The sequence below is a fragment of the Rhodobacter sp. NTK016B genome (assembly GCF_017303295.1).
In the GTDB taxonomy this organism is placed as follows: Bacteria; Pseudomonadota; Alphaproteobacteria; order Rhodobacterales; family Rhodobacteraceae; genus Pararhodobacter.
In genome coordinates this window covers 1-46314 of the sequence record NZ_JAFKOK010000024.1, presented here as the reverse complement: position 1 = coordinate 46314, position 46314 = coordinate 1, and the positions used below count along the sequence as shown (strand labels likewise).

The following is a 46314-nucleotide window of genomic DNA, read 5'->3' as shown; positions in this document are numbered from 1 at the left end:
CCCCACCCCTCTGCGCGAACGGTGCAAGCGATTGGAATACGAGGGTTCTTTCCTGACGATCCGCGCGATCGAAACTCTGCCCGATCTCCACCAGCCCCGCCGAATCGAGCGCCGCTAACGCGTCGCCACGTGCCCTGTCACGCCCCCGCGTTATCCCATGACACCCCGCCGCCCCGCCCTTCCGCCCGAAACACGCCCCAGCAGCTCCACCCGAGCGCAGTATCAACCGCTCGCTGGCCAAAGGGCGCAGTGATTCGGTCCCGGCGAATCGCCGGGGCTCGCGGTCCGAATGTCAGGAAACAGGTGCTCAGCGCCGGAGCAGGTAGATATCCATGATCCAGCCGTGCCGCGCCCGAAGCGCCGCGCGGGTGTCGATGATCTCTTGCGCGACCGCGTCGAGCGGCCCCGAGATCAACGCCTCCTGCGCCATGCCCAGATAAGCGCCCCACCAGATCGTCACGCCGTCGGGCGCGATATGGGTAAAGGCCCCGCCCTGATCGAGCATAACCGCCACCGCGTCCGCGCCGGCAGGCCAGCCCTCGTCGCGCAGGCGGCGGCCGGTGGTGATGATCACGGGCGCGCCCAGATCGTTGAGCGGGATCGCATGGGCGGCAGTCAGGACCGACAGCGACGTGACGCCGGGCACAACGCGCGGCGTGATGCCCAGCCGCGCGGCAATGCGCAGAGTGGAATCGTAGAGCGAAGGATCGCCCCAGACCAGCAGCGCGACGCGCCCGCCCTGTGGCAGGCGGGCATCGATCTGCGCTTTCCATGTCTGCGCGATGGCATCGTGCCAGTCATTGACGCCGTCGAGATAGGCGCCCGAGGCATCGCGGACCGGCAGGTCGAATTCGACCACCCGCGACAGGTCGGGCAGATGGGTCTCGCAAATCTGGCGACGCAGGTCGGCCAGATCGCTTTTGTCAGAGCCCTTGCGGGGCAGCAGGATCAGGTCGGCCCCCGCCATGGCGCGGATCGCGGCGAGCGTGACATGCTCGGGATTGCCGGTGCCGATGCCGATCAGGTCGAGCGCAATCATGCCAGCCCCCATAAGAAACGCGGCAGACCAAGGGCCTGCCGCGCGTATCGTATCCGCAAGCTATCAGCTCGCGTGGTGCAGCCGGTTCACGAACAGGCCCGAATCCTTGTAGCGGTGCAGCGCCTTGGCCAGCGCCAGCGCGCCCAGATCGGCCAGCGGCTCGATCAGCACGACCGTCATATAGGCCGCGCCGAAGCTGACAACGCCGCCCATGGCCGACACGCCGTGACCATAGAGCGCCCAGAACGCGACCCATGCCACGATGCCGCCCTGATAGGCGACCGACAGTTTCAGCACATCGAGATAGCGCAGATCAACATAGGCTTTGGTGGCCGGGATCGCCTTGCGGGCGATCATGTGGATCAGGAACAGCGGGAACAGCAGGGTGGTGACGTTGACCGTGTACATCGCCAGATCGGTCGGGGCGAAGAACAGGCCCTGCACCAGAAGCCCGCCGGCCAGACCCAGCGCGGCGGGGCCGGCACCGAGGATGAGCAGCAGCGTGGTGCCGAGGATCAGGTGAACTTCGGACACGCCCACCGGGGCGTGGGGCAGGACTTCGAAGCAGATGAAGGTGCCGATCGCGGCCAGAACCGAGCGCATGGCGAAGGACAGCACGTTGTGCGACTTCAGGTCATCGGCGATCAGCTTCAGCGACACGCCAGCCGCCGCGGCAGCGGTGCCGTAGGACAGGATCATCTTTGCGCCGTCGACGACGCCCGGTTCGATATGCATACTTTATTGCTCCTTGCCGTCCCTCCGACGGCGATTTCCAGTCTCTCGCGTCGGGCCGGTCTCCTGGCTCGCGGGTCGCTGCGGACTGCCGCCTTCCCGCCCCGCCGGTCGTCGGACCCTTGGGACAGTGGCATCGTGGCAGCCAGCTCACCGCTGACAGTCGCGGGGGCGGCCGGGGCATTTCACCCCGTTCCCGTTTCAGCCCCAATCGGGGGCACCTGACCCTATCACCCTTGCCGGAAGCACCCCCGCCGGTCAAGGCTGATCGCGGCATTGCAGGGGGCATTCGCGACCCGGGCTGCAATCGGACGGCCCACAATCAGAAGGAGAGACGCGCCAGCGCTTCCATGGGCACTGAAGGGCGCTCAAAGGGGCGCTGCAAGCGCGCCGTTACTCTGCCAGCGGGCCGTAAAGAATGATCCCCGCCGCGCGCGGATCGGCGTCGGCCAGCGTCTCGGCCAGCGTGCCGATCGTCGCGCGGGTGATCTTCTGGTCGGGATGGCTGACATTCTCGGCCAGCATCGCGGGCGTCTCGGGCGGAAGACCCGCGTCCAGAAGCCGCGCAGCCAGAATGGCAAAGGTGCGTTTGGGCATGAAAACCACGGTCGTGGCTTGCCCGTCGGCCAGCGCGGGCATGTTCAGCCCCTCGGGCAGCGCGCCCGCGACATCGTGGCCGGTGACGAATTGCACCCGCCGCGCCTGCAGCCGCCGGGTCAGCGGGATGCCCGCCGCTGCCGCTGCCGCCGAGGCCGAGGTCACGCCCGGCACGATCTCGTAGGGGATACCGGCCTCGCGTAGCGCGGTGATCTCTTCCTCGAGTCGCCCGAAAATCCCCGGATCGCCGGATTTCAGCCGCACCACCTTTGCGCCCGCGCCTGCGTAATCGACCAGCAGGCGGCTGACATGATCCTGCTTGGGCGAGGGGCGGCCGGCGCGCTTGCCCACGGCGACCAGCTCGGCGCCGGGCCCCGCAAGATCCAGAAGCGGGCCCGAGGACAGATCGTCGAACAACACAGCCTCGGCTGCTTTCAGCCGGTTGACGGCCTTGACGGTCAGCAATTCGGGGTCACCCGGCCCCGATCCGACGAAGGACACGAAACCGCTCATTCTTGCCCCTTCACTTTGCCGGAAATACTCATCTGTCCCCTCCGTCCCGCGCGATCAGATGAAAGAAGGTCCCGCTGACCGTGCCGCGGACCGAGCCGGTCTCGGCCACCGCCGCGCCCTCGGCATCAGAAACCCGTGCCAGAACGGCATCCGGTTGTTCGAGGATTGTCGAATAATGAAATTCGTGGCCCCGCAGGACTGCCCCCGCCGCTTGTCCGGGCATGTCGGCTACAAGTTCCGCGCGGCGATAGCCCAGATGCATCTTGCGCTTCTCATAGCTGGTGACCAGCCCCAGTAGCCCGGCCATCTCGTGGCGCTGGCCTTCCTTGTCGATCAGCGCCGCGCCCAGAGCCATGTAGCCACCGCATTCGCCATGGACGGGCTTCGTTTCGGCGTGACGGCGCAGGGCCGCGCGGAAGCGTGTGGCGGCGGCCAGTTTCCCAGCATGCAGTTCGGGGTAGCCGCCAGGCAACCAGACCAGATCGGATGTGGGCGGGGCCTCGTCGGCCAAGGGCGAGAAGGGCAGGATCTCGGCCCCGGCGCGGCGCCAGCCTTCGATCAGATGCGGATAGGCAAAGGAAAAGGCCGCGTCCTGCGCCAGCGCGATGCGTTGGGCGGGGGGCGGGATGCGCAAGGCTGTAGGGTGCGTCATCGACGCACCGTCTGCGGCCGCCCGGATCGCGCCAAGGTCCACATTCTCGCGCAGAAACGCCGCGTAATCGGCGATCGCGCGGTCCAGATCGGGATGTTCGACCGCCTGCACCAGCCCCAGATGCCGCTCGGGCAGTTTCAGATCTCCGCGCCGGGGCAGTACGCCCAGCACCGGCATCCCGGCCGCTTCCATGCCCAGCCGCGCCAGCCGTTCGTGCCGGGGCGAGGCCACGCGGTTCAGGATCACGCCCGCGAAGGGAAGATCGGGCCGATACGCCCGAAAGCCCAGTGCTGTCGCCGCTGCCGATTGCGCCTGTCCCGAGACATCGACCACCAACACGACGGGCCAGCCCATCCGCGCCGCCGTCTCGGCCGAGGATCCATGCCCCAGCGCGCCTGCATAGGCCACGCCGTCATAAAGCCCCATCGACCCTTCGGCCACGCAGATATCCGCGCCCTCGGCCTCCGAGGCGATGGCGTCGAGCAGTCCCGCCCCCATCGCCCAGCTGTCGAGGTTGAACGACGCCCGCCCGCAGGCCGCGCGGTGAAAGGCCGGGTCGATGTAGTCGGGGCCGGATTTGAACGGCTGCACGGTCAGCCCGTCCTCGCTCAGCGCGCGCAGGAGGCCCAGCATGACCGTGGTCTTGCCGGTGCCCGAGGCCGGGGCAGAGACGAGGATCCCCTTCATTCTTTCGACCCCGCATAGACCGAATCCGCGTTTTGTGGCCGGAAGCGGCGGTCGTAATCGACGGCGTAAAGGCAGCTTTCCTCGAACCCTTCGCCCGCCAGCGCCGGCCCGACAAGGATCAGCGCCGTGCGCTCCATTGACCCCGCGACCTGTGCCTCGATAGTGCCCAGCGTGCCGCGCACAATCCGCTGCTCGGGCCATGTCGCGCGCCAGACCACGGCAACCGGGCAATCGGCGCCGTAGGCGGGCGTCAGATCGGCCACCGTGCGTTCAAGATTGTGGATCGACAGGTGGATGCACAACGTCGCCCCGGTGGCGGCGAAATTCGTCAGCGTTTCGCCTTCGGGCATGGCGCTGGCGCGGCCCGGCGTGCGGGTCAGCACCACCGATTGCGCAAGGCTCGGCAGGGTCAGTTCGGATCCCAAAGCGGCGGCGGCGGCGGCAAAGGCGGGCACGCCCGGTGTCACAGTATAGGGAATGCCCATCTCGCGCAGGCGCCTGAGCTGCTCGCCCATCGCCGAATAGACCGACAGGTCGCCCGAATGCAGCCGCGCCACGTCCTGACCCTTTTCATGCGCCCCGGCGATCACCGCCATGATCTGATCCAGCGACAGCGGCGCCGTGTTCACGATCTCCGCGCCTTCGGGGCAATGCTCCAGCACCGCCTCGGGCACCAGCGACCCGGCATACAGGCAGACGGGACAGGCGGCGATGATATCGCGGCCCCGAAGGGTGAGCAGGTCGGGCGCGCCCGGACCGGCGCCGACGAAATGAACACTCATTGGCCGTTTCCTTTCGCAAGCGCGCAGGTGGCAAGCCCGTCGGGCGAGACTGCGCGCGGGGCCATCAGATACGCGCCCGGCCCCGCCGCGGCAAGCGCGCAGGCCTCGGCCACGGAACCAGTGCCGCGCGCGCTCAGGCTGGCGGGCGATTGCGTGGGCGTGTCGGGCAGGGGGCCTGAGACCTCGATCAACGGCAGGTTCATCTTGCGTGCCAGCGGCGCCAGCGCCGGGGCCTTGTCGGCCAGCGTCGCCAGCGCGCCGGGCGTGCCCCCGGTCGCAGCCAGCGCGCCCTGCAGCGACGCCAGCGTCGCGCGGGTAGAGAAGCCGAAACCCGCGACGATCATAGCGTGACGCTCCATTGCACGATCGGATAGGCCGATTTCCAGCCGCGCCTCTGGCCCAGCGGCTGCGCCTCGGCCAGTTCGGCACGCAACAGGCTGCCGCCCTTCGCCGCCTGCGCCTGCGCCAGTAGGGCCTCGGATTCCAGCGTCACCGCGTGGGCGACCAGCCGCGTGCCCGAGGGCAGGGTGTAAAGCCGCTCCAGCAAGGCCTGCGACAGCCCGCCGCCGACGAAGACCGCGTCGGGCAGGGGCTGACCCTCCAGCACCTCGGGCGCGCGGCCCTCGACGATCTGCAGCCGCTCGACCCCCAGCGCCTCTGCATTCTCGCGCGCCCGCGCCGCGCGCTCGGCGTTGCCCTCAAACCCGATGGCGCGCAGCGACGGGTGGCTCAGCAGCCATTCGATCCCGATAGACCCCGACCCCGCGCCGATATCCCACAGCAATTCGCCGGGCTTCGGTGCCAGCGCTGACAAGGCCAGCGCCCGCACAGGCCGCTTGGTGATCTGCCCGTCATGCGTGAACCAGTCATCCGCCCGGCCCGAGGCCAAACTCAGCACCGCGCCCTCGCCCGCCACCTCGATGGCGACCGCGACCGGGTGCTGCACATCGTCCAGCGCGTAACCTCGGGCCGTCACGCGGCGCACCCGCTCGCGCGGACCCCCCAGCGCTTCGAGCACATGCAGTACCGACGCGCCGAATCCCGCCCCGTCCAGATAGCCCGCCAGCCCCGCCACCGCCGTCCCGTCGCGCAAAGTGACGATGGCCCGCGCCCCCGGTGCCAGCAGGGGGCGCAGCCGGGCGAAGGGCGCCGCGTGCAGGCCCAGACAGGCGACCTGTTCCAGCCCCCAGCCCATCCGCGCGGCGGCCAGCGAGAAGCAGGACAGGCCGGGCAGGGCGGTCCATTCCCCCTGCGCCAGCGCCTGCGTCACCACCGTTCCCGCGCCGAACCAGAACGGATCACCCGAGGCCAGCATCACCACCTGCCGCCCGCGATGGGCCAGCAGCAACGGCACCCCGTCGGCGAAGGGCACGGGCCATTCGACCTGCTCGGCGCCCGTCTCGGGCAGCAGCGACAGGTGGCGCGGCGGTCCCATGACCACTTCGGCCGCGTCCAGCGCCGCACGGCTTGCATCCGTCAGCCCCTTGGGGCCATCTTCGCCCAAACCCAGAATGGTCAGCCACGGAGTGTCAGCCATGCCCAATGTCCTTCTGCTCGGCGGCACGACCGAGGCGAGCGCACTCGCGCAGGCGCTGGCCGAGGCGCAGATCCCCGCGACGCTCAGCTATATGGGCCGGGTCGAGCGCCCCAAGGCGCAACCTATCCCGGTGCGGATCGGCGGTTTCGGCGGCGTGGCGGGGCTGCGCGACTATATCCGCCAGCACGCGGTGACGCATGTGGTCGATGCCACCCATCCCTTCGCCGCGCAGATGAGCACCAACGCCGTCAATGCCTGCGCCGATAGCGGCACGCCCCTGATCGCCCTGACGCGCCCTGCATGGCAGCCCGGCCCCGGTGACGACTGGCAGCGCGTCGCGGATATCCCGGCGGCGGTTGCGGCGCTGGCGGGACCGGCGCGCCATGTCATGCTGGCGATCGGCCGGATGCATATCCACGAATTCGCGCCCCAGCCGCAGCACCATTACCTGCTGCGCCTCGTCGATGACCCCAAGGAAACGCCGCCGCTGCCCCATCACGTGGTCGTTGTCGATCGCGGCCCGTTCAGCGCCGAGGCCGACGCGGCCCTGATGCGTGACCACAAGATCGACCTCGTGGTGTCGAAGAACGCGGGCGGCACGGGCTCTGTTTCCAAACTCGACGCCGCGCGCGCGCTGGGCCTGCCGGTCCTGATGATCGACCGCCCCAGCCTTCCGCCGCGCCATGAAGTGCACGAGATCGCGGATGTTCTGACCTGGCTCAGCGCCTAGCGCATCTTTGTTCCGAAAATATCCCGGGGGGAGCCGAAGGCGGGGGGCAGCGCCCCCCAATGCCGAGCGAAGCGAGGCGCCCTTCGCAAGAGTCGCCGCGCGAAGCGCGGCCGGGTCGCCCGCCGCGCCCGCGACAGCGGGCAAGAAGGGCGAAACCCCGCGCGTCATACCGATCTCGGCGTGTACAGGATCGGCCCGCGCGGCGTGTCGATCACCCGCGTCGCCGAATTGCCGACGATCACCATCGTGCGCATATCGGCCATTTCGGGCGTGCAGTCGGGCAGCGGCACGATCCGCAGCGCCTGTTCGGGGGTCGAGACGGCGCGGGCGAACAGCACCGGGCGCGCGTCGCCACACGTCTCGGTCAGGACTTCCAGCGTGCGGGTAAAGCCCTCGGGCCGGGATTTCGAGCGGGGATTGTAAAAGGCCATGGCGAAATCGGCCTCGGCGGCCAGCCGCAGGCGTTTCTCGATCAGCGCCCAGGGTTTCAGGTTATCGCTGAGGTTGATCGCGCAGAAATCATGGCCCAGGGGCGCGCCCGCCGCCGCAGCAGCGGCCAGCATCGCGGTGATGCCCGGCAGCACGCGGATTTCCAGCGCGCGCCACGCCTCGGGGCCCGACTCCAACGCCTCGAACACGGCGGCGGCCATGGCGAAGACGCCGGGATCGCCCGACGAGACGACGACGACGCGTTTCCCCTCGGCCGCCATTTCCAGCGCATGCCGCGAGCGGTCGAGCTCTACCCGGTTGTCCGAGGCGTGCAGCACCAGCCCCTCGCGTGGGGTTATGCGGGCGACATAGGGGATATAGCCCACCACATCCGTAGCCTCGGCCAGCGCGTCGCGCACCTCGGGCGTGACGAGCGTTTCGCGGCCCGGCCCCAGTCCGGCGATGACAACCCAGCCCGTCATGGCCTGCGTCCCTGTCCGTGGATCATGGCGATCGAGAAATAGGGGGCCTTGTCGACTTCGGCCAGTTTCAACACCCGTTCTTCCGCCATCGCCGCGTATTCCACCAGCCAAGCCTCGCCCATCCGGCCCGCCGCCTCGACGGCGCGTTTCAGCTTGGGCAGGTTCTGGCCGATCTTCATCACCACAAGCGCGTCGGTATCGGCGATGCGGGCCGTCAGCTCGGCCTCGGGCAGTGTGGCGGGCGCCACGGTCAGCACATCATCGCCCCATGTGATCGGCGCGCCGGTCGCAGTCCAGGCCGCTGCCATGCCGGTGATACCGGGCACGACGCGCACGGGCACATGCGGCTCGAGCCGGGTGAAGAGATGCATGAACGAGCCGTAGAAGAACGGATCGCCCTCGGCCAGCACGACGACATCCTCACCGCCCTCGGCCAGCGCGCGCAGATGCGCGGCAACGTCCGCGTAGAACTCGGCCAGCGACGCGGCATAGCGTGGATCGGCCAGCGGGATCTCGGTGGTGACGGGATAATCCATCGGGAATTCCACCACGTCGTCCCTCAGCATCCCCTCGACGATGCGGCGTGCCTGTCCGGGTTTCCCGGCCTTGCGGAAATAGGCGACATGCTTCGCGCCCCGGATCAGCCGGTCGGCGCGCACGCTCATCAGGTCCTGCGCGCCGGGGCCAAGGCCCACGCCGTGAACGGTGCCCGATTTCAAGATGGGGGTCATTCCTTGCGGCTCGCGATGGCGTTGATCGCGGCGACCGTGATGGCCGAGCCTCCCAGCCGCCCCTCGACGATGCAGGACGGCACCGGCTGGACCTGCCACAGCGCGTCTTTCGATTCGATCGCGCCGACGAAGCCCACCGGGCAGCCGATGATTGCCGCCGGGCGCGGGCAATCAGGGTCTTCGAGCATGTTGAGCAAGTGGAACAACGCGGTGGGCGCGTTGCCGATGGCGACCAGCGCGCCGTCCAGATGCGGGCGCCAGAGTTCCAGCGCGGCGGCCGACCGGGTGTTGGACATGGCCTTGGCCATATCGGGGACTTCCGGGTCGTGCAGGGTGCAGATCACCGGGTTCTCGGCGGGCAGGCGGAAGCGGGTGACGCCTTCGGACACCATGCGCGCGTCGCACAGGATCGGCGCGCCGTTTTCCAGCGCCGCGCGCGCGGCGGTCACGAAACCGGGCGTCATCTTCACGAAGCTCTCCAGCCCGACCATCCCGGCGGCGTGGATCATGCGGACGACGACCTGTTCCTCGTCGGCGTCGAAGCGGCCCAGATCGGCCTCGGCGCGGATCGTGGCAAAGGACTGACGATAGATCGCCGCGCCGTCGGTTTCATAAGTCCAGGGCATTCATCGGGCTCCGAAATGGGCAAGCAGGTCATCGGCGCTCAGCCCGGTTTGGGTCATTGGATCGCCCGCGCGGGCATGCGTCGCCATGCCGTAAGCGCCGTTTTCGCCGGTGATGACGACATCGGCGGGTGCGGGCCGCGCGCAGCCCTTGGCGCAGCCGCTGACATGCAGGCGGCCTTGGACATGGGGGGCGAGGGTGCGCGCCAGCGCGCGGGTCTCGACACTCGCCTGCGGGCAGAAAGGGGCGCCGGGGCAGGCATCGGTGGTCAGCTCGGGCGCCTGCGGGTCGGCAATCAGGCCCGGTTGCGGGCCGGGATTTGCGCCCAGCATCAACAGCGCGCGCCACGGGGTGATGCGCAGGGCGCTGGTGCCGCTCGCCGTGATCGCGGCGGCAAGGTCGTCGGCGCGGACCTGCCCGAAAGCGCAGCCCTGCACCATGCCCAGCGCCTGCGGGCCCGGGGTCAGCGGCGCGCGGGCGGGTGCGGGGGGCTGCAGGTCTTGCGCCCAGTCGGGCAGAGGGGCTTCGTGGCGGGCCATGCGGCCGGCCTGCGCGCCGCCCGAGGCGATGAACCAGTGGCACAGCCGGATCAGCGTGTCGATCTCGGTTCCCGGCATCAGGGTCAGGCCTGTCTCGCGTCCGTCGGGCCGCAGAATCAGACGGCGATCGGTGCCGCGCTCGATGCGGAAATCGGACGGCACGTCCTGCAAGAGCGGTCCCGCGCCCGCGTCGATGGCAAAGCCCATCTTCGGCGGAAGCTCGGGTAGCTCAGCCAGCCGGGCGATCAGCTCGGTGCTCAGCCGGTGGGTATCGTCGCCCTCGTCCCAGTTCGGCGCGGTGACGATGTTGCGCCGGGTCTCGGTGTCGATATCGCGGTCGATCAGGCCCAGCGCGGTCAGCGCGTCGATCAGGTCGGGCCAAGCGTCCTCGGTCACGCCGCGGATCTGGACATTGGCGCGGTTTGTCAGGTCGATCAGCCCCGCACCATGCGTCCGGGCCGCCGCGCACAGGCCCAGCGCCTGCGCGGCGCTCAGCTCGGCCAGCCGGGGGCGCACCCGCACGACATAGCCGTCGCCCGACAGCATCGGACGCAGCGCGCCGGGGCACCAGCCCTTGATACTGAAGCGTGTTGCGACACTCATTTCGTCAGCCCCGCAAGGATCGAATTCCTTCGTGTGGACCACAGCCCCGCCGCGTGCAAGGCGGCAAAGCGTGCCTGCATCGCCGCCAGCGCCTGCGGGTTTTCCCGCTCGAGGAAGGCCAGCACATCGTCCCGGCCCAGCGTGGCCTCGTGATACAGGTCGAAAAGCTGGGGCGGCACGGCCTTGGCCAGATGGGCGAAGGCGCCCAGATGATCGAGCGTCGCGGCGATCTCGGCCGCGCCCCGGAAGCCGTGGTTCATCATGCCGTCGATCCATTTCGGATTGGCGGCACGCGCGCGCACGACGCGGGCGAGCTCCTCGGTCAGGGTGCGGGCTGCGGGCTTGGCCGGGTCGCGGGCATCGAGGTGATAGAGCGCGGCCTCTCCCCCGGTGATCTGCTGCGCCGCAGCGAAACCGGCTTCGTGCGCGGCGTAATCGGCGGCCAGCAGCAGGTCGGTTTCGGGCAGGTCCTGCAAATGCACGAACGCGTCGGCATTGCGCACGCGGGCTTTCAGCCCCTCGGCGTCTTCCTCGCTGGTATCGAGCGCGTGCGCGCTGGCGTTCAGCCATGCCTCGCCCGCGGCCTGCCGGGCTTCCGGCGTATAGGTGTCCGCCGTCTCGCCCATCGACAGCCCGTAGGTGCCCGGTTTCGGCCCGTAGACGCGGTTCAGATCGTCGCGCCCTGCATAGGGGTTCCAGTCGGGCGCCTCGTCGCGCTGGGCCAGTGCCTTGACGGCGGTGGCGAAGAGGCTCGACAGTTCGGGGAACACGTCGCGGAACAGGCCGCTCACCCGCAGGGTCACGTCCAGCCGGGGGCGGTCGAGCTCGGCGATCGGCAAGATCTCGACGCCGCTGACGCGCCCCGACTCTCCGTCCCAGACCGGCTTTGCACCCAGCAAATGCAGCGCCATGGCGAATTCCTCGCCCGCCGTGCGCATCGTCGCACTGCCCCACAGGTCGATCACCAGATTGCGCGGCCAGTCGCCCTGATCCTGCAAATGGCGGCGCACCAGCTCCTCGGCCAGTTTCACGCCTTGCGCATAGGCGGCGCGGGTGGGCACGGCGCGGGGATCGGTGGTGAACAGGTTGCGCCCCGTGGGCAGCACGTCCCTGCGCCCCCGCCATGGCGAACCCGAGGGGCCGGGCAGAACGAAACGGCCCGACAGCGCCCGGCTCAGGCCCTCGGTTTCTTGCGCGCCATGCTCGCCGGTGCCGAAGACATGCAGCCCCTCGCCGAACTGGCTTTCCTTCACGTCGCAGACGAAACGGTCGATGCGGGTGATCGCCTCGGCCAGCGAGGTGGCGGTGGTCAGGCCCAGCTCGGCCTCAAGCCCCAAAGCCTGCGCCTCGGCGCGGATGTCCTGCTGCAGCCTGTCGCGGCGCGCGGGGTCCAGACCGTCGGCATTCGAGAATTCATCGAGCAGCGCTTCCAGATGGGTCATCCCGGCGCCCGTCTGCGCCTCGGTCATCGGCGGCGGCACATGGCCGATGGTCACCGCGCCGATCCGCCGCTTGGCCTGCGCGGCCTCGCCGGGATCGTTGACGATGAACGGATAGATCACCGGCAGTCCGCGCGTCAGCGCCTCGGGCCAGCAGGCATCCGACAGCGCGACCGACTTGCCCGGCAGCCATTCCAGCGTGCCATGCGCGCCGATATGAACCAGCGCATCGGCCTGTTCGCGCAGCCATAGATAGAAGGCCACATAGGCGTGGCGCGGGGTCTTCGTAACGTCGTGGTAATCGTTTTCGCGCAGCATGGGCGTGCCGCGTTCGGGCTGCAGGGCGATGAGGGCACGCCCGGCCCGGATCGCGGCAAACTGAAAGGCCCCGTTGCTGAGGTCGGGATCGTCCTGTGCGTCGCCCCAGAGGGTGTGGATCTCTTCCTGCAGGCTTTGCGGAAGGGCAGAAAGCGCCTGCCGATAGGCGTCGAGCGGCCAGTCGATGCGCGTGGTTTCCAGTGCGCGCGGATCGGCGTCGGCGATGTTATGGCCCTGCGCCCGCAAGCTGGTCAGGATCGCACGCGCCGATTCCAGGGCGTCGAGGCCCACGGCATGCGCCATCTGCCATCCCTTGCCGGGATAGGTGGACAGAACCAGCGCAACGCGCTTCTGCGCAGGGGGCAGGGTGGCCAGAGCGTGCCAGCCGGTGACCCGCGCGGTCAGGGCGGCGATGCGCTCGGGCTCAGCCCGGTGCAGGGTCCGGGCGAATTGCAGATCGGGGTCGGGATCGGACGCGCCCTTGAAGCTGACGACTGACCCGAAGATCCGCCCGTCCACTTCGGGCAGCACGACATGCATGGCCAGATCGGCGGGCGACAGGCCGCGATCCGATTCGTCCCAAGCCTTGCGCGGGTTGGTGGCCAGTGCGACCTGAAACACCGGCACATTGCCCGCATCCAGCGGCGAGGCCCCGCCATCGCGCCCGCTGAAGGCCGTGGCGTTGACGATCGCGGCGGGGGCAAGGTGGTCGACCCAGCGCTGCAGCCAGCCGCGCGCCTGCGGCGCCTTGAGCGACGGCGCGAACAGACCGATCACGTCGTAACCCGCCGCATCGAAGGCGCGCGCGATCTGTTCCAGCGGCTCGGTATCGGCCGCGGTCAGATAGGCGCGGTAAAAGGTCAGAAGAATACGCGGCCGGTCGCCAGACTCCGGGGTAACGAAGGCCAGCGCGGCGGGGCAGGTGATGCCCTCGGGCGTCCAGCCGCCGACCTCTGGCGTGACGCGGATCCCGCGCACCGGCGGCGCATACAGCCCGCAGGCCAGCGCGAATTGTTGCAGCGCCGCCTGCGCCGCCACCGCGCCGCCCTGATCGCACAGATGCTGCAACCGCCGCAGGGTCGATACCGGCAGCGTGCTGAGCGCATCGAGCCGGGGATCGGCGCGGCCATCGGCGGGCAAAACCGCCAGCGCGATGTCGCTACGCTGCGCCAGCGCCTGCACTTGTTGCAGCCCGTAGGACCAATAGGGGACGCCACCGATCAGCCGGATCAACACGCCCTTGGCACCGCTAAGCGTCTGATCGATATAGGTATCGACCGACAGCGGATGCTTCAGCGCGGCCAGATTGGCCAGTCTGAGCGTGGGCAGGCTGCCCGCCGCCCGATGCCAGCCCGCCGCGAAAGCCCCAAGGTCGGAATCCGAGAACGACAGCACGACAAGATCGGCGGGCGTCTGGCCCAGATCCTGCGGCGTGGCGGCCTCGTCGAGCCCGTGGCTTTCGCGGAACAGGACGTGCATTTACACCCCCAGCGCCCCGCGGATCGCGGCGGCGTCGATGCGGTCATGCTCGGCGATGACCACCAGCGAGGTCACCCGTGCCTCACCCGGTTTCCACGGGCGGTCGAATTGATGACGCACCCGCGCGCCTACCGCCTGCACCAGCGCGCGCATCGGCTTGCCCTTAACCGCGACGTAACCTTTGACCCGCAGAATATCGAGATTGCGCGCCATCTGCTCGATCTTCGCCGTCAGCGCGGACAGATCGTCCACCTCGTCCAACTCGACGACGATCGTGTCGAAATCGTCGTGCTCGTGATCGTCATGCCCGTCATGGTGCGATGGGCGCTGCGCGATGTCGTCCTCGGCCGCGGCGCCGAGGCCCAGGATGACGCGCGGATCGACGGCCCCTTCCGTCACCTCGACCACCGGCAGGGGGCGGGGGGCTTCGGCGGCGATGATGGCGCGCGCGGCGGCGATGCCCTCGGCCCCGGCAAGGTCGGCCTTTGTCAGAAGGACAACGTCGGCGCAGGAAATCTGGTCCTCGAACACCTCGCTCAGCGGGGTTTCGTGATCGATACTGTCATCGGCGGCGCGCTGGGCATCCACCGCCGCCACATCGGGCGCGAACCGTCCCGCCGCGACGGCCTCGGCATCGGCCAGCGCGATCACCCCGTCCACGGTGATGCGCGAGCGGATATCGGGCCAGTCGAAGGCCTTGAGCAGCGGCTTGGGCAGGGCCAGACCCGAAGTCTCGATCAGGATGTGATCGGGGCGCGGATTCATGGCCAGAAGGCTTTCGACCGTGGGCACGAAATCGTCGGCCACGGTGCAGCAGATGCAGCCATTCGCCAGCTCGAGGATGTTCTCCTCGGGGCAATCGGGAATGGCGCAGCCCTTGAGGATCTCGCCATCAACCCCCAGCGTGCCGAATTCATTGACGACGACGGCCAGCCGACGCCCGCCCGAATTGCGGATCAGGTGCGAGATCAGCGTCGTTTTACCCGAGCCGAGGAAGCCGGTGACGATGGTGACGGGGACTTTGTTCAGGTCGGACATCTTGGGCTCCGGTTCGGGGGCGCGATCGGGAGGCGTCACGCGCAGAGGATTTGTTAGGATTTCGCAGTCATGATGACCGGGAAAGGAGATTTGAGCACATTACGGTCACTCCAGAGGCGGAATGCGGGCGATGCAATTCTTGCGGAAATGCTCGGGCCTTTCGCGCCATGGGACCAGCCCGGTGGGATGGGTCTGATACTTGGCCGCGCCCTCGGCCACGGTGCCGGCCTGTTCGGCGGCAAGGTTGCCATAGATATAAGTCCATTTGCCCGGGCCCCGCAAAGCCACGGTGCATCCGCGCGAGCAATTGGACAGACATTCGGTTTCGCGCAGCGTGACGCCCTCGGGCAGCGTGTCGGCCAGCGCATCGGCCAGCAGACGCCCCGGACGCGGCGCTTCGGGATCGGCATCGCGCCGGTCCATGTATCGACAGGTCACGCAGACCAGAAGGTCGACCGTATCGGTCATCTTGCTCTTTCTGGCGGGGATGGTGCGGGGGTTCCACGGGCTGCGCGCGGTCCTGACCCGTCACCGGAACACCCCGTCCGGCTGGTTGTCTCGGCGCTGGCAGGTCTCCCGGCTTGCGGAGTTCAGGTTTCCCTGCGGCCATCCGCCTTCCCGGCTTGTCGCCAGTGGCGTGTGGATGGCCCCTCCGGTCACGGTCGCGGGGGCGGCTGCGCTTGAGGGTCGGCCCGATTGGGGTTGACCCGGTATCGCATTCCCTTTTCACCTGCCTCGGAGGACAGGCACCAACCCTGCGGACATGCGATGCAGGGGCCTTCAAGTCAAGCGGGGATGCGACGGATGACGGACGGCACCGACAAACGGGACGATGACGCGGCTGAAGACGCGGCGCGCCACAAAGCGAAGATGCAGAAGATCAAGGCCGCGCGCGACCGGATGGCCGAGGCGCGGCAGGGCGAGAAGGGCCTGATCATCGTGCATACCGGGCCGGGGAAGGGCAAATCCTCGTCCGGGTTCGGCATGATTCTGCGCGCCATCGCGCATGAGATGCCCTGCGCCGTGGTGCAGTTCATCAAGGGCAGCTGGGATACCGGCGAGCGGCGGCTGTTGACCGGGAGTTTCGGTCATCTTTGCCAATTCCACGCGATGGGCGAGGGCTTTACCTGGGAAACGCAGGACAAGGCGCGCGACATCGCGGCGGCGCAGAAGGGCTGGGAAAAGGCCAAGGCGCTGATCCGCGATCCCGAAATCCGTATGGTGTTGCTGGACGAGATCAACATCGCGCTGCGCTATGAGTACTTGGATATCGACGAGGTCGTGGATTTCCTCGCGACAGAAAAGCCCGAGATGACGCATGTCGTCCTGACCGGGCGCAACGCGAAGCCGGAATTGATCGAACTGGCCGATATGGTGACCGAGATGACGCTGGTGAAACACCCGTTCCGGGCGGGAATCAAGGCGCAGGCGGGCGTGGAATTCTGAGTGAGCCAAGCGTCGCAAGCGTTCTGGGGCAGGTTGCCTTTGGCTTGGCGGTTGTGGGCGTGACGGCCAGACGCAGCATGTTTCTCGCCATGCTTTAACGGTTTCGAAAGATCGGATGGTGTAGCGTGATCGTGGGGCGACCAATGACAGTCGCCCGGCGATGCAGAAAAGTCCGTAGGCGCCGGTCGTATGGCGCCCGGTCAGACGGCGGATTTTTGATGCCGACGGTTCCCGGGAACTGGCCTCCGGTGACGACCGGTTACGTCAACCAGAGACCGCGTTTTCGCCCTGCTTCCGGGCCGCGTCGAGGGTCTGACCCGGAGTCAGCGCCTGCGGGTCGAGCACAAGCTCGATCACCGCGACGGTGCCTGCCGCCTTTGCGCGGGCGAAGGCCTGAGGGAAATCCTCGGTCCGGGACACGGTTTCGCCGTGGCCGCCATAGGCGCGGGCGAGCGCGGCATAGTCCGGGTTGAACAGGTCCGTGCCCGAGACGCGGCCGGGATAGGTGCGTTCCTGATGCATTCGGATCGTGCCGTAGCGACCGTTATTGGCAAGGATGACGATCGGCGTCGCGCCGTATTGCCGCGCGGTCGAGAGTTCGTTGAGCGTCATCTGGAAACAGCCATCGCCGGCGAAGCACAGCACGGTCTTGTCGGGATGCTCAAGGCTGGCGGCAATCGAGGCGGGAAACCCGTAGCCCATGCTGCCCGAGGTCGGACCGATCTGCCCGGGAAAGGCGCGCGGGCGGAAATAGCGGTGCATCCAGGTGCAGTAATTGCCCGCACCGTTGGTGGCGATGGCATCGGCGGGGACGTTGTCGGACAGCCACGCCATGACCTGTTCGAGCTTGACCGCGCCCGGCGTTTCGCGCGACTGGCGCCAGTCGAGAAGGTCGGCATGGGCGGCGGCGGTCCAGTCCGACCAGTCGGGCAGGCCCTGCGGCACGCTGGCCGCGAGCGTGGCGATGATCTCGGGCGCGCGGCGGGCAATCGCGCAATCGGGGCGCCAGACCCGGCCCACTTCGTCCGGGTCGGGATGCACATGCAGCACGCGCTTGCCCGGCGCGGCGGGGTCGATCAGCGTGTAGCCATCGGTCGCCGTATCGCCCAGCCGCGCACCGAGGATGAGCAGCGTGTCGGCTTCGCGCAGGCGCTGGGCGAGTTTTGGATTCATGCCGACGCCGAGATCGCCCGCATGGCCCGGATGATCGGCGTCAAGCCGGTCCTGACGGCGGAAGGTCTGCGCCACCGGAAGGCCCGTGGCGCTGGCGAAATCGGCAAGGTCGCGTGCGGCCTGCGTCGACCAATGCGGCCCGCCAACCACGACCAGCGGGCGCCTCGCGTCTTTCAGCCCGTCCCACAGCGCGGCGATCTCGGCCTCGGACGGTGTGGCGGGCATCGGCGGCGGCGGGGCCAGATCGGGGATTTCGGTGCGCGCCGACAGCATGTTCTCGGGCAGTGAGAGCACGATGGGGCCGGGGCGCCCCGACTGCGCGAGATGAAAGGCGCGGGCGAGATATTCGGGCAGGCGGCTTATATCGTCGATTTCGGCCGCCCATTTGGCCAGCCCGCCGAACATCTGGCGGTAATCGACTTCCTGAAACGCGCCCCGGTCGCGGTGGCCGGAATCGATCTGACCCACGAACAGGATCATCGGCGAGGAATCCTGCTGCGCGACATGGATGCCCGAGGCGGCATTGCTGGCGCCGGGCCCGCGGGTGACGAAGGCGATGCCGACCTCGCCCGTGATCTTGAAATGCGCCTCGGCCATCATCGCCGCGCCGCCTTCATGGCGGCAGACGATGTTCTCGATCCCCGACTCGTGCAGGCCGTCCAGCGCCGCGAGAAAGCTCTCGCCCGGAACCGAAAAGACCCGCCGCACGCCTTGTGCCTTCAGGTGATCGACCAGGATCTGTCCGCCGTGCCGCATGGATTGCCTCCGTTTCGTGCTGGTCGGACGGTGGCGCAAGTGCGGGCGGGTTTCAAGCGCGCCACATGCTTGTCTTGCGGGCAGGGCGCGTTAGGACAGGGCAGAGGACCGGGCAAAGGAGACCCCGATGAGCGACATGACCCTTGCGGGCCTGTGCGGATCGCTGCGCGCCGACAGCCTGAACCGCAAGCTGATGATGGAAGCCGCGCGCGCGTTCGGCGGGTCTTTTACCGAAGGCAGCCTGCGATTGCCGCTTTTCGACGAGGATCTGGAGGCACAGGGCATCCCGCCCGAAGTGACGGCGCTGGGCGCGGTGATCGAGGCGGCGGACGCGGTGCTGTTCGCTTGCCCCGAATACAACAAGGCGCCGCCGGGGGTGGTGAAGAACGCGCTTGACTGGATGAGCCGGCTGAAACCCAACCCGCTGGCGGGCAAGCCCGTGGCGATCGTTACCGCCGCTGGGGGCCGGGCCGGGGGCGAGCGGTCGCAGAACGTGCTGCGCTGGATGCTGGTGCCGCACCGGGTCGAGCCGCTGTCATGGCCCGAGGTGCTGGTGGGCAATGCCTCGGGCGAGTTCGACGAGGCCGGGCATCTGGTGTCCGAGCGCTATGCCAAGCAGGTCGCGACGCTGATGGGACGGCTGCGGGCGCAGGCCGAAGCCCGTCGCTGATCACCTGCGGGGGCGCTTGCGGCCCAGAAGCCGCCCCAGCGGCCCCCAGCCCCACAATACGACCGCGACCGAACCGAGCGAGGCGGCAAGGAAGGGCGTGGTCAGCGCCAGCCCGCGCGGCAGCGGCCCGTCGGTGAGCCGCACCAGCAGCCCTGATAGCAGCAGCCCCAGCGGCATCATTCCCCAGGCGAGCAACCGATAGGCGCTGTTGACCCGGCCCAGAAGCGCGTCGGGGATCATCCGCTGGCGGGTCGCGACCGAAACGGTGTTCCACACAAAGCCCGCCCAGTCGAACACCGCCAGCACCAGCGCCAGCGACCACGGGCCGGGCGCCAGCGCGAAGAGCAAAAAGGCGGGCGGCGAGACGGCGAGCGTGACCTGCGCAGTGCGCGCGGGTCCAAGCCAGCGCACGACATGCTCGCCCATCAGCCCGCCGGTGATGCCGCCTACCGCCCCGGCGGCCAGGATCAGCCCGTAGGCGGTCGAGGACAGGCCGAGATTTTCCTGAACATGCAGCACCAGCGCGATCGACCCCATCATGAAGAACAGGTTCCACAGCCCGGTCAGCACCGCCAGCATGCGCAACAGGTCCGAGCCGCGCAGAAAGGCCAGCCCCTCGGCCAGCTCGGCACGGAAGCTGCGCGGTTGGGGCCGCTCGGCGCGATAACGTCCGGCCAGCCCGGCCACGATCAGCGCCGCCGTGCCATAGGCGGCGGCGTTGGCGATGAACGGCAGCGGCAGGGCGAGCCCGATCAGCAGCGCGCCCAGCGGCGGCCCGATCAGCGCATTCCCGGCCAGCTCGACGCTCCACAACCGGCCATTCGCCGCTTCCAGACGCTCATGCGGGACCAGCGACGGCAACATGGTCTGCGCGGCATTGTCGCGAAACACCTCGGCCACGCCGACGACAAGCGCGGCCAGCATGAGGGCGGCGAAGGCCAGCGGCGCCGAGGTCCCGGTCTCGGGCGCGTCGGGCAGGGGCAGCGCCGCCCAGAGCGCCAGCGCGGCGGCGAGAAAGGCCAGCATCCGCGCTGCATCCATGGTCAGGATCAGACGGCGGCGGTCGGTGCGGTCGGTGATCACGCCAGCGGGCAGCGCAAAGACCGCCCACGGCAGGCGCAACGCCACCGGCACCAGCGCGATCAAGAGCGGGTCGCGCGTCAGCAGCGAGGCGGTCCATGCCCAGGCGATGGTCGCGATCCCGTCGCCGAGATTGGTCAGCCCGCTCGCGGCAATGAAACGGGTCAGGGCAGAGGGGACGGGCATGAGTCATCCAGACGCGGTTACAGGCGTTACTGGAAAGCCGATGCGCGGCGGGGTCAAGGCATACGCTGCCGGGCAGACACCCGCGCTTAGCTTCGTCCGCGCAGGATGTCGATCAGGCCGATCGGGCCGGTTTCGCCGCGCAGGCGGGCGCGGTAGATGACGACGGATTCGGTCACCCGCATGACGTAGTTGCGGGTCTCGTTGAAGGGGATCATCTCGACGAAATCCACCGGGTCGATGTCGGGATCGCGGGGGTCGCCATAGTCGCGCGCCCAGCGGGTCGGGCGGCCCGGACCTGCATTATACGCGGCCGAAACCATCGACAGCGTGCCGTCGAACTGGTCCATCATCTCCTCGAGATACGCCGCGCCGAGGATGGCGTTATAGGTGGCGTCGGAATTCAGCCGCTCTTCGTCATAGGCGATGCCGATGCGCCGCGCGGTATGCGCGCCGGTGGCGGGCATGACCTGCATCAGCCCGCGCGCATCGGCATGGCTGCGGGCGCGAAAGTCGAACTCGCTTTCGCGCCGGGCTATCGCGAGGGTCAGGTCGGCGGGCGCGCGCAGGTCGGCCTCGGCCATCTCGGTGACGGGGAAGTAGGCTGCGGGCAGGACCACGCCGATACGGACCGCGATCTTGGCGATGCGCAGGGCGAAGTTCGGCTCGCCCCGCTCCAGCCAGAGCTGCGCCAGCGCGCCGAGTTCGGCTTCGGTCGTCAGGTTCTCGGCCAGTTGCAGGGTGAAGCGCCGCGCTTCGTACCATTGCCCGGAATCGTGCAGCAGAAGCGCCGCCTGCAGCAGGTCGGAATCGACCAGCGCGGTCTCGTGCCAGTCAGGATAATCGGGCGGCGTCACCAGCGCGGCGTCAAGCGGCAGGCCCAGATGCTCGGCGGCAAGCTGGCCATAGAACGCCGTCTGGTGCTGCGCGCCGAATTCATAGGCTGCGCGCGCGCCCACGGCATCGCCCGCCGCATCCAGCGCGCGCCCTTCCCAATAGCCCGCGCGGCCCAGCGTGATGGGACTGGTCGAGTCGATGCGCAGCCGGGCGAAATGCTGCGCAGCATCGGCGGGACGGTCGAGGAAGCGCAGCGCGATGTACCCGGCCAGCCATTCCAGCTCGGCCATCGAGGCGCCGTTATCGGTGAGCCCGTGTTGCGCGGCCAGCCGGTAGGCGGTCGGATACGCGCCGTCCTCCATCGCGTTGCGCGCCAGCCGCAGCCGCTGCCCGGCCCAGGCCTGCGGGCGGCCCAGCGTGTCGGGCGAGCGTTCGAGGATCAGGTCGACAGCGGTATCGCTCAGCCCCCGGCGCAGGCGCCAGATGAAGCGGTCATAGGCCAGTCCGGGATCGGATTGCAGCGCGGCGGGCACGGCGTTGATCAGCGCGTTGACCCCGTCCTCGCGCGCCTGCAGGGCGATGCGCGCACGCGCCAGCGCCGCCTCGCCCGCCGTGACGCGGGGCAACATGCGGGTGGTGGCTTCGGTCTCGTCGTCCCAAAGCATGGCGTCCAGACGATCGGCATTCAGCGGTGTCAGGACCGTGCCATAGCGGTCGAGAAGGTCGGTTTCGATCGCCTCGGACAGGTCGTGTTCCAGCCACAGGCTGCGCAGCGTTGCGCTCGTGTCCTGACCCAGCGCGGTCTGCGCGCGCAACAGCGCCAACAGCCCGCCGCTGGTCTGCGGCGTGCGCGCGGCGAACCAGCCGGTCACAACCTCGGGCGGCTGGTCGGCGAGCTCGGTCTCGGCGCGGGCGCGCAAAAGCTCCATGCCGGGCCAATGCGCGTGATGGGCATCGAAAGCGGCATAGGTCGACATGTCGCCCGCGATCCCCTCGCGCAGGATCCGCCAGGTGGCGATGCGCACGCCGATCGGCCCGGCGGCTTCGCTCAACGTCTCGAAGGCCTGCGCGTCGCCCTGCCGGACCGCTGAAACCAGCGCGCCGATAGCGCCGCCGGCCCTTGGCGGCGGGGCACCTTCCCAGGCAGCCACGGGAAAGGCGATGACGGAAAGAACGGCAGTAAGGAGACGCATGCTGGCTCTTGAAAAGGTCTTCGGGAGAGTCTAGTCGCCTAGCACGCTTGCGCAACACACAAAGGGGTCAGGTCACACCGACCGGCCGCAGGCGCAGGCCGCCAAGAGGAGTCGCACATGTTCCGGGGTTCGCTTCCCGCTTTGGTCACGCCGTTCCGCAACGGCGCGGTCGATTACGAGGCGCTCGAGGCGTTGGTCGAATGGCATATCGCGGAAGGATCGCACGGGCTTGTCCCCGTGGGGACCACCGGCGAAAGCCCGACGCTGACGCATATCGAGCATGAACAGGTCGTGGAATTCGTCGTCAAATGCGTGAAGGGCCGCGTGCCCGTGATCGCCGGCGCCGGGTCGAACAACACGACCGAAGCGATCCGCCTGATGAAACATGCCGAAAGCGTCGGTGCCGATGGCGCGCTGATCGTGACGCCCTATTACAACAAGCCGACCCAGGCCGGGCTGATCGCGCATTACCGCGCGCTGCACGATGCCTGCGACCTGCCGATCATCATCTACAACATCCCCGGCCGTTCGGTCGTCGATATGTCGCCTGAAACCATGGGCGAACTGGCCAAGCTGCCGCGCATCGTCGGCGTCAAGGACGCGACCGGCAAGCTTGAGCGCGTGTCGATGCAGCGCCAGAGCTGCGGCGCGGAGTTCATCCAGCTCTCGGGCGAGGACGCCACCGCGCTGGGCTTCAATGCGCATGGCGGTGTGGGCTGTATCTCGGTCACCGCAAACGTGGCGCCCAAGCTCTGCGCCGAGTTCCAGGAAGCGACGCTGGCGGGCGATTACCACAAGGCGCTGAGCTATCAGGACCGCCTGATGCCGCTGCATGTGGCGATCTTCCTCGAACCGGGGTTGGCGGGCGCGAAATACGCCCTGTCGCGGCTCGGTCGCTGCGAGAACGAGGTGCGGCTGCCGATCCTCGGCGTGACCGAAAAGACCGCCGCCACCATCGACGCGGCGATGCGCCATGCCGGGCTGCTGAACTGACCGCGTGACAGCGCAGACATCGTGATACGGAACAGGGCCGCGCATGCGGCCCTGTGGCGTGTCAGGGAGGGGCGCGGTGCGGTGTCAGGGCGATGGACCGGGGGTTTCACACCCCCGGACCCCCGTGGAGTATTTGCGACAAAGTGAAAGGGGCGCGGGTGAGAAGAGCGGGTGGGGCGTCGCCTTTGGCCTTGCCTTGGGATTTCGCGTGTCAGGGGGGCGGTCGAGACCGCCGCGCGGCCCGTTTCACCCTTGAGCCAGACTGGCCCCGAGGCTAGACCGGGGCGGATCTGAGGGAGCCGCCATGTCGTTCAACACGTTCGGTCATCTTTTCCGCGTCACCACCTGGGGCGAATCCCACGGGCCCGCTTTGGGCGCCACGGTCGATGGCTGCCCGCCGGGCATCGCGCTGAGCGAGGCGGATATCCAGCCGTGGCTCGACAAGCGCAAGCCCGGCCAGAACAAATACACCACCCAGCGGCGCGAGGCCGATGCGGTCGAGATCCTGTCGGGCGTCTATGAGGGGCGCACGACGGGAACGCCGATCCAGCTGATGATCCGCAACACCGATCAGCGCTCGAAGGATTACGGCGAGATCGCGCGGACTTTCCGGCCCGGCCATGCCGACATCACCTATTACCAGAAATACGGCCTGCGCGATCCGCGTGGCGGCGGGCGGTCCTCGGCCCGCGAGACGGCAGCGCGGGTCGCGGCGGCGGGTGTCGCGCGGCAGGTTCTGGCCACGCTGGTGCCGGATCTGTCGATCACCGGCTACATGGTGCAGATGGGGCCGCGCGGCATCGACCGGGCGCGGCTGGACCTGTCGGTGATCGGCGAGAACCCGTTCTGGTGCCCCGATGCCGGGACCGCCGCGCTGTGGGCCGAGGACCTCGACGCTTTGCGCAAGCAAGGCAATTCGGTCGGGGCGACGATCGAGGTGGTCGCGCAGGGGCTGCCCGCCGGGATCGGCGCGCCGATCTATGCCAAGCTCGATTCTGAGCTGGCGGCGGCGATGATGACGATCAACGCGGTCAAGGGGGTCGAGATCGGCGCGGGCTTCGGCGCCGCCGCGCTGACGGGGGTCGAGAATGCCGACGAGATCCGCATCGGCGAGGACGGCCAGCTTGTCTATGGCTCGAACCATGCGGGCGGGGTGCTGGGCGGTATCTCGACCGGGCAGGACGTGGTGGTGCGGTTCGCGGTCAAGCCGACCTCGTCGATCCTGCAATCGCGCCAGTCGGTTACCATCGACGGGGAAAGCACCGATGTGGTCACCAAGGGGCGCCACGATCCCTGCGTCGGAATCCGCGCTGTGCCGGTGGGCGAGGCGATGATGGCTTGCGTGCTGCTTGACCAGATCCTGTTGCACCGCGCGCAGGTGGGCGAGGGGCCGCGCGGGCGCATCGGCTAACGCTGCGCGCGCCGCTCAGCCGTCGTATTGCGCGTCGGTAACGGGTTCCATCCAGTCGACGGATTTGCCGTCCTTCACCTCGTGGATCGCGGTATGCGTCATCGCCGTATCGGCGGCGGCGCCGTGCCAGTGCTTTTCACCGGGCGCAAACCACACCACGTCGCCGGGGCGGATTTCCTGAACCGGACCGCCCCAGCGCTGCACACGGCCGATGCCGGACACGACGATCAGCGTCTGGCCCAGCGGGTGGCTGTGCCATGCGGTGCGCGCGCCGGGCTGGAAGGTGACATTGGCACCCTGAACCCGCGCGGCATCGTGCGGGTTGAACAGGGCGGCGACCTGAACCGAGCCGGTGAACCAGTCGGACGGCCCTTGTTTGCTCTGGATATCGCTTGCGCGGGTGATGTCCATGATTTCGGTCCCTTGTCCTGACTGCGGGAAGCTGTGCCGCGCGCTGTCGGTCGGCGGCGGCCTTATCGTCACATTGACGGCGCGCGGGCGCAATCGCTACCCCGCCGGGTGGCAAGGTCATTCATGCGCGTCGTTCTGCTCACCCTGTTGCTGGCCCGTTGTGTTGGCCCTGCTGGGGCAATCACCGCCTGTATCCCTGCCTTGCAGCGGGCCAACGGGATCGAGTGACCGGCACCTCGCAAGAGGGCGAACGGCTCGCCTGTCTCCGGCACCCGGTACGCGCTGTCGCGGCGCCGGGTTCTACGACGAACAAGCATCAGAGGCGGCGGGTCAGAGACCCAAGGCCGCCTCTGCCGCAGCACCCACGCGCAGAAGCCGCGCCTCGTCACCCGGTCCGGCCATCAGCATGACACCGGCCGAGGCGACGCCCGTCGGCAGCGTCAGCGCGCAAAGGCCCATCAGGTTGCCGATCCGCGTGTTGCGCAGCGCCATCAGGTTTTCCGACGCGAAGAGATCCAGATCGGCCATCAGATCGTCGATCAGCGGCGGCACATTGGGGACCGAGGGGATCAACACCGCGTCATAGCCCGCGACCGCCGCGTGCCATTCCGCGCGCAGCCGCTCAAGCCGCCGCCACCCGGCCACGTAATCGGACGCGTTATGTGCGGCGCCTGCGCGGAACCTGTCGCGGACGGGCGGGAACATCACGTCGGGGGTCAGTTCGATCGTTTCGCCCCAGATGCCGTAGCATTCCGAGGTATAGAGAATCCCCGCCAGCGTCATCGCCTCGTCCACCGCAGGGATCTTTGCGTGGTCGATCACGGCGCCCGCCTTGCCGAAGGCGTCAAGCGCGGCGTCAAACCCTTCGGCGGGGGCCGGATGGATGTCGTCGAAGGCCACCGATTCCAGCACCAGAAGCCGCAGGCCGCCCAGCGCTGCGCCGCGCAGATCGACCGGCGCGCTGCCATCCAGAAGCGAGAAGGCCAGCGCCGCGTCCTCGACAGTGCGGGCAAGCGGCCCGACGGTGTCGAAGCGTTCGGCCAAAGGTACGCAGCCGGTGAGCGGGATGCGCCCGGCGGTGGTCTTCAGCCCCACCAGATCGTTCCACGCCGCCGGAACCCGCACCGAGCCGCCGGTGTCCGACCCGATGGCGAGCGGCGCCAGATCCCAGGCAATCGACGCCGCCGCGCCCGAGGACGAGCCCCCCGGCACCCGTGCGGGATCGTGGATCAGCGGCGGCGTCTGCGTCACCGGGTTCAGGCCCAGCCCGGAAAAGGCCAGTTCGGTCATATGCGTCTTGCCCAAAGGCGGCAGGCCCGCCTCGGTCAGGCGATCGACGACCAGCGCATCGCGCGCCGGCATCCGGCCTTTCAGCAACAGGCTGCCCGCTTCGGTCGGGACATTGGCGGTGTCGAACAGGTCCTTCCAGCTGACCGGAACGCCATCCAGTGGCCCGCGTCTTTGCCCGGATTTGGCCCGCGCCCGCGCCGCCGCCGCGATTTCCAGCGCGTGCAGGCGCATGGTCTGGGTGTAGATCCGGTCGCGATGCGGATGCGCCTCGATCGCGTCGAGAAAGCTCTCGGTCAGGTCCAGCGGGCAGATCTCGCCCGCGTCGATACCGCGTCCCAGTGCCGCCGCGCTCATCTTGCGCCAGGTTTCGCTCATGCCCATGCTCCTGCCGTTGCGCCCGAACGCTACCGCGCGCGTGTCGCATGGACAATCCCGGCGGCAGGAGTAGTTTGGCGCCATGACACAGGATGCCGATATTCTCATCGTGGGCGGCGGGCTGAACGGCCCGGCTTTGGCGCTGGCGCTGGCACAGGGCGGGCTCAGCGTCGCGGTGATCGACGCACGCCCGGAAACCAGCCGGGCCGAGGAAACCTTCGACGGACGCGCCTATGCGCTGGCCATCGCGTCGGTCCGCGTGCTCGGGGCTCTGGGCCTGTGGCGCGGGCTCAGGGACAAAGCGCAGCCGATCCTCGGCATCCGCGCCAGTCAGGGCCATGCCGGGCGCGGCGCTTCGCCGCTGATGCTGGGCTTCGATGCGGCCGAGATCGAGGAAGGCCCGATGGGCCAGATGCTCGAAGACCGGCATCTTTATGCCGCTTTCCTCGACGCGATGAAGGCCGAGCCGCGGATCACCCTGATCTCAGGCGCCCGCGTAGTCGCGCAAGAGACAGGCGACGGCTGCGCTGCGGTGATGCTCGAAGACGGGCGGCGGCTGACGGGCCGGGTGTTGGTGGGCTGCGACGGGCGCGATTCGGCGGTCGCCGCGCGCGCGGGCATTTCGCGCTGGGGGCACGATTACGGACAGACCGCGTTGGTCTGCGCCATCGAGCATGAGCGCCCCCACGAAGGCATCGCGCATCAGTTCTTCATGCCGCCCGGCCCGCTGGCGATCCTGCCGCTGCCGGGCCATCGCAGCTCGATCGTCTGGTCCGAACGCCGCGCCACAGCCGAAGCGATCCAGAAACTGGGCGAGGCGGAATATCTCGAGGTTCTCAAACCGCGCTTCGGCGATTTCCTGGGCGAGATCGCGCTGGCGGGCAAGCGCTTTGCCTATCCGCTGCGGCTGACCATGGCCGAACGCTTCGTGGCCGAGCGGCTGGCGCTGGTGGGCGACGCCGCGCATGGCGTGCATCCGATCGCCGGGCAGGGGCTGAACCTCGGCCTGCGCGACGTCGCGGCGCTGGCCGAGGTGCTGACGCTGGCCACCCGCCGCGGCGAGGATATCGCCGCGCCCGACGTTCTGGAACGCTATCAGGAATGGCGGCGCTTCGACGTGACGCGGATGGCGCTGGGCATGGACGCGGTCAACACGCTGTTCTCGAATGGGAATCCCCTGCTCGAAGCGGTGCGGGGACTCGGAATGGGGGCGGTGAACGCGCTGGCCCCGCTGCGACGCCATTTCATCCGCGAGGCGGCGGGGCTGAACGCCGCGACGCCGAAACTGATGCAGGGCGAGCGGATCTGACAGAAGGGGGCTGCCGCCCCCTCGGCGGTGCGCGCCTCACCCCCGCGAGTATTTGTGACAAAGTGAAAGGGCGAGGTCGGGACAATTTGATTCAAATGCCCTTCACTTTGCTTCAAATACTCATTCGCAGCGCCGGGGCCGGGATCAGGTCCCGCGGCGCTTGGCGCGCAGGGTGGGGTCGGCCTCGCGCGGGTTTTCGGGCCAGGGGTGGCGCGGATACTGCCCGCGCATATCCTTGCGGACATCGGCATAGGACGTGTCCCAGAAGCGGGGCAGATCGGTCGTGACCTGAACCGGGCGTTGCGCGGGGGACAGCAGGGTGATCTTCAGCGGCAGCCGACGCGGGCCAATGACCGGGTGTTCGGTGACGCCGAACATTTCCTGCAGGCGCACGGCGATTTCCGGCTGGCCGCCGGAATAGTCGATCGGCACGCGGCGATCGAGCGGCGTGGTGAAATGCGACGGCGCGAGGTGGTCCAGGCGTTGTTGCTGCTCCCAGTCAAGGCTGTTGCGCAGCGCTTCGTGCAGGTCGAGGGCCTTGAGATCCTCGGCGTTGCGGACCTTCGTCAGATAGGGCAGCAGCCAATCCTCGGCGCGATCAAGAAGCGCGGCGTCCGAGACATCGGGCAGGTCGGCCCCCTCGGCACGCAGCAGGGTCACGCGCGATTGCATCCGCCTTGCTGCCGGGCTCATGCCGCATTGCGCCAGACCGAGCGCACGGACGCCGTCGAGCGCGGCCCGTGCGCGCGCATCCGGCGGGGCGTTCCAATTGCGTTCGGCAAGGGTCAGCGCGCCCAGTTTCTCGCGCGATTTCGCCTGAACGCGGTTTTCGCGGTCGGACCAGTGGCAATCGTCCTGCCAGTGGATCAGTTCGGGGAATTGGGCGCGCAGCGAGGCCTCGCTGATCGGCAGCGCTTGCCGGATCCGGGCTTCGCGCGGATCGCCGTCGAGATCGGTGGCGACGATGAGCCGGGTTTGTGCCAGCGGATCGGCGGGGTCGAACACCGCCCCCTTGCCGCCCGAGAGCAGGTAGCGCGGCGCGTCGCCCTTGCGCCTGAGGCCGATCCGGTCGGGATAGGCGAGCGCGGCCATTTCGGCTGGGTCGAGGCCCTGATCCTCGGGCGCCATCCGGGCGAGGCGTTTGGCTTCCTGCCTCACCCGGTCCAGCGCGTCGCGGCGCAGCGGGTGGGAATGGTCGCGCTGATAGGCGCGGGGATCGTCCAGAGCCTTCAGGCGCAGCGACAGGTCGGCGGGCGCGCCCTGCAGGATGTCGCGTTCAGCGAGCAGCGCGGCGAGGGGGGCGGCGCCCTTGCCCGCGCGCAGCAGCATATGCGCGAGCCTCGGGTGCAGCGGCAGCGCTGCCATGCCCTTGCCATGCGGGGTGATCCGGTCTTGCGCGTCAAGCGCGCCCAGATCGCGCAGCAGGGCTTGCGCCTCGGCCAGCGGACCGGGGGGTGGCGGGGTCAGGAAAGGCAGAGCGCGCGCCCCCCAGAGAGCCAGTTCCAGCGCCAGCCCGGCCAGATCGGCGGTCTCGATCTCGGCGGGTGGGAAGGCAGACAGCGCGCCTTCCTGCCCCTTGGTCCAGAGCCGGTAGCAAGTACCCTGTGCTACGCGCCCGGCGCGGCCCCGGCGCTGTTCGGCCTCGGCAAGGCTGACGCGTTCGGTCACCAGCCGGGCCATGCCGGAATTGGGATCGAACCGCGCGCGACGCGCCTGTCCGGCATCGACCACCACGCGGATATCGGGGATGGTGAGCGAGGTTTCGGCAATCGACGTGGCCAGAACCAGTTTGCGCCCCTGCGTGGCGGGCGTCAGCGCCGTGCGCTGGTCCTTGAACGCCATGGCACCGAAGAGCGGTTGCAGATGCACGTCGCCCGGCAGTTTCGGGGCGAGCAGCGCGGCGGTGCGGCGGATCTCGCCTTCGCCGGGCAGGAAGACCAGCACGCCGCCCTCGGTTTCCGACAGCGCTTTCAGGGTCAGATCGGCTGCCGCCTCGGGCAGGCGGGCGCGGGCGGGCAGCGCGGTGTCAAGCCAGCGGGTTTCGACCGGGAAGGCACGCCCCTCGGCGGTCAGCAAGGGCGCGTCGCCCATCAGTGCCGCGACCGGGGCGGCATCGAGCGTGGCCGACATCACCACAAGCTGCAGATCCTCGCGCAACGCCGCGCGCGCTTCGAGGATCAGCGCAAGGCCCAGATCGGCATTGAGGCTGCGCTCGTGAAATTCGTCGAAAATCACCGCGCCGATACCGTCCAGCCCGGGGTCCGATTGCATCATCCGGGTGAGGATGCCCTCGGTCACGACCTCGATCTTCGTTTCGCGCGAGGTCTTCGATTCGCCGCGCACGCGGTAGCCGACGCGCCCGCCTGCCGTTTCGCCCAGCGTTTCCGCCATGCGTTCGGCGGCGGCGCGGGCGGCCAGCCTGCGCGGTTCGAGCATGACGATCCGCCCCTCGACATGGCCCAGCATCGCCAGCGGCACGCGCGTGGTCTTGCCCGCGCCGGGCGGGGCCTGCAGCACGGCCTGACCATGTGCCTTCAGCGCGGCCAGCAGGTCGGGCAGAAGCGGGTCGATGGGAAGGGCGGGGCCGGGCAGATCCATGCCCCGCTTATGGGCCATCGGGGGCGCGATTGGAACGGGGATGCGCCCTCAGCAGGCGTTGGCGAACCGCGCAAGGAGCAGGTTGAACGCGGCGGGCGTCTGGCGGAACGGCGCATGGCCCGCACCGGGCAGCCGTACGATCCCGTCGGCCCAGAGGCTCGGCGCGGTGAGCGTTTCGAAATATTCGGGCTTGATGAACGGGTCGTCGGCGCCGTTCACCACCGCGAAGGGCACCGTCATTTTCGCCACGATCTGCCGCTCATCCAGCGGCGCCCCGGCGACGACCGAACCGAACATGGTTTCCCGCGCGCGCCCGTCGGTGCGCTTCACCATATCCAGCAGATGCGGATCGACCGCGCCGTCGACGGCGCCGGTATGCAGCGCATAGGTTTGGGCGTCGTCCTCGGTGAAATCGCGCTTGGCGGTCAGGTTCTCGGCCTCGGGATCGATGTTAAAGGCCTGCATCAGGCATTCGAGCGTTGGCGTGACCGGCGGGGTGCCGCAGATCATCACGCCCGCAACCGGCGCCTTGCCCCTGCCCGCCAGTTCAAGCGCGGCGTGACCGCCCAGCGACCAGCCGAAGACGACGGGCGCGTCAAGCTCGAGGGCGGCGATCAGGTGCTCGAGCATCGTCGCATAGCCCGCGAAGGTATAGGCGGCGGCGGGGTCCGACGCGTCGTCCGAGGCGCCGTGGCCCGGCAGATCGGGGGCGATCAGGCGAAAACCGGCCAGTTCGGGCGCGTCGAATTGCGGCGCAAAAGCCTCCTTGCAGGCGGAATTGCCGTGCACCAGAAGCAAGGGGCGCCCGTTGCCGCCGCTGTCGAGGGCGGCGACGGTGCCGAAGGGAGTGTCGAGGCGGATCGTGTCGGGCATGGGATCTCCTTGGCGTTGCCATTTGAGCCTAGACTAGCGGATCACAACCCGCAGCATTCCTTTGAGCAGCAGGCGGAAAAAACCGCGTCCCAGCCGCGCAACCGCCGGGGCCAGCAGCGCCGCGAGCGAGGTCAGCGCCGAGAACACCCCGACGATCAGCGCCAGCACCTCGTCACTGAAGCGCAGACCCAGACGCAGGAAACGCGATTTGCCCAGCATTTCGAAAGCGCCCAGCGTGCGCGGACCCAGCGCATCCGAGGCCCGGGCGATCCGCGCGGCATCGGCGGGCGTGTCGATCGCGCCCATCAGATGCAGCGCCTGCCGCGTGCCCAGCCGCGTGTTGAGCCGTCCCAGATCCTGCGCCACATCGACCGCGGGCCGGATCACGGCGGGCCGCGCAAGCACCGCCAGATCGTCGGCTGAACGCACGGCAGGCAGCCGCGCCCAGTCGATACCGAAGGCGAAGGCGCGGCGGAACACGCCCAGGATCTCGGGCGCGAGCCGGCCCATCCGGTGTGCCACCCGCAACAGGCCCGAGCCGATTTTCACGCTATAGGATGTGCCGCCCGTGACCACGACAAGCCCGGTCGCGGCGATACCCACGAAAGCGATGCCCAGATCGACCTGATCGACCGTTTCGCCGGCAAGGTAATGCCCGCCCTCGCGCGTGAGCGCCACGAGATCCCCCAGCACGGTCAGGTTGACCGCCACACCGCAGCTCAGCGCCGCCGACAGCGCGCAATCGCGCAGATCCCAGGCGCAGGCGGCGCAGTCGATCCCGGTGGCGAGCCAGCCGTTATCCTCGGCATCGAGCGCCGCGCGCCGGGCCCAAAGCGCCTCGGGCAAGACGATGCCCTGTTCCCCGGCCAGCTCGAACAGCGCGTCGATCACCACCCAGTCGCGCGGATCCTCGGTCAGCCGCGCGGCGATCCGGGCTTCCAGCGCTTCGGGCGTGGCCTCGCGCGCGAGCGCGTTCTCATAGGCTCGCGCAAGCTGCGCCTCGCCCCGCGCGATAAGCGGCTCAAAGACCGGCATCCGCGCCAGATCGGCGGCCCACCAAAGCGTCCAGCACAACGAGACAAGCGCCAGAAGCGACAGGATCCCGCGTTCGATCCACCGCCGTCGGCGGGCTTTGGGATCAGATCGGGGAGTTTTGGGACGGGCGGCCATGATGCGCCCAATGTGGCGGGAGGGAACGCGGGCGGCAATGTCGAATGAGTATTTGTGACAGAGTGAAGAGGCAGGCCTGCGCCTCAACAGACACCGGGCGCACGGGTAAACGGACAATTTGAATCAAATTGCCCATCTTTAATCCGAAAATATCCTCGGGGGGTGAATTTGGCGAAGCCAAAGAGGGGGGCAGACAGCCCCCCCTTCTTGCATTCTCGTCCGTGCGCCTTGTCAGCGGCGCGAGCGTACCATGCCGACGATGTCGTAAGTCTGCTCCAGGATCGGCCGGGCAATGGCGTCGGCCTTGTCGGCGCCCTGGCCGAGGATGCGGTCGATCTCGGTCGGATCCTGCATCAGGCGGCTCATCTCGGTCGAGATCGGCGCAAGGGATTCCACGGCGAGATCGGCGAGCTTCGGTTTGAAAGCGCCGAAGCCCTGACCCGCGAATTCGCCCAGCACGGCGTCTTTGGTCTGGCCCGACAGCGCCGCGTAGATGCTGACGAGGTTCTTCGCCTCGGCCCGGTCGGCCAGCGCGTCGAAGGTCTCGGGCAGCGGTTCGGCGTCGGTCTTGGCCTTGCGGATCTTCTTGGCGATCGTGTCGGCATCGTCGGTCAGGTTGATGCGCGATGCGTCGGACGGGTCCGATTTCGACATCTTCTTGGTGCCGTCGCGCAGGCTCATCACCCGGGTTGCGGCGCCTTCAATCACCGGCTGGGTGATCGGGAAGAAGTCGGTCTTGTAGTCGTGGTTGAACTTCGCGGCGATATCCCGGGTCAGCTCGACATGCTGTTTCTGGTCTTCGCCCACCGGCACATGGGTGGCGTGGTAGACAAGGATGTCGGCGGCCATCAGCGAGGGATAGGCAAAGAGCCCCAGCGAGGCCTTTTCGGCGTCCTTGCCGGTCGTCTTGTCCTTCCACTGCGTCATGCGGTTCATCCAGCCCATGCGGGCCACGCAGTTGAACACCCAGCCCAGCTCGGCATGGGCCGAAACCTGGCTCTGGTTGAACAGGATCGATTTGGTCGGGTCGAGGCCCGCCGCAAGGTAGCCTGCCGCCAGTTCGCGGGTCTGGCGCCTGAGCGCTTCGGGGTCCTGCCAGACGGTGATCGCGTGCATGTCGACCATGCAATAGATCGTCTCGATGCCCTGGCCCTGCATCTCGACAAAGCGTTTGATCGCGCCGAGATAATTGCCAAGCGTGAGACCGCCCGAGGGCTGGATGCCCGAGAACACCCGTTGGGTGAACTTGGCATTCGGACTTGCTGCGTCGCTCACTGGCGTGACTCCGTGGTGGAAAAAGCACTGCATGTCGCTTATCGCTGGCACGCCGGGGCGTCAACAGACGCCGCCGGAAAGCCCATCGGGGACAGGATGACCGACGAACAAGACGATGACGAGCGCCTGCTGCGCGATCTGAACTCTTCGCCCATCAACGCGCTGCCGGGGATGGTGTGGCTGCTGGTGTTGCTGATCGCCGCCATCGAGCTGCTGCTGACCGCTGCGGGCTACGGGCTGATCGGCGGGCCTTCGGGCGTGGGCTGGCGGATCGAGGCGATCCAGCGTTTTGCCTATTCCAGCGCCGTCCAGTCGTGGATGCTTGAGACATGGCGTTTTCCGCCCATGCATCTGGTGCGCTATCTGAGCTTTCCCTTCATTCATGCCGGGGCCATGCACGCGATTTTCGCCATCGTGCTGATCGCCGCTCTGGGCAAGATGGTGGGCGAACGCTTCAGCGCGGGGGCGTTCCTGATCCTCGCCGTGCTGGTGCCGGTCCTGTCGGCCATCGTCTTCGGGCTTGTGATGGGCGAGGATCAGCTGGGCTGGCTGTTCGGCGCGATGCCCACGGTTTTCGCCCTCGTCGGTGCCTTCACATGGATGCGGTTTCGCGACGCGCAGGGCGACCGGGCGAAGCAGAGGCGCGCCTTCGGCATGATCGCGGTGCTTCTGGGCGCGCGGCTGGCCTTTGGCGTGATGGCCGAAACCGGCCCCGGCTGGATCGCCGAGGTCGCGGCTTTCGCCTTTGGTTTCGGGTTGTCGGCGCTGGTGCTGGGGCCGGGAAGCTGGCGGCGGCTGCGGGCGCGGATCCGGGGATAAGAACCGCAATGTCGGTTATGACTTGAGGTCAGCCCGGCTTCCCCTACATGCTAAGCGAAGATTTTACCAAACAGGGGCTTTCACATGGGTATCATCGGTTCGATCATCATCGGGGGGCTGGCGGGCTGGTTCGCCTCGATGTTCATGAAATCCGATACCGGGATCTTGATGAACATCATTCTCGGGATCGTTGGCGCGGCGGTGGCCGGGTTCCTCTTCGGCCTGCTCGGCGTCAGCTTTTCGGGCATCCTGGGATACCTGATCGCGGGCTTCGTCGGGGCGTCGATCCTGATCGCCGTGGGGCGCAAGGTTTTCTAGTCTACGGCCTATGGCTTTCAGATCCGGTTCAGCGGGGCCCTCAGCGGCCCCGCTTCATCGCGGATTTGAAATCGGACAGGCGAAAGGCGCCGATCAGGGCGCCTGCGCCGAAATAGACCACGATGCCTGCCAGCACCATCGCCAGCACGGCCAGATAGCGCCAGCCGGGCGTCTGCAGCATCGGGTCGAGCAACTGGATCACCCCCCAGACCGCCGCGCCCATGATCGCCGCCGCTGCGAAGATACGCGGGGCGCGGGCGCGCAGGCGGGTGTCGAATTGCGCGGCCTCGCCCATTCCCCGGCTGCCGCGCCAGAGCTGCCAGACCATCACCCAGCCCGCCGCCGAGGTGGCGACCGCCGCCGCGATATAGCCGATCACCGGGGCGAGCCCGATGGCGAGCGCTGCGTTCACGATCATCGACACCACGGCGTAATTGAACGGGCGGCGGGTGTCTTCGCGCGCGAAGAACAGGGGCTGCAGCACCTTTTGCAGGACGAAGGCAGGAAGACCGATGCCGTAGACGGCGACGGCCAGCGCAGTGGCGGCGGTGTCCTCGGGGCCGAAGCGGCCACGTTCGAACAGGGCCGAGGTCAGCGGCACGGCGGCCACAACCAGCGCCACCGCCGACGGGATCGTCAGCGCCAGCGCAAATTCGGTGGCGCGGCTATAGGAATGGCGCGCGCCCCCGGCATCGCCATTTTTCAGCCGCCGCGACAGATCGGGCAGCAGCACCACACCGATGGCGATGGCGACGACGCCGAGAGGTAGCTGATAGAGCCGGTCGGCATTGTAGAGCCACGCCACGGCATCGCCGAAATACGAGCTGACCTGCCGCCCCACCAGCAGGTTGATCTGCACCACGCCGCCCGCCAGCATGGCGGGGGCGGCGATGATCGCCAGCCGCTTCATCTCTGGAGAGAGGCGGGGCAGGCGGGGGATCAGGGTGATGCCCGCGCGGCGCGCGGCTTCCCAGACCAGCGCCAGCTGGGCGATACCCGCCACCGGCACGGCCCAGGTGATGGCAAGGCCGGGGTCCCAGCCCATGATCGGCACCAGCCAAAGCGTTGTGACGAAGATGATGTTCAAAAGCACCGGCGCGGCGGCGGCGGCGGCGAAGCGGCCGGTTGCGTTCAGAACGCCCGAGGCCAGAGCGGCCAGCGAGATGAACAGGACATAGGGAAAGGCGATGCGCCCGTAATCGACGGCAAGGCCAAAGCGCTCATCCTCGGCAAAGCCCGAAGCCATCAGCAGGACCAGCCACGGCATGAAGACCTGCGCCAGCAGGGTCAGGCCCAGCACCAGCGTGGCAAGGCCCGACATCGCTTCGCGTGCGAAATGGGCCGCGCCGTCGCCGGCTTCGTATTTCTTCGAGAACATCGGCACGAAGGCGGTGTTGAACGCGCCCTCGGCAAAGAAGCGCCGGAACATGTTGGGCAGCGAAAAGGCGACGATGAAGGCCTGCGCGGCGGGGCCGGTCCCCAGAACGGCGGCGATCCACGCGTCGCGCACGAAGCCCAGAATGCGCGAGGCAAGCGTCCAGCCGCCCACAGTTGCAAAGCCCTTGATCAGGCGGATCGGCGTCACGATGACCTCTTCATGCCACGGGGAGCCGCAGCATCGGGTCCCTCTTCTGTGGCGTCTTTTCGCATTGTCGCCGACGGCAGGCCAGCGATTTAACGGGGTTGGTGCTGTGCGTTCACGGCGCCGTCACCCGCGCGATCATCCCTGCCGCGCGCGTTCCGCCCCGGCCTCGATCGCCGCGCGAAGTTTCTTTTCCAGCGATTCCTGCCGTGACTTGGCGTGCAGCTTCAGGCCGAACATGTCCTTGACGTAAAAGCTGTCGACCACCTGCACGCCATAGGTCGCGATGGCGGCCGTGGCGATGTAGATATTGTTGGCCGCCAGCGTGCGCGTCAGGTCGTAGAGCAGGCCGGGGCGGTCGCGGGTATCGACCTCGATGATCGTGTAGATATCCGAGCCTTCGTTGTCGAAAACGATCTTGGTAGGCACCCGGAACTGCCGCTCGCGCCGCTTGACCTTGTCGCGGCTGACGAATTCCTGCGTCGCCACGACCTCGCCCGCGAAGGTCCGTTCGATCATCTTGCGCAGGCGCGGGAGGCGTGCGGCCTCATAGGGCTTGCCCTCGGCATCCTGAATCCAGAACTCGGCGGTCGCATAGCCGTCCTTGGTTGTATAGGTCCGCGCATCGACGATATTCGCGCCCACCAGCGCCAGCGCGCCCGACAGGCGCGAAAAGATGCCCGGATGATCGACCAGCGCGAAACAGACGCGGGTGGCGTCGCGGTCTTCCACCAGTTGCAGATCGACGCGGATCTCGCTGTCCGACAGGCCGCGCAGCAGCTTGGCGAAGACGACATGGGTGTCGGTCATCAGCCCCTGCCAATAGGGGCCGTAATGGCGCGCGGTCTCGGCGCGAAGATCGGCGCGGGACCAGTCGGGCAGAGCCTCACGCAAGGCGCGCTTCGCGGCGTTTTCGCGGTGCGAGCGGTTCAGCGCCTCGGCCCCGCCTTCGAGCAGGTCGCTGGTGCGCGCGTGAAGCTGGCGCAGCAGCATGGCCTTCCAGTTGTTCCACGTATTCGGGCCGACGCCGCGAATGTCGCAGACCGTCAGCACGGTCAGCAGGTCAAGCCGTTTGCGGGTCTTCACCGCCTTGGCAAAGTCGCGGATCGTGCGCGGATCGGCGATGTCGCGCTTTTGCGCCACGTCGGACATCAACAGGTGATGGCGCACCAGCCATTCCACCGTTTCGCAATCCTCGGCATTCAGGCCCAGACGCGGCGCCACCTTGCGGGCGATCTGCGCGCCGAGGATCGAGTGATCTTCGGGCCGGCCCTTGCCGATATCGTGCAGCAGCAGCGCGATATACAGCACCTTCCGATTGACGCCCGCGTCGAGGATCTTCGACGACAGCGGCAATTCCTCGATCAGTTCCTTGCGCTCAATCTGCGCGAGGGTCGAGATCACCTGAATCGTATGCTCGTCCACCGTGTAATGATGGTAGACGTTGAATTGCATCATCGCCACGATCGGCTCGAATTCGGGGATGAAAGCGGCCAGCACGCCCAGCTCGTTCATCCGCCTGAGCGCGCGTTCGGGGTTGCCGTGCTTGAGCAGCAGGTCAAGGAAGATGCGCACCGCTTCCGGGGATTCGCGCACGCCGGTTTCGAACAGGTGCAGGTTGGCCGAGACCAGCCGCATCGCGTCGGGATGGATCAGCAGCCCGGTGCGCAGCGCCTCTTCGAACAGCCGCAGCAGGTTGAGCGGATCTTGCAGGAAGGCCTGCGGATCGACGATGTTGAGCCGGTTCAGATCGACGCGGTAGCCGTCCTTGACCTTCTTGCGCCGCCGCAGAAGCCGCATCAGCGCGGGCGCCTTCTTGACGTGGCGCGCTTCCAGCCCGGTCAGGAAGATCCGCGTCAGCTCGCCGACCTGCGTGGCGTGGCGGAAGTAATCCTGCATGAAATGCTCGACCGCGCGGCGCCCGCCATGGTCAATATACAGCATCCGCTCGGCCACTTCGGGCTGCACGTCGAAGCTGAGCGTGTCGCTGGCGCGGCCGGTCAGGAAATGCAGATGGCAGCGCACCGCCCACAGGAAGGTCTCGGCGGCGCGGAAGCTCTGGTATTCGGCCTCGGTGAAAAAGCCATGGCCGACCAGCTCGGCCGCCTTGTCGGCACCGTAGATATACTTGGCGATCCAGTAGAGCGTCTGCAGGTCGCGCAATCCGCCCTTGCCCTCTTTCACATTGGGTTCCAGCACATAGCGCTGACCCCCCTGCTTGCGGTGCCGCTCGGCCCGTTCGGCCAGCTTGGCTTCGACGAAATCGGATTGCGTGGTGGCGAAAAGCTCGGCCCGCAGCCGTTTGCGCAGGGTCTGCGACAGCGCCTCGTTCCCGGTCAGATAGCGGGTCTCCAGAAGCGCGGTGCGGATCGTGTAATCCTCGCGCCCGAGCTTGAGGCATTCATCCACGGTGCGCGAGGCATGGCCGATCTTCAGCTTCAGATCCCACAGCATATAGAGCGTGGATTCGATCACGCTTTCGGCCCAGCCGGTGATCTTGGCGGGCAGAAGGAACAGCAGGTCCACATCGGAATGCGGCGCCATTTCCGCGCGGCCATAACCCCCGACCGCCAGCACCGCCATGCGCTGCCCCTTCGAGGGCGCGCCGTTGGGATGCAGGTCAAGCTGGGCAATGCGCAGCGCCGAAATCACCACCACATCGATCAGCCATGTCTGCGCCCGCACGAACGAGCGGGAATCGCGCGGCGCGGTCGACAGCGTGTCGGCCAGCACTCCGTTCCCATCGCGCAGCGCCTGTCCCAGCGTCTTGACGGCAAAGGCGCGGATCTCGCGCTGGTCGTCGAGCTTGGCGATGCCGTCACGCAGGGCGGCGTCGAGCTTGTCGAGATCGCAGATCCGGGTCTCGTCGATGATCATCGCCTCGCCCGGTTCGGGGGCGGGGGGAAGCGCGTAGCGCCGCTGAGCCTGAAGGGGCATGGCGGGTTCGGCAATCGTCACGACGGGTCCTCTCTGGGGGGCTGTATGGGCCGTCCGCAGCGCAGGCGCCGACGCGACGGCCCGGTCAGGGCTGAAGGGTCACCGCGGGGTCAGAGCCCGGTGCCCGCGAAGCTGCGCGGCGCCGGGTCGAGGATCACCACCGCGTTGTCGCGGATCGTCGCCACGGCCAGCCCGCGCTGGTTGGTGCCGTCGGGCAGGAAACGGAACACGCCGTTGACGCCGACAAAGCCAGATCCCTGCGTCAGCGACGCGCGCGAGAAGGCATCGGGCGAACCCGTCCCCAGCAGCGCGCCGATCGCGGCGATACCGTCATAGGCCAGACCGGCAATCGGGTGCGGCGCGGCGCCATAGGCGGCCTCGTAGCGGGATTCGAACTGCCCGGTGACGGCCGGGTCGGGCAGGGTGAACCAGCCCTCCTGCAGGCCGCGCAGCTGCAGCGTTGCGGGCGGCACGTTCCATTGCGTCACGCCCATGAACTGGAATTGCGGCGGCGCGATGCGGTTGTCGGGCAGAAGCTGCGCCAGAACCGGCAGGGCGCCCGCGCTGTCGGCAGTGAACAGGATCGAGCGCGCGCCCGAGGACCGTGCGGTCGAGGCCAGTTGCGGCAGCGCGTTGACGATCCCCTGCTGCGAGAATTCATAGGTCTCGGTGGCGACGATCTGCGCACCGGTTTCCGCCGCCGCCCGGTTGACCGAGGCCAGCATCAGCTCGCCCGCCGTGGTCCGCTCGCCGATCACCATGACCTGCCCGCGATCATTGGCATTGGCATAGGTCAGGATGCGGCGCGCGGCATTGTCGGGTGTCAGGCCCAGCACGAAGACGTTGTTTCCCGCGATGGCCGGGTTGTTCGAGAAGGCCAGCACGTTGATGCCGTCGCCCGCCACCGCGGTCCCCACCGCCGTGGCCTCGGCCCCGTGGACCGGCCCGAGGATGATGCGCGCGCCCTCGTCAACCGCCTGCCGCGCGACCTGCGCGGCAATCGCCGGATCGCCCTGCGTCGAATAGACCCGCAGGTCGATCTGCACGCCGGTCAGGTCGCCCACCGCCAGACGCGCCGCGTTTTCCAGATTCGAGGCCAGGATGTCGTTCCCCTGCGTCGCCGAACCCGCCGGAACCAGAAGCGCCACGGACACCGGCGCATCGGGGTCGATGCTGGCCGTGCCACCGCCGCTCAGACCCCCCAGACTGACGGGACCGCAGGCCGCGAGCGTCAGAAGACCGACAAGGGCCCCGCGACGGGTCAGGCGGCTCAGGGAACGGCGGGGGCTGAAGAAGGCGCGCATCGAAGTCCTCTCGGTGACTTTGGTTCGTGTCTCGGACGGTTGGGAAACGGGCGCTGTTCACAACCGGGTTATGACACCGATCTGCATCGGTGCGGGGGGATGACAAGGTCGATTATCGGGCTGCGGCTTGCAGCGGGTTGCAACGCGGGCAACAGTATTGAACAGCAGGGGTGAAGTAAACGTGTCTGTGGAGCGAGCATGACCCAGAACGACAAGCCGGAACGCCCTGACAAGCCGCAAACCACGCCCGAAACCGGGCAGGATGCGCAAGGCTCCGCCGATACCTATCTCGATATCGACGCCGATGAGGGCGCGGGCGTTGTGGTCGGAGCCGGCTGGCGCCGCGCGCCGGGACGCATTCCGCCGGGGCTGCATCTGGTCTCGACCCCGATCGGGGCCGCGCGCGACATCACGCTGCGCGCGCTCGATGTGTTCGCGGGCGCCGATGTGCTGGCGGCCGAGGACACCCGCAGCCTGCGCCGCCTGATGGAAATCCACGGTGTGCGGTTGGGCGGGCGCCCGCTGTTCGCCTATCACGATCATAACGGCGCGCAGGTCCGCCCGCGTCTGATGGCGCTGCTGGCCGAGGGGAAATCCGTGGCCTATGCGAGCGAGGCGGGCACGCCGCTGGTGGCCGATCCGGGATTCCAGCTGGCCCGCGCCGCCACGGCCGAGGGCCACCCGGTGCTCGCCGCGCCCGGTGCCTCGGCGGTGCTGGCCGCGCTGGCGGTGGCGGGACTGCCCAGCGACCGGTTCTGCTTTGTGGGGTTTCCGCCCGCGCAGGGCGGCGCCCGGCGCGCGTGGCTCGACGAGGTGACGGCGATTCCCGCGACGCTGGTCATGTATGAAAGCCCCAAGCGCGTTCACCGATTGTTAGGGGAATTGTCGCAGCATGGCGGACGCGAGGCGGCGTTGTGCCGCGAATTGACCAAACGCTACGAAGAAGTGATTCGCGGTACGCTGGACGATGTCGCCCGGGCGATCGAAGGGCGTGATCTGAAGGGCGAGATCGTCGTTTTGCTGGGCCGCCCCGAACCGCGCGAGGTCGAAATCGATCTCGACGCGGCGCTGCGGGCGGCGATGGACGGAACCTCGCTGCGTGAGGCGGTCGATGCCGTGACCGAAGCCACCGGCCTGAAGCGGCGGCAGGTCTATCAGCGCGCGCTTGCGCTGGCGAAGGGGGATGAATGAAAGGCAAAGGATCATGAGCGGATCACTGTCCTATCATGCCGGTCTCTCGGCCGAGGGACAGGTCGCGCGCGATTACCAGCGTCGCGGCTTCCCGCTGGTGCAACATCGCTGGCGTGGCAAGGGCGGCGAGATCGATCTGGTGATGCGCGACGGGGACGGTTTCGTCTTCATCGAGGTCAAGAAAAGCCACAGCCATGCCCGCGCCGCCGAACGGCTGTCGGCGCGGCAGATCCAGCGGCTTTATGACAGCGCGTCCGAATTTCTGGGCACCTGCCCGATGGGGCTGAACACGCCCGCGCGCTTCGATGTGGCGCTTGTCGACGGGATGGGCCGGATCGAGATTCTGGAAAACGCGCTCTGCGCCTGAGGGCTGGGAGACCCGACGGCAGGACGTACCCCTCTGCGGGTCAGGATGCGGACGTGGGTTCTGCGCAGAACCGCTGGACTTCCGCTCGGGCAATTGAAACTTCCCCGCGTCTGGGCCATCTATCCTGTGGGCCGGCATTCTGCCGCGTCCGGATTGACCGGCAGGAGGTGGCATGGCGCTGCGAATCGCTTTCCAGATGGACCCGATCGAGGGCGTCAACATCAACGCGGATTCGACCTTCCGCCTGGCCGAGGAAGCGCAGGCGCGCGGCCATGACCTGTGGGTCTACACGCCCGACAAGCTGACCTTCGACGAAGGCAAGCTCTATGCCCGCGCGCGGCCATTCACCGTCAAGCGGGTGCAGGGCGAGCATGTAGAATTCGGCCCCGAAGAGCGGATCGCGCTGGCCACGATGGATGTCATCTGGCTGCGTCAGGACCCGCCTTTCGATATGGGCTACATCACGACGACGCATCTGCTGGACATGATCCGCGACGAGGTGCTGGTGGTTAATGATCCGTTCTGGGTGCGTAACTACCCTGAAAAGCTGTTGGTTTTGCAATTCCAGGACCTGACGCCGCCGACCATGATCGCCCGGTCTCTCGACGAGATCAAAGACTTCAAGCATCGGCATGGCGACGTGATCCTCAAGCCGCTCTACGGCAATGGCGGCGCGGGCGTGTTCCGGCTCGATCAGAACGACCGCAACCTGTCTTCGCTGCATGAGCTGTTCACCGGGTTCTCGCGCGAGCCGCTGATCGTGCAGAAATTTCTGCCCGCCGTGTCCAAGGGCGACAAGCGGGTGATCCTGATCGACGGCGAGCCGATCGGCGCGATCAACCGCGTGCCCGCCGAAGGCGAGACGCGCTCGAACATGCATGTGGGCGGTCGCCCCGAAAAGGTCGCGCTGACCGAGCGCGATCTCGAGATCTGTGCCAAGATCGGCCCGCTTCTGCGGGAAAAGGGTCAGGTCTTCGTCGGCATCGACGTGATCGGCGACTGGCTGACCGAGATCAACGTGACCTCGCCCACCGGGATCCAGGAACTCGAACGGTTCGACGGCATCAACGTCGCGGGCCGTATCTGGGAGGTTCTGGAGGAAAAGCGCGCCGCCTCATGAGTTGGCAGGCGCAGGTCATCCGCGCCATCGCGCTGCGCTTCTCGCGTCCGGCCCTGCGCCGTCAGCGTGACCCGGTCGCGGCGCGCGCTCATTTCGAGCGCCTCGCGCGGCGCAGCTTCCGCGTGCCCCCCGGCACGCTGGACCTGCCGGGCGAGGCGGGCGGCACCCCCGGCCTGTGGGTGTCGAACCGGCCCGAAGATAGCGGCGTGATCCTGTATTTTCATGGTGGCGCCTATCTGATGGGCAGCCCGCGCAGCCATCTGGCACTGGGCGCCGAACTGGCGCGGCGCACCGGTACGCGCGTGTTCATGCCCGATTACCGGCTCGCTCCCGAGCACCCGTTCCCCGCCGCTTTCGAGGATGCCGAGGCCGCGTTCCTCGGGCTGGTCGCGCTGGGCCATGCGCCCGAAACCATTGTTCTGGCGGGCGATTCCGCCGGTGGGGGGCTGGCGCTGGCGCTGCTCGCGCGGCTGTGTGCGCGGGGGCTGTGCCCGGCGGGTTATGTCGGGTTCTCGCCCTGGACCGACCTGACGCTGTCGGGCGCGTCGCTGGTCACCAATGCCTCGCGCGATCAACTGCTGCCGGGCCATCGCCTGACCGAGATCCGGGCGATGATCCTCGGCGGGGCTACGCCGCAGGACGCGATGGATGCACGCCTGTCGCCGCTGCATGCCGAGTTTCCCGACCCGCCGCCCGTGCTGATCCATACCGCGCAGACCGAGATCCTGCGCGACGATGCGCTGCGTATGCGCGGCCGCCTGCCGCGCGCCGAGATCCGGCTGGCCGGTGATCTGCCGCATGTTTGGCCGATGCTGTTCAACTGGCTGCCCGAGGCGCGCGACACGCTCGACGACACGGCGCGTTTTATCCGGCGGGTTCTGGCACCAGAAGCCGAAAGCTGATCGCCTCGGCCACATGCGGGGCGCGAATATCGGTGCTGGCGTCGAGATCGGCGATGGTCCGCGCCAGCCGCAACACCCGGTGATAGCCGCGTGCGGTCAGACCGAAACGGTCCGCGGCGCGGGCGAGGATCTCGCGCCCCTCGGTATCGGGCGCGGCGATTTCTTCGAGCAGTGCGCCTTCGGCATCGGCATTGACCCGCACTCCCGGATGCCCGGCGAAGCGCTGCGCCTGCCGTGCACGCGCGGCGTCGATGCGTTCGGCCACAGCCTGCGAGGTCTCGCCCGAGGCGGGTAGGTCCAGATCGGACCACGCGACGGCGGGCACGTCGAGCCGCAGGTCGAAACGGTCCATCAGCGGGCCGGAAATGCGGCCGATGTAATCCTCGCCGCAGGCGGGCGCGCGGTTGCAGGCCCTCCCCGGCTCGGCAAGGAAACCGCAGCGGCAGGGATTGGCCGCCGCAACCAGCAGAAAGCGGCACGGATAGCGCACATGGGCGTTGGCGCGGGCCACGACGACCTCGCCGGTTTCGATGGGCTGGCGCAGGGTTTCCAGCACGGTGCGCGGGAATTCGGGCAATTCGTCAAGGAACAGCACCCCGTTATGGGCAAGGCTGATCTCGCCCGGTTTCGCGCCCTTGCCGCCGCCGACGATCGCTGCGACCGAGGCGGTGTGATGCGGTTCGCGGTACGGGCGCAGGCGCGAGATGCCGCCATCGTCCAGAAGCCCGGCCAGCGAGTGGATCATCGAGGTTTCCAGCGCTTCCTCTGGCGAGAGGGGCGGAAGAAGGCCGGGCAGGCGGGCGGCGAGCATGGATTTCCCCGAGCCCGGCGCGCCGATCATCAATAAGTGGTGGCGCCCGGCCCCGGCGATTTCGAGCGCCCGCTTGGCGCGTTCCTGCCCCTTCACGTCGCGCAGATCGCGCGGCGACGGCGGTGACGTTACCTCGCCCGGCATGGCGCGGGGCAGGGGCGCGCGGCCGGTGAAATGGGCGATGGCTTCCTGCAGGCTGGCGGGCGCGAAGACCTGCGCGGCGCCGACCCAGGCGGCCTCGGCCCCGCAGGTATGCGGGCAGATCATCACGCAATCGGCGGCGGCAGCGGCCATTGCGGCGGGCAGCGCGCCCACGACGGGGACCAGCGCGCCGTCGAGCGACAACTCGCCCAGCGAGACCGATTGCGCCAGATCCTCGGGCGGGACGATGCCAAGCGCGGCGAGCAGCGCCAGCGCGATGGGCAGGTCGAAATGCGAGCCTTCCTTGGGCAGGTCGGCGGGCGACAGGTTCACGGTGATGCGCTTGGGCGGCAAGGCAATCGACAGAGAGGTCAGCGCGGCGCGCACCCGTTCGCGCGCCTCCGAGACCGCCTTGTCCGGCAGGCCCACGACATGAAAGGCGGGAAGGCCGGGCGAGAGCACGCATTGCGCCTCGACCAGTCGGGCTTCGAGGCCGTCGAAGGCCACGGTGCGCGCGCAGGCCAGCATCGTTTCCCCCGTTTCCGAACCCTTTACCGAACGGGTTCAGGATCGCGGTTAACCATTTAAGAGAGGTTAACGGCGGAAGGGGCACCGGAAGGGCGGTGCTATGAATGCAAACGGGCGCCCCGAAGGGCGCCCGCGTCAAGGTTTCGATCCGGGATCGCTTACTTGATGATTTTCGACACGACGCCGGCGGCGCCCTGAGTGTCCAAGATCACTTGATGATCTTGGAGACGACCCCGGCCCCAACCGTACGGCCGCCTTCACGGATAGCGAAGCGCAGCTTCTCTTCCATGGCGATCGGCG

General features: G+C 68.2%; 40 protein-coding genes and 2 riboswitches. Of the genes, 12 read left to right on the top strand and 28 right to left on the bottom strand.

The window, feature by feature from the left end; genetic code table 11:
• Nucleotides 1–307: 307 nt before the first annotated feature.
• The 7 genes from cobF to cbiE all read right to left on the bottom strand — a co-directional run bounded on the left by cobF (nucleotide 308) and on the right by cbiE (nucleotide 6539).
• Complete coding sequence (gene cobF, locus JI664_RS22625) at nucleotides 308–1039, bottom strand: precorrin-6A synthase (deacetylating) (RefSeq protein WP_207016052.1); 732 nt, start codon at nucleotides 1037–1039, stop codon at nucleotides 308–310.
• A 63-nt stretch (nucleotides 1040–1102) separates the two neighbouring features.
• Nucleotides 1103–1774: an energy-coupling factor ABC transporter permease gene (locus JI664_RS22620; protein WP_207016051.1), complete on the bottom strand. Its 672-nt coding sequence runs from the start codon at nucleotides 1772–1774 to the stop codon at nucleotides 1103–1105.
• Nucleotides 1775–1810: 36 nt separating this feature from the next.
• Nucleotides 1811–2011: riboswitch (cobalamin riboswitch) on the bottom strand.
• A gap of 153 nt (nucleotides 2012–2164) precedes the next feature.
• On the bottom strand, nucleotides 2165–2881 hold the full coding sequence (gene cobA, locus JI664_RS22615; RefSeq protein WP_207016050.1) for a uroporphyrinogen-III C-methyltransferase: 717 nt from the start codon (nucleotides 2879–2881) through the stop codon (nucleotides 2165–2167).
• A gap of 28 nt (nucleotides 2882–2909) precedes the next feature.
• Nucleotides 2910–4220 carry a cobyrinate a,c-diamide synthase gene (locus JI664_RS22610; protein WP_207016049.1) on the bottom strand — a complete coding sequence of 437 codons (1311 nt, stop codon included), beginning with the start codon at nucleotides 4218–4220 and terminating at the stop codon, nucleotides 2910–2912.
• A complete protein-coding gene (gene cobM, locus JI664_RS22605; protein WP_207016048.1) occupies nucleotides 4217–5002 on the bottom strand; it encodes a precorrin-4 C(11)-methyltransferase in 786 nt (261 codons plus the stop codon). Before cobM ends, JI664_RS22610 begins: the two co-directional genes overlap by 4 nt.
• Nucleotides 4999–5361, bottom strand: coding sequence for a cobalamin biosynthesis protein (locus JI664_RS22600; protein WP_414707757.1), 363 nt, complete (start codon nucleotides 5359–5361; stop codon nucleotides 4999–5001). Before JI664_RS22600 ends, cobM begins: the two co-directional genes overlap by 4 nt.
• Nucleotides 5343–6539, bottom strand: coding sequence for a precorrin-6y C5,15-methyltransferase (decarboxylating) subunit CbiE (cbiE, locus tag JI664_RS22595; protein ID WP_207016047.1), 1197 nt, complete (start codon nucleotides 6537–6539; stop codon nucleotides 5343–5345). The genes JI664_RS22600 and cbiE overlap by 19 nt, the downstream gene beginning before the upstream one ends.
• Between cbiE and JI664_RS22590 the strand changes: the two genes are divergently transcribed.
• Nucleotides 6538–7269 (top strand): cobalt-precorrin-6A reductase, encoded by a 732-nt coding sequence (locus tag JI664_RS22590; protein WP_207016046.1) that lies wholly within the window; start codon nucleotides 6538–6540, stop codon nucleotides 7267–7269. The two genes, cbiE and JI664_RS22590, sit on opposite strands and share 2 nt — an antisense overlap.
• Nucleotides 7270–7433: 164 nt before the next feature.
• Here the strand turns inward: JI664_RS22590 and cobJ are convergent, their stop codons facing one another.
• The 7 genes from cobJ to JI664_RS22555 form a co-directional block, all read right to left on the bottom strand.
• Nucleotides 7434–8180, bottom strand: a complete 747-nt coding sequence (gene cobJ / locus JI664_RS22585; protein ID WP_207016045.1) for a precorrin-3B C(17)-methyltransferase — start codon at nucleotides 8178–8180, stop codon at nucleotides 7434–7436.
• Nucleotides 8177–8911 carry a precorrin-2 C(20)-methyltransferase gene (gene cobI / locus JI664_RS22580; protein ID WP_207016044.1) on the bottom strand — a complete coding sequence of 245 codons (735 nt, stop codon included), beginning with the start codon at nucleotides 8909–8911 and terminating at the stop codon, nucleotides 8177–8179. Before cobI ends, cobJ begins: the two co-directional genes overlap by 4 nt.
• Nucleotides 8908–9537, bottom strand: a complete 630-nt coding sequence (locus tag JI664_RS22575) for a precorrin-8X methylmutase (RefSeq protein ID WP_207016043.1) — start codon at nucleotides 9535–9537, stop codon at nucleotides 8908–8910. Before JI664_RS22575 ends, cobI begins: the two co-directional genes overlap by 4 nt.
• Nucleotides 9538–10677, bottom strand: a complete 1140-nt coding sequence (locus JI664_RS22570) for a cobalamin biosynthesis protein CobG (protein ID WP_207016042.1) — start codon at nucleotides 10675–10677, stop codon at nucleotides 9538–9540.
• Entirely contained in the window at nucleotides 10674–13913 is a 3240-nt protein-coding gene (gene cobN / locus JI664_RS22565) for a cobaltochelatase subunit CobN (protein ID WP_207016041.1), read from the bottom strand. The genes JI664_RS22570 and cobN overlap by 4 nt, the downstream gene beginning before the upstream one ends.
• On the bottom strand, nucleotides 13914–14951 hold the full coding sequence (gene cobW, locus JI664_RS22560; RefSeq protein WP_207016040.1) for a cobalamin biosynthesis protein CobW: 1038 nt from the start codon (nucleotides 14949–14951) through the stop codon (nucleotides 13914–13916).
• 105 nt (nucleotides 14952–15056) lie between these two features.
• Nucleotides 15057–15419, bottom strand: a complete 363-nt coding sequence (locus tag JI664_RS22555) for a DUF1636 family protein (RefSeq protein ID WP_207016039.1) — start codon at nucleotides 15417–15419, stop codon at nucleotides 15057–15059.
• An 81-nt stretch (nucleotides 15420–15500) separates the two neighbouring features.
• Nucleotides 15501–15720: riboswitch (cobalamin riboswitch) on the bottom strand.
• A gap of 35 nt (nucleotides 15721–15755) precedes the next feature.
• Between JI664_RS22555 and cobO the strand changes: the two genes are divergently transcribed.
• Nucleotides 15756–16397 (top strand): cob(I)yrinic acid a,c-diamide adenosyltransferase, encoded by a 642-nt coding sequence (gene cobO / locus JI664_RS22550; protein ID WP_207016038.1) that lies wholly within the window; start codon nucleotides 15756–15758, stop codon nucleotides 16395–16397.
• 264 nt (nucleotides 16398–16661) lie between these two features.
• On the opposite strand, the gene JI664_RS22545 is transcribed toward cobO, so the two are convergent.
• Nucleotides 16662–18326 carry a thiamine pyrophosphate-binding protein gene (locus JI664_RS22545; RefSeq protein ID WP_207016037.1) on the bottom strand — a complete coding sequence of 555 codons (1665 nt, stop codon included), beginning with the start codon at nucleotides 18324–18326 and terminating at the stop codon, nucleotides 16662–16664.
• Nucleotides 18327–18453: 127 nt separating this feature from the next.
• On the opposite strand from JI664_RS22545, the gene JI664_RS22540 reads away from it, so the two are divergent.
• Nucleotides 18454–18996, top strand: a complete 543-nt coding sequence (locus tag JI664_RS22540; protein WP_207016036.1) for an NADPH-dependent FMN reductase — start codon at nucleotides 18454–18456, stop codon at nucleotides 18994–18996.
• Here the strand turns inward: JI664_RS22540 and JI664_RS22535 are convergent, their stop codons facing one another.
• Entirely contained in the window at nucleotides 18997–20262 is a 1266-nt protein-coding gene (locus JI664_RS22535; protein WP_207016035.1) for an MFS transporter, read from the bottom strand.
• A gap of 86 nt (nucleotides 20263–20348) precedes the next feature.
• Nucleotides 20349–22289, bottom strand: coding sequence for a lytic transglycosylase domain-containing protein (locus tag JI664_RS22530; RefSeq protein WP_207016034.1), 1941 nt, complete (start codon nucleotides 22287–22289; stop codon nucleotides 20349–20351).
• A gap of 117 nt (nucleotides 22290–22406) precedes the next feature.
• Here JI664_RS22530 and dapA point away from each other — a divergent pair, with 117 nt between their 5' ends.
• Both dapA and aroC read left to right on the top strand, forming a co-directional pair.
• A complete protein-coding gene (gene dapA, locus JI664_RS22525; RefSeq protein WP_207016033.1) occupies nucleotides 22407–23282 on the top strand; it encodes a 4-hydroxy-tetrahydrodipicolinate synthase in 876 nt (291 codons plus the stop codon).
• A gap of 304 nt (nucleotides 23283–23586) precedes the next feature.
• Nucleotides 23587–24693, top strand: coding sequence for a chorismate synthase (aroC, locus tag JI664_RS22520; protein WP_207016032.1), 1107 nt, complete (start codon nucleotides 23587–23589; stop codon nucleotides 24691–24693).
• 15 nt (nucleotides 24694–24708) lie between these two features.
• On the opposite strand, the gene JI664_RS22515 is transcribed toward aroC, so the two are convergent.
• Both JI664_RS22515 and JI664_RS22510 read right to left on the bottom strand, forming a co-directional pair.
• Entirely contained in the window at nucleotides 24709–25104 is a 396-nt protein-coding gene (locus JI664_RS22515) for a (R)-mandelonitrile lyase (protein ID WP_207016031.1), read from the bottom strand.
• Between the two features lie 330 nt (nucleotides 25105–25434).
• Nucleotides 25435–26769: an amidase gene (locus tag JI664_RS22510; protein WP_286174244.1), complete on the bottom strand. Its 1335-nt coding sequence runs from the start codon at nucleotides 26767–26769 to the stop codon at nucleotides 25435–25437.
• An 82-nt stretch (nucleotides 26770–26851) separates the two neighbouring features.
• Between JI664_RS22510 and JI664_RS22505 the strand changes: the two genes are divergently transcribed.
• Entirely contained in the window at nucleotides 26852–28078 is a 1227-nt protein-coding gene (locus JI664_RS22505) for an FAD-dependent monooxygenase (protein ID WP_207016030.1), read from the top strand.
• 144 nt (nucleotides 28079–28222) lie between these two features.
• On the opposite strand, the gene hrpB is transcribed toward JI664_RS22505, so the two are convergent.
• The 4 genes from hrpB to trpS form a co-directional block, all read right to left on the bottom strand.
• A complete protein-coding gene (gene hrpB, locus JI664_RS22500) occupies nucleotides 28223–30676 on the bottom strand; it encodes an ATP-dependent helicase HrpB (RefSeq protein ID WP_207016029.1) in 2454 nt (817 codons plus the stop codon).
• Between the two features lie 48 nt (nucleotides 30677–30724).
• Nucleotides 30725–31549: an alpha/beta fold hydrolase gene (locus JI664_RS22495; RefSeq protein ID WP_207016028.1), complete on the bottom strand. Its 825-nt coding sequence runs from the start codon at nucleotides 31547–31549 to the stop codon at nucleotides 30725–30727.
• Between the two features lie 33 nt (nucleotides 31550–31582).
• A complete protein-coding gene (locus JI664_RS22490) occupies nucleotides 31583–32719 on the bottom strand; it encodes a hypothetical protein (protein ID WP_207016027.1) in 1137 nt (378 codons plus the stop codon).
• Nucleotides 32720–32950: 231 nt separating this feature from the next.
• Entirely contained in the window at nucleotides 32951–33994 is a 1044-nt protein-coding gene (trpS, locus tag JI664_RS22485; protein ID WP_349768758.1) for a tryptophan--tRNA ligase, read from the bottom strand.
• Between the two features lie 96 nt (nucleotides 33995–34090).
• Here trpS and JI664_RS22480 point away from each other — a divergent pair, with 96 nt between their 5' ends.
• The gene (locus tag JI664_RS22480) at nucleotides 34091–34813 is read left to right on the top strand and encodes a rhomboid family intramembrane serine protease (RefSeq protein WP_207016025.1); all 723 of its coding nucleotides are present in this window, start codon (nucleotides 34091–34093) and stop codon (nucleotides 34811–34813) included.
• Between the two features lie 84 nt (nucleotides 34814–34897).
• On the top strand, nucleotides 34898–35131 hold the full coding sequence (locus JI664_RS22475; protein WP_207016024.1) for a GlsB/YeaQ/YmgE family stress response membrane protein: 234 nt from the start codon (nucleotides 34898–34900) through the stop codon (nucleotides 35129–35131).
• Nucleotides 35132–35171: 40 nt separating this feature from the next.
• Here JI664_RS22475 and murJ read toward each other — a convergent pair whose 3' ends face one another.
• The 3 genes from murJ to JI664_RS22460 all read right to left on the bottom strand — a co-directional run bounded on the left by murJ (nucleotide 35172) and on the right by JI664_RS22460 (nucleotide 40954).
• Nucleotides 35172–36716 (bottom strand): murein biosynthesis integral membrane protein MurJ, encoded by a 1545-nt coding sequence (gene murJ / locus JI664_RS22470; RefSeq protein WP_207016023.1) that lies wholly within the window; start codon nucleotides 36714–36716, stop codon nucleotides 35172–35174.
• A gap of 135 nt (nucleotides 36717–36851) precedes the next feature.
• Nucleotides 36852–39650, bottom strand: a complete 2799-nt coding sequence (locus JI664_RS22465; RefSeq protein ID WP_207016054.1) for a [protein-PII] uridylyltransferase — start codon at nucleotides 39648–39650, stop codon at nucleotides 36852–36854.
• Nucleotides 39651–39760: 110 nt separating this feature from the next.
• Nucleotides 39761–40954 (bottom strand): penicillin-binding protein activator, encoded by a 1194-nt coding sequence (locus JI664_RS22460; RefSeq protein ID WP_207016022.1) that lies wholly within the window; start codon nucleotides 40952–40954, stop codon nucleotides 39761–39763.
• Nucleotides 40955–41152: 198 nt separating this feature from the next.
• Between JI664_RS22460 and rsmI the strand changes: the two genes are divergently transcribed.
• The 4 genes from rsmI (at nucleotide 41153) to JI664_RS22440 (ending at nucleotide 44534) form a co-directional block, all read left to right on the top strand.
• Nucleotides 41153–42145, top strand: a complete 993-nt coding sequence (rsmI, locus tag JI664_RS22455; RefSeq protein WP_207016021.1) for a 16S rRNA (cytidine(1402)-2'-O)-methyltransferase — start codon at nucleotides 41153–41155, stop codon at nucleotides 42143–42145.
• A gap of 13 nt (nucleotides 42146–42158) precedes the next feature.
• Nucleotides 42159–42512 (top strand): YraN family protein, encoded by a 354-nt coding sequence (locus tag JI664_RS22450; RefSeq protein WP_207016020.1) that lies wholly within the window; start codon nucleotides 42159–42161, stop codon nucleotides 42510–42512.
• Between the two features lie 178 nt (nucleotides 42513–42690).
• The gene (gene gshB, locus JI664_RS22445) at nucleotides 42691–43632 is read left to right on the top strand and encodes a glutathione synthase (RefSeq protein ID WP_207016053.1); all 942 of its coding nucleotides are present in this window, start codon (nucleotides 42691–42693) and stop codon (nucleotides 43630–43632) included.
• Nucleotides 43629–44534, top strand: coding sequence for an alpha/beta hydrolase (locus JI664_RS22440; RefSeq protein ID WP_207016019.1), 906 nt, complete (start codon nucleotides 43629–43631; stop codon nucleotides 44532–44534). Before gshB ends, JI664_RS22440 begins: the two co-directional genes overlap by 4 nt.
• Here the strand turns inward: JI664_RS22440 and JI664_RS22435 are convergent.
• Both JI664_RS22435 and JI664_RS22430 read right to left on the bottom strand, forming a co-directional pair.
• On the bottom strand, nucleotides 44497–46014 hold the full coding sequence (locus JI664_RS22435; RefSeq protein WP_207016018.1) for a YifB family Mg chelatase-like AAA ATPase: 1518 nt from the start codon (nucleotides 46012–46014) through the stop codon (nucleotides 44497–44499). The two genes, JI664_RS22440 and JI664_RS22435, sit on opposite strands and share 38 nt — an antisense overlap.
• 208 nt (nucleotides 46015–46222) lie before the next feature.
• On the bottom strand, nucleotides 46223–46314 hold a 92-nt coding region (locus JI664_RS22430; RefSeq protein ID WP_207014085.1), incomplete at its 5' end, for a hypothetical protein.

Bases quoted from the DNA above. Each gene is read 5' to 3' on its own strand.
- JI664_RS22530 (WP_207016034.1), bottom strand. From the start codon at position 22,289: ATGCGTCTCCTTACTGCCGTTCTTTCCGTCATCGCCTTTCCCGTGGCT.
- cobA (WP_207016050.1), bottom strand. From the start codon at position 2,881: ATGAGCGGTTTCGTGTCCTTCGTCGGATCGGGGCCGGGTGACCCCGAA.
- JI664_RS22590 (WP_207016046.1), top strand. From the start codon at position 6,538: ATGCCCAATGTCCTTCTGCTCGGCGGCACGACCGAGGCGAGCGCACTC.
- JI664_RS22535 (WP_207016035.1), bottom strand. From the start codon at position 20,262: ATGCCCGTCCCCTCTGCCCTGACCCGTTTCATTGCCGCGAGCGGGCTG.
- JI664_RS22555 (WP_207016039.1), bottom strand. From the start codon at position 15,419: ATGACCGATACGGTCGACCTTCTGGTCTGCGTGACCTGTCGATACATG.
- dapA (WP_207016033.1), top strand. From the start codon at position 22,407: ATGTTCCGGGGTTCGCTTCCCGCTTTGGTCACGCCGTTCCGCAACGGC.
- JI664_RS22480 (WP_207016025.1), top strand. From the start codon at position 34,091: ATGACCGACGAACAAGACGATGACGAGCGCCTGCTGCGCGATCTGAAC.
- cobW (WP_207016040.1), bottom strand. From the start codon at position 14,951: ATGTCCGACCTGAACAAAGTCCCCGTCACCATCGTCACCGGCTTCCTC.
- JI664_RS22460 (WP_207016022.1), bottom strand. From the start codon at position 40,954: ATGCGCGCCTTCTTCAGCCCCCGCCGTTCCCTGAGCCGCCTGACCCGT.
- cobN (WP_207016041.1), bottom strand. From the start codon at position 13,913: ATGCACGTCCTGTTCCGCGAAAGCCACGGGCTCGACGAGGCCGCCACG.
- cobF (WP_207016052.1), bottom strand. From the start codon at position 1,039: ATGATTGCGCTCGACCTGATCGGCATCGGCACCGGCAATCCCGAGCAT.
- JI664_RS22545 (WP_207016037.1), bottom strand. From the start codon at position 18,326: ATGCGGCACGGCGGACAGATCCTGGTCGATCACCTGAAGGCACAAGGC.
- cbiE (WP_207016047.1), bottom strand. From the start codon at position 6,539: ATGGCTGACACTCCGTGGCTGACCATTCTGGGTTTGGGCGAAGATGGC.
- cobI (WP_207016044.1), bottom strand. From the start codon at position 8,911: ATGACCCCCATCTTGAAATCGGGCACCGTTCACGGCGTGGGCCTTGGC.
- JI664_RS22510 (WP_286174244.1), bottom strand. From the start codon at position 26,769: ATGAGCGAAACCTGGCGCAAGATGAGCGCGGCGGCACTGGGACGCGGT.
- JI664_RS22465 (WP_207016054.1), bottom strand. From the start codon at position 39,650: ATGCCCCTTCAGGCTCAGCGGCGCTACGCGCTTCCCCCCGCCCCCGAA.
- JI664_RS22490 (WP_207016027.1), bottom strand. From the start codon at position 32,719: ATGGCCGCCCGTCCCAAAACTCCCCGATCTGATCCCAAAGCCCGCCGA.
- JI664_RS22450 (WP_207016020.1), top strand. From the start codon at position 42,159: ATGAGCGGATCACTGTCCTATCATGCCGGTCTCTCGGCCGAGGGACAG.
- cobJ (WP_207016045.1), bottom strand. From the start codon at position 8,180: ATGACGGGCTGGGTTGTCATCGCCGGACTGGGGCCGGGCCGCGAAACG.
- cobM (WP_207016048.1), bottom strand. From the start codon at position 5,002: ATGAGTGTTCATTTCGTCGGCGCCGGTCCGGGCGCGCCCGACCTGCTC.
- cobO (WP_207016038.1), top strand. From the start codon at position 15,756: ATGACGGACGGCACCGACAAACGGGACGATGACGCGGCTGAAGACGCG.
- JI664_RS22515 (WP_207016031.1), bottom strand. From the start codon at position 25,104: ATGGACATCACCCGCGCAAGCGATATCCAGAGCAAACAAGGGCCGTCC.
- JI664_RS22600 (WP_414707757.1), bottom strand. From the start codon at position 5,361: ATGGAGCGTCACGCTATGATCGTCGCGGGTTTCGGCTTCTCTACCCGC.
- JI664_RS22620 (WP_207016051.1), bottom strand. From the start codon at position 1,774: ATGCATATCGAACCGGGCGTCGTCGACGGCGCAAAGATGATCCTGTCC.
- JI664_RS22440 (WP_207016019.1), top strand. From the start codon at position 43,629: ATGAGTTGGCAGGCGCAGGTCATCCGCGCCATCGCGCTGCGCTTCTCG.
- JI664_RS22570 (WP_207016042.1), bottom strand. From the start codon at position 10,677: ATGAGTGTCGCAACACGCTTCAGTATCAAGGGCTGGTGCCCCGGCGCG.
- JI664_RS22610 (WP_207016049.1), bottom strand. From the start codon at position 4,220: ATGAAGGGGATCCTCGTCTCTGCCCCGGCCTCGGGCACCGGCAAGACC.
- JI664_RS22435 (WP_207016018.1), bottom strand. From the start codon at position 46,014: ATGCTGGCCTGCGCGCGCACCGTGGCCTTCGACGGCCTCGAAGCCCGA.
- JI664_RS22505 (WP_207016030.1), top strand. From the start codon at position 26,852: ATGACACAGGATGCCGATATTCTCATCGTGGGCGGCGGGCTGAACGGC.
- JI664_RS22475 (WP_207016024.1), top strand. From the start codon at position 34,898: ATGGGTATCATCGGTTCGATCATCATCGGGGGGCTGGCGGGCTGGTTC.
- JI664_RS22495 (WP_207016028.1), bottom strand. From the start codon at position 31,549: ATGCCCGACACGATCCGCCTCGACACTCCCTTCGGCACCGTCGCCGCC.
- JI664_RS22540 (WP_207016036.1), top strand. From the start codon at position 18,454: ATGAGCGACATGACCCTTGCGGGCCTGTGCGGATCGCTGCGCGCCGAC.
- rsmI (WP_207016021.1), top strand. From the start codon at position 41,153: ATGACCCAGAACGACAAGCCGGAACGCCCTGACAAGCCGCAAACCACG.
- aroC (WP_207016032.1), top strand. From the start codon at position 23,587: ATGTCGTTCAACACGTTCGGTCATCTTTTCCGCGTCACCACCTGGGGC.
- hrpB (WP_207016029.1), bottom strand. From the start codon at position 30,676: ATGGATCTGCCCGGCCCCGCCCTTCCCATCGACCCGCTTCTGCCCGAC.
- JI664_RS22575 (WP_207016043.1), bottom strand. From the start codon at position 9,537: ATGCCCTGGACTTATGAAACCGACGGCGCGGCGATCTATCGTCAGTCC.